Origin of the sequence: Streptomyces typhae (genome assembly GCF_009755605.1) — a bacterium.
GTDB classification, from domain to species: domain Bacteria; phylum Actinomycetota; class Actinomycetes; order Streptomycetales; family Streptomycetaceae; genus Streptomyces; species Streptomyces typhae.
The window spans coordinates 381,533-439,203 of sequence record NZ_WPNZ01000002.1; the positions used below are offsets into that span (position 1 = coordinate 381,533).

The 57,671-nt window shown below is 71.8% G+C and carries 50 protein-coding genes (2 of these 50 running past the window's edge); 31 read left to right on the forward strand and 19 right to left on the reverse strand.

What is annotated here, in order from left to right; translation table 11 throughout:
* From GPA10_RS05915 to GPA10_RS05940, 6 genes are all read left to right on the forward strand, one after another.
* A protein-coding gene (locus GPA10_RS05915; protein WP_157164522.1) for an APC family permease crosses the window boundary here: on the forward strand, positions 1-145 show its 3' end. Its footprint begins 1,727 nt before the window's first position; only the last 145 of its 1,872 coding nucleotides appear in the window; its start codon lies off the left edge, out of view; the stop codon is at positions 143-145.
* A 199-nt stretch (positions 146-344) separates the two neighbouring features.
* Positions 345-1,604: an ABC transporter substrate-binding protein gene (locus GPA10_RS05920; protein ID WP_198351513.1), complete on the forward strand. Its 1,260-nt coding sequence runs from the start codon at positions 345-347 to the stop codon at positions 1,602-1,604.
* Positions 1,605-1,675: 71 nt separating this feature from the next.
* Entirely contained in the window at positions 1,676-2,554 is an 879-nt protein-coding gene (locus tag GPA10_RS05925; RefSeq protein ID WP_058845713.1) for a carbohydrate ABC transporter permease, read from the forward strand.
* A 4-nt stretch (positions 2,555-2,558) separates the two neighbouring features.
* Positions 2,559-3,392, forward strand: coding sequence for a carbohydrate ABC transporter permease (locus tag GPA10_RS05930; RefSeq protein WP_058845616.1), 834 nt, complete (start codon positions 2,559-2,561; stop codon positions 3,390-3,392).
* A 755-nt stretch (positions 3,393-4,147) separates the two neighbouring features.
* Complete coding sequence (locus GPA10_RS05935) at positions 4,148-4,828, forward strand: response regulator transcription factor (RefSeq protein WP_157164523.1); 681 nt, start codon at positions 4,148-4,150, stop codon at positions 4,826-4,828.
* On the forward strand, positions 4,825-6,315 hold the full coding sequence (locus GPA10_RS05940) for a sensor histidine kinase (RefSeq protein WP_246258796.1): 1,491 nt from the start codon (positions 4,825-4,827) through the stop codon (positions 6,313-6,315). Before GPA10_RS05935 ends, GPA10_RS05940 begins: the two co-directional genes overlap by 4 nt.
* 61 nt (positions 6,316-6,376) lie before the next feature.
* On the opposite strand, the gene GPA10_RS05945 is transcribed toward GPA10_RS05940, so the two are convergent.
* From GPA10_RS05945 to GPA10_RS05970, 6 genes are all read right to left on the reverse strand, one after another.
* Positions 6,377-7,912: an alpha/beta hydrolase gene (locus GPA10_RS05945; RefSeq protein WP_425505677.1), complete on the reverse strand. Its 1,536-nt coding sequence runs from the start codon at positions 7,910-7,912 to the stop codon at positions 6,377-6,379.
* 156 nt (positions 7,913-8,068) lie between these two features.
* Positions 8,069-8,506, reverse strand: coding sequence for a DUF488 domain-containing protein (locus GPA10_RS05950; RefSeq protein WP_157164524.1), 438 nt, complete (start codon positions 8,504-8,506; stop codon positions 8,069-8,071).
* Positions 8,503-9,105 carry a DUF488 domain-containing protein gene (locus GPA10_RS05955; protein ID WP_157164525.1) on the reverse strand — a complete coding sequence of 201 codons (603 nt, stop codon included), beginning with the start codon at positions 9,103-9,105 and terminating at the stop codon, positions 8,503-8,505. Before GPA10_RS05955 ends, GPA10_RS05950 begins: the two co-directional genes overlap by 4 nt.
* Before the next feature lie 8 nt (positions 9,106-9,113).
* The gene (locus GPA10_RS05960) at positions 9,114-9,803 is read right to left on the reverse strand and encodes a dual OB domain-containing protein (protein ID WP_198351514.1); all 690 of its coding nucleotides are present in this window, start codon (positions 9,801-9,803) and stop codon (positions 9,114-9,116) included.
* A 248-nt stretch (positions 9,804-10,051) separates the two neighbouring features.
* Positions 10,052-12,778 (reverse strand): pyruvate, phosphate dikinase, encoded by a 2,727-nt coding sequence (gene ppdK / locus GPA10_RS05965; protein WP_058845622.1) that lies wholly within the window; start codon positions 12,776-12,778, stop codon positions 10,052-10,054.
* A 461-nt stretch (positions 12,779-13,239) separates the two neighbouring features.
* Positions 13,240-14,478 (reverse strand): ROK family protein, encoded by a 1,239-nt coding sequence (locus tag GPA10_RS05970; RefSeq protein WP_157164526.1) that lies wholly within the window; start codon positions 14,476-14,478, stop codon positions 13,240-13,242.
* 318 nt (positions 14,479-14,796) lie between these two features.
* Here GPA10_RS05970 and GPA10_RS05975 point away from each other — a divergent pair, with 318 nt between their 5' ends.
* Positions 14,797-16,230, forward strand: a complete 1,434-nt coding sequence (locus tag GPA10_RS05975) for an MGH1-like glycoside hydrolase domain-containing protein (protein WP_343040390.1) — start codon at positions 14,797-14,799, stop codon at positions 16,228-16,230.
* Complete coding sequence (locus GPA10_RS05980) at positions 16,223-18,373, forward strand: amylo-alpha-1,6-glucosidase (RefSeq protein WP_157164527.1); 2,151 nt, start codon at positions 16,223-16,225, stop codon at positions 18,371-18,373. The genes GPA10_RS05975 and GPA10_RS05980 overlap by 8 nt, the downstream gene beginning before the upstream one ends.
* Before the next feature lie 28 nt (positions 18,374-18,401).
* On the opposite strand, the gene GPA10_RS05985 is transcribed toward GPA10_RS05980, so the two are convergent.
* Positions 18,402-19,847, reverse strand: coding sequence for an MFS transporter (locus GPA10_RS05985; RefSeq protein WP_343040393.1), 1,446 nt, complete (start codon positions 19,845-19,847; stop codon positions 18,402-18,404).
* A gap of 101 nt (positions 19,848-19,948) precedes the next feature.
* Between GPA10_RS05985 and GPA10_RS43325 the strand changes: the two genes are divergently transcribed.
* The 8 genes from GPA10_RS43325 to GPA10_RS06025 all read left to right on the forward strand — a co-directional run bounded on the left by GPA10_RS43325 (position 19,949) and on the right by GPA10_RS06025 (position 29,259).
* On the forward strand, positions 19,949-21,085 hold the full coding sequence (locus GPA10_RS43325) for a helix-turn-helix transcriptional regulator (RefSeq protein ID WP_343040394.1): 1,137 nt from the start codon (positions 19,949-19,951) through the stop codon (positions 21,083-21,085).
* 151 nt (positions 21,086-21,236) lie between these two features.
* Entirely contained in the window at positions 21,237-22,481 is a 1,245-nt protein-coding gene (dusB, locus tag GPA10_RS05995) for a tRNA dihydrouridine synthase DusB (RefSeq protein ID WP_425505678.1), read from the forward strand.
* A 111-nt stretch (positions 22,482-22,592) separates the two neighbouring features.
* A complete protein-coding gene (locus tag GPA10_RS06000) occupies positions 22,593-24,056 on the forward strand; it encodes an MFS transporter (RefSeq protein WP_157164529.1) in 1,464 nt (487 codons plus the stop codon).
* Between the two features lie 70 nt (positions 24,057-24,126).
* A complete protein-coding gene (locus GPA10_RS06005) occupies positions 24,127-25,143 on the forward strand; it encodes an aldo/keto reductase (RefSeq protein ID WP_157164530.1) in 1,017 nt (338 codons plus the stop codon).
* Between the two features lie 69 nt (positions 25,144-25,212).
* Positions 25,213-25,797 carry a TetR/AcrR family transcriptional regulator gene (locus tag GPA10_RS06010; RefSeq protein WP_157164531.1) on the forward strand — a complete coding sequence of 195 codons (585 nt, stop codon included), beginning with the start codon at positions 25,213-25,215 and terminating at the stop codon, positions 25,795-25,797.
* A gap of 95 nt (positions 25,798-25,892) precedes the next feature.
* Positions 25,893-27,464, forward strand: a complete 1,572-nt coding sequence (locus GPA10_RS06015) for a GMC family oxidoreductase (protein WP_343040395.1) — start codon at positions 25,893-25,895, stop codon at positions 27,462-27,464.
* 190 nt (positions 27,465-27,654) lie between these two features.
* Positions 27,655-28,404: a DNA repair protein RecO gene (recO, locus tag GPA10_RS06020; protein WP_058845630.1), complete on the forward strand. Its 750-nt coding sequence runs from the start codon at positions 27,655-27,657 to the stop codon at positions 28,402-28,404.
* A 33-nt stretch (positions 28,405-28,437) separates the two neighbouring features.
* Positions 28,438-29,259: an isoprenyl transferase gene (locus GPA10_RS06025; RefSeq protein WP_058845631.1), complete on the forward strand. Its 822-nt coding sequence runs from the start codon at positions 28,438-28,440 to the stop codon at positions 29,257-29,259.
* 25 nt (positions 29,260-29,284) lie between these two features.
* Here the strand turns inward: GPA10_RS06025 and GPA10_RS06030 are convergent, their stop codons facing one another.
* The 4 genes from GPA10_RS06030 to GPA10_RS06045 form a co-directional block, all read right to left on the reverse strand.
* Positions 29,285-29,704 (reverse strand): Fur family transcriptional regulator, encoded by a 420-nt coding sequence (locus GPA10_RS06030; RefSeq protein WP_058845632.1) that lies wholly within the window; start codon positions 29,702-29,704, stop codon positions 29,285-29,287.
* Positions 29,705-29,806: 102 nt separating this feature from the next.
* Positions 29,807-30,700, reverse strand: a complete 894-nt coding sequence (locus GPA10_RS06035) for a metal ABC transporter permease (RefSeq protein ID WP_157164532.1) — start codon at positions 30,698-30,700, stop codon at positions 29,807-29,809.
* Between the two features lie 10 nt (positions 30,701-30,710).
* Positions 30,711-31,505 (reverse strand): metal ABC transporter ATP-binding protein, encoded by a 795-nt coding sequence (locus GPA10_RS06040; protein ID WP_157164533.1) that lies wholly within the window; start codon positions 31,503-31,505, stop codon positions 30,711-30,713.
* A gap of 59 nt (positions 31,506-31,564) precedes the next feature.
* On the reverse strand, positions 31,565-32,587 hold the full coding sequence (locus tag GPA10_RS06045) for a metal ABC transporter substrate-binding protein (RefSeq protein WP_198351515.1): 1,023 nt from the start codon (positions 32,585-32,587) through the stop codon (positions 31,565-31,567).
* Between the two features lie 214 nt (positions 32,588-32,801).
* Here GPA10_RS06045 and GPA10_RS06050 point away from each other — a divergent pair, with 214 nt between their 5' ends.
* Entirely contained in the window at positions 32,802-34,181 is a 1,380-nt protein-coding gene (locus GPA10_RS06050; protein ID WP_058845636.1) for a glycine--tRNA ligase, read from the forward strand.
* A 75-nt stretch (positions 34,182-34,256) separates the two neighbouring features.
* Complete coding sequence (locus GPA10_RS06055) at positions 34,257-34,460, forward strand: hypothetical protein (RefSeq protein ID WP_157164536.1); 204 nt, start codon at positions 34,257-34,259, stop codon at positions 34,458-34,460.
* Positions 34,461-34,544: 84 nt separating this feature from the next.
* Here the strand turns inward: GPA10_RS06055 and GPA10_RS06060 are convergent, their stop codons facing one another.
* Positions 34,545-34,910 carry a hypothetical protein gene (locus GPA10_RS06060; RefSeq protein ID WP_157164537.1) on the reverse strand — a complete coding sequence of 122 codons (366 nt, stop codon included), beginning with the start codon at positions 34,908-34,910 and terminating at the stop codon, positions 34,545-34,547.
* A gap of 285 nt (positions 34,911-35,195) precedes the next feature.
* On the opposite strand from GPA10_RS06060, the gene GPA10_RS06065 reads away from it, so the two are divergent.
* From GPA10_RS06065 to GPA10_RS06080, 4 genes are all read left to right on the forward strand, one after another.
* A complete protein-coding gene (locus GPA10_RS06065; RefSeq protein ID WP_343040396.1) occupies positions 35,196-35,546 on the forward strand; it encodes a hypothetical protein in 351 nt (116 codons plus the stop codon).
* Positions 35,543-35,818, forward strand: a complete 276-nt coding sequence (locus tag GPA10_RS06070; RefSeq protein WP_343040397.1) for a hypothetical protein — start codon at positions 35,543-35,545, stop codon at positions 35,816-35,818. The genes GPA10_RS06065 and GPA10_RS06070 overlap by 4 nt, the downstream gene beginning before the upstream one ends.
* A 239-nt stretch (positions 35,819-36,057) precedes the next feature.
* Positions 36,058-36,738: a hydrolase gene (locus tag GPA10_RS06075; protein ID WP_157164538.1), complete on the forward strand. Its 681-nt coding sequence runs from the start codon at positions 36,058-36,060 to the stop codon at positions 36,736-36,738.
* A gap of 30 nt (positions 36,739-36,768) precedes the next feature.
* Positions 36,769-37,233, forward strand: coding sequence for a MarR family winged helix-turn-helix transcriptional regulator (locus GPA10_RS06080; RefSeq protein WP_058845642.1), 465 nt, complete (start codon positions 36,769-36,771; stop codon positions 37,231-37,233).
* A 30-nt stretch (positions 37,234-37,263) separates the two neighbouring features.
* Here the strand turns inward: GPA10_RS06080 and GPA10_RS06085 are convergent, their stop codons facing one another.
* Positions 37,264-37,479 carry a hypothetical protein gene (locus tag GPA10_RS06085; RefSeq protein ID WP_198351528.1) on the reverse strand — a complete coding sequence of 72 codons (216 nt, stop codon included), beginning with the start codon at positions 37,477-37,479 and terminating at the stop codon, positions 37,264-37,266.
* Positions 37,476-37,604, reverse strand: coding sequence for a hypothetical protein (locus tag GPA10_RS43955; RefSeq protein WP_425505672.1), 129 nt, complete (start codon positions 37,602-37,604; stop codon positions 37,476-37,478). Before GPA10_RS43955 ends, GPA10_RS06085 begins: the two co-directional genes overlap by 4 nt.
* Before the next feature lie 233 nt (positions 37,605-37,837).
* On the opposite strand from GPA10_RS43955, the gene GPA10_RS06095 reads away from it, so the two are divergent.
* From GPA10_RS06095 to GPA10_RS06105, 3 genes are all read left to right on the forward strand, one after another.
* Positions 37,838-38,680 (forward strand): helix-turn-helix domain-containing protein, encoded by an 843-nt coding sequence (locus GPA10_RS06095; protein ID WP_157164540.1) that lies wholly within the window; start codon positions 37,838-37,840, stop codon positions 38,678-38,680.
* Complete coding sequence (locus tag GPA10_RS06100; RefSeq protein WP_157164541.1) at positions 38,662-38,964, forward strand: DUF397 domain-containing protein; 303 nt, start codon at positions 38,662-38,664, stop codon at positions 38,962-38,964. Before GPA10_RS06095 ends, GPA10_RS06100 begins: the two co-directional genes overlap by 19 nt.
* Positions 38,965-39,120: 156 nt before the next feature.
* Positions 39,121-39,423 carry a DUF397 domain-containing protein gene (locus GPA10_RS06105; RefSeq protein WP_157164542.1) on the forward strand — a complete coding sequence of 101 codons (303 nt, stop codon included), beginning with the start codon at positions 39,121-39,123 and terminating at the stop codon, positions 39,421-39,423.
* Here GPA10_RS06105 and GPA10_RS06110 read toward each other — a convergent pair.
* The 3 genes from GPA10_RS06110 to GPA10_RS06120 all read right to left on the reverse strand — a co-directional run bounded on the left by GPA10_RS06110 (position 39,353) and on the right by GPA10_RS06120 (position 48,193).
* On the reverse strand, positions 39,353-39,991 hold the full coding sequence (locus tag GPA10_RS06110) for a hypothetical protein (RefSeq protein WP_157164543.1): 639 nt from the start codon (positions 39,989-39,991) through the stop codon (positions 39,353-39,355). The genes GPA10_RS06105 and GPA10_RS06110 overlap by 71 nt on opposite strands.
* 254 nt (positions 39,992-40,245) lie before the next feature.
* The gene (locus GPA10_RS06115) at positions 40,246-46,902 is read right to left on the reverse strand and encodes a non-ribosomal peptide synthetase (protein ID WP_157164544.1); all 6,657 of its coding nucleotides are present in this window, start codon (positions 46,900-46,902) and stop codon (positions 40,246-40,248) included.
* Positions 46,903-47,620: 718 nt separating this feature from the next.
* Positions 47,621-48,193, reverse strand: a complete 573-nt coding sequence (locus GPA10_RS06120) for a TetR/AcrR family transcriptional regulator (protein WP_157164545.1) — start codon at positions 48,191-48,193, stop codon at positions 47,621-47,623.
* Between the two features lie 131 nt (positions 48,194-48,324).
* On the opposite strand from GPA10_RS06120, the gene GPA10_RS06125 reads away from it, so the two are divergent.
* Positions 48,325-48,753, forward strand: a complete 429-nt coding sequence (locus GPA10_RS06125) for a nuclear transport factor 2 family protein (protein WP_157164546.1) — start codon at positions 48,325-48,327, stop codon at positions 48,751-48,753.
* Positions 48,746-49,654: an NAD(P)H-binding protein gene (locus GPA10_RS06130; RefSeq protein WP_343040399.1), complete on the forward strand. Its 909-nt coding sequence runs from the start codon at positions 48,746-48,748 to the stop codon at positions 49,652-49,654. Before GPA10_RS06125 ends, GPA10_RS06130 begins: the two co-directional genes overlap by 8 nt.
* On the opposite strand, the gene GPA10_RS06135 is transcribed toward GPA10_RS06130, so the two are convergent.
* Both GPA10_RS06135 and GPA10_RS06140 read right to left on the reverse strand, forming a co-directional pair.
* Complete coding sequence (locus GPA10_RS06135; RefSeq protein WP_157164547.1) at positions 49,606-51,591, reverse strand: beta-galactosidase; 1,986 nt, start codon at positions 51,589-51,591, stop codon at positions 49,606-49,608. The genes GPA10_RS06130 and GPA10_RS06135 overlap by 49 nt on opposite strands.
* Complete coding sequence (locus GPA10_RS06140; protein ID WP_058845651.1) at positions 51,588-52,316, reverse strand: FadR/GntR family transcriptional regulator; 729 nt, start codon at positions 52,314-52,316, stop codon at positions 51,588-51,590. The genes GPA10_RS06135 and GPA10_RS06140 overlap by 4 nt, the downstream gene beginning before the upstream one ends.
* Before the next feature lie 235 nt (positions 52,317-52,551).
* On the opposite strand from GPA10_RS06140, the gene GPA10_RS06145 reads away from it, so the two are divergent.
* The 4 genes from GPA10_RS06145 to GPA10_RS06160 all read left to right on the forward strand — a co-directional run.
* Positions 52,552-54,180 (forward strand): ABC transporter substrate-binding protein, encoded by a 1,629-nt coding sequence (locus tag GPA10_RS06145; protein ID WP_157164669.1) that lies wholly within the window; start codon positions 52,552-52,554, stop codon positions 54,178-54,180.
* 88 nt (positions 54,181-54,268) lie between these two features.
* The gene (locus GPA10_RS06150; RefSeq protein WP_058845652.1) at positions 54,269-55,228 is read left to right on the forward strand and encodes an ABC transporter permease; all 960 of its coding nucleotides are present in this window, start codon (positions 54,269-54,271) and stop codon (positions 55,226-55,228) included.
* Positions 55,228-57,249 (forward strand): dipeptide/oligopeptide/nickel ABC transporter permease/ATP-binding protein, encoded by a 2,022-nt coding sequence (locus tag GPA10_RS06155; RefSeq protein WP_157164548.1) that lies wholly within the window; start codon positions 55,228-55,230, stop codon positions 57,247-57,249. Before GPA10_RS06150 ends, GPA10_RS06155 begins: the two co-directional genes overlap by 1 nt.
* Before the next feature lie 55 nt (positions 57,250-57,304).
* Positions 57,305-57,671, forward strand: the start of a protein-coding gene (locus tag GPA10_RS06160; RefSeq protein WP_157164671.1) for an oligopeptide/dipeptide ABC transporter ATP-binding protein. 698 nt of this gene lie beyond the right edge of the window; the window shows 367 of its 1,065 coding nt (coding positions 1-367); it begins with the start codon at positions 57,305-57,307; the stop codon falls past the right edge of the window.

Below are 57,671 nucleotides of genomic sequence, written 5' to 3' on the forward strand. Positions count from 1 at the left end.
CGTGCTGATCCCCGAGGTGGAGCCCGCGCACGTGTGGGAGCGGCTGCTGCAGAACCAGCGCGGGGCGGTGCTTGCGCGCGCGGTGCGGCGGGAGACGGATGCGGTCATCTGTCGGCTGCGGTTCCGGGTGGGCGCCCGGCGGTGACGGCTGCCCGCCGTGGGGGTCCGGCGTTCTCGCCGTCTGCGGGTCAGTGAGGGCTGGTCGCGCAGTTCCCCGCGCCCCTTGCGGGGCGCCGTCCCGGCACCCCGACACGCGGCCGCAATCCGTCTGTCGTAATCCTCCCCCATGGTTGATCGTTGGGCCCGGCACGTACCCGACGATCCAGCGCACAGGGGGACACGGCATGACCATCAGCCGCAGGACACTGCTCGCATCCGGGGCCGCGCTCGGCCTGCTCACGGCGTGCGGGTCCAACACCGGCCGCGACGGCGGCGGTTCGGGAGGCAAGGGCCCGAAGCTGTCCCAGTGGTACCACCAGTACGGCGAGCCGGGCACCGAGGAGGCGGTGAAGCGGTACGCCGCCGCGTACGACAAGGCGGACGTGTCCGTGCAGTGGCGGCCCGGCAACTACGACGAACAGACCGCCGCGGCGCTCCTCACCGAGTCGGGCCCGGACGTCTTCGAGGTCAACGGGCCGACCCTGGACCAGATCCAGGGCGGCCAGGTGGTCGACCTCACCGATCTGTTCGACGGCGTGAAGGACGACTTCAACCCCGTCGCCCTCGCCCCGAAGACGCACGACGGCCGGATCTGGTCGATCCCGCAGGTCGTCGACATGCAGGTGCTCTACTACCGCAAGAGCCTCCTCTCCGACGCCGGCCGCAGACCGCCGACCACGCTCGACGAACTCGTCGACACCGCGAAGGAGTTGACGCGCGACAAGGCCAAGGGGCTGTTCCTCGGGAACGACGGCGGCGCGGGCGCCCTCGGCGGCACCCCGCTGTACGCGGCGGGCCTGACGCTGGTCACCGACGACGGCAGGGTGGGCTTCGACGACCCGGCCGCCGCGCGTGCCCTCGCCGCGCTGCGCACCCTGTACGAGGACAAGTCGCTGCTGCTCGGCGCGCCCTCCGACTGGTCGGACCCGTCGGCGTTCGTGCAGGAGCTGACGGCCATGCAGTGGTCGGGCCTGTGGGCGCTGCCCGCCGTCCGGAAGGCGTTCGGCGACGACTTCGGGGTGCTGCCCTTCCCCGCCGCGGGTTCCGGCGGGAAGCCCTCGGTGCCGGTGGGCGCGTACGGGGCGGCGGTCAGCGCCCGTACCCGCCACAAGAAGGAGGCCAAGGACTTCGTGAAGTGGCTGTGGATCGACAGGACCGACCACCAGCGGGACTTCGCGCTCTCGTACGGCTTCCACATCCCCGCGCGCCTCTCCCTCGCGAAGAAGGCCGACGCGCTCACCGAGGGCGCGGCGGCGGACGCCGTGCGCTACTCCACCGAGCACGGGTACGCCGAACCGCTCCTGTGGACCCCGGCGAGCCGGGTCGCCTACCAGGACGCCCTCAGCCGGATCATCAAGTCCGGCGCGAACCCGGAGAGCGAGCTGAAGTCCGTCGTACGCAAGGTGTCGGCGGAGCTTGAGCGCGTCAAGAAGAAGTCGTCGTGACCACGCCCGGCGCTGCCGGCGCGCCCCCCGGGGGGCGCTGGCGCCGCCTCGCCGGGCCGCAGAACCGCACCCTGTGGTTCTGGGCGTTCGTCGGCCCGTTCGCGCTCGGCCTGATCGTCTTCACCTACGTACCGCTGGGCTGGAGCGTCTACCTCAGCTTCTTCGACGCCCACAACACGGTCTCGCCCACGGACTTCGTGGGCTTCGACAACTACACGTCGATGCTGCGCAACGACGCCTTCACGGACAGCCTGTGGACCTTCGTGGTCTTCACGGCCTTCATCGTGCCGACGACCTTCGTGCTGTCCCTGTCCCTCGCGCTCATGGTCAACCGCATGCGCCGGGCACAGGCGTTCCTGCGTTCGGTGTTCTTCCTGCCCGCCGCGTGCAGTTATGTCGTGGCGGCCCTGATCTGGAAGATGTCGCTGTTCAACGGGGTGCGGTTCGGGCTTGCCAACACCGTGCTCGGCTGGTTCGGCGCGGAGCAGACGGCGTGGCTGTCGACGACGGACCCGCCCTGGTACTGGCTGGTGATCGTCACCGTCCGCCTCTGGCTCCAGGCGGGCTTCTACATGATCCTGTTCCTGGCGGGCCTGCAACGCATCTCGCCCACGCTCTACGAGGCGGCGGCCGTCGACGGCGCCCGCCCCGGCTGGCAGGTGCTGCGCCACATCACGCTGCCCCAGTTGCGCGCGACGTCCGTCGCGGTGGCGCTGCTCCTCGTCATCAACGCCTTCCAGGCCTTCGACGAGTTCTACAACCTGCTCTCGGACTCCCGCGGCTACCCGCCGTACGCCCGTCCGCCGCTGGTCTACCTCTACTACACGGCGCTCGGCCAGGGCCAGAACCTCGGGCTCGGCAGCGCGGGCGCGGTGCTCCTCGCCCTCATCATCGCCGTGGTGACGGTCGGGCAGGCGCGCTGGTTCGGGCTCGGCCGGAAGGAGGACTGACACCGTGTACGACGCCTGGGTCAAGGTGGGCCGCGCCCTGCGGGTCACCCTCCTCATCGCCCTCGCCCTGCTCTTCCTGATCCCCTTCTATCTGCTGCTGCGCAACGGCCTCGCCGCCGAACAGGACATCACCGCGCCCGACTGGACGTTCTTCCCCTCGACGCTGCACTGGTCGAACATCACGGAACTCTTCGAGGACTCGACGGTCCCGATGGCCCGCGCGCTGTACAACTCCGCCGTGATCGCGGTCCTCACCACCCTCGGGACCCTCCTCCTCGCCTCCCTCGCGGGCTACGGCCTCGCCCGCATCCCCTACCGCCACGCCGACCGCGTCTTCTACGCGATCCTCGCCACGATGATGGTCCCGGCCGCCGTCACCTTCGTCCCCAGCTTCGTCCTGGTCTCGTCCCTCGGCTGGGTCTCCACCCTGCGCGGCCTGATCGTCCCGACCCTCTTCTCCGCCTTCGCCTGCTTCGTCTTCCGGCAGTACTTCCTCGGCTTCCCCCGCGAACTGGAGGACGCCGCCCGCGTCGACGGCCTCGGGTACTGGCGCACGTACTGGCTGGTCGTCGTCCCCAACTCCCGCCCCGCCTTCGCCGCCGTCGGCACCATCGTCTTCATCGGCGCCTGGAACTCCTTCCTGTGGCCCTTGGTCATCGGCCAGGACCGCGACGCCTGGACCGTCCAGGTGGCCCTGGCCTCCTTCTCCACCTCCCAGGTCATCCGCCTCCACCAACTCTTCGTCGCCGCGGCCGTGTCGATCGTGCCGCTGCTCGTGGTGTTCCTGTTCTTCCAGCGGTGGATCGTGGCGGGGGTGGAGCGGTCGGGGATCGACTAGGGCCCGTCGTCGAACCCCCTCCGGGCGGGGGGGCCGGCCGCAGACCCGCCCCCGCCGTCGGAGGGGTTCTCCTCCTCCACCGGGAAGTCGGATGGAGGAGGAGAACCCGAGACGCGTTTCAGGTTCCTGCCGCTACCGCCGGCAGGTCAGAGCCTCGGACGCTCAGGCGACTCACCAGCGTTCGATGGACACACGCTCCACGTTGCCCCAGTTGCAGTACGCGTTGGTCCGGCCCGGGCCTGTGAGGACGCTACTCGATCCCCAGCCGCCCAAGGTGCAGTCGACGTTGACTTGCCACTTGTAGCTTCCCGCGCCCCTGCACTGCCCCCACCCGTTGGTGAGGTTCTTGCCCGTGGTGCACGTGGGCGCGAGAACCTCAGCGCTCCCGGAGGGAGCGGCGGCCTGTACGGGGGCTGACGCGCCGCCCAGTATCAAGGCCGTTCCGAGTCCAAGTCCTGCGGCAGCCGTTCGAAAACGCATGATTGCTCCTTCGATTCGGTGAGGGACACGGGGTCCCCAGAGAACGTGCGGGAGTTTCCGGCAGAGACAGCCAGTTCGGTTGCCCGAGTGACCTTGCTGCCGGATTCGTGTGGAGACAGTGGCAGCACTGACCTGTGGAGAAGCTGAGGAAGCCTGAGAGCCCTTCAGGAGAACACCCCGCGCTCTCGGGTTCACACGCGTGCGACCGACCTGTGCGGGCGCAGGGGACGCCGATTCTCAGCGTGGCTTCAGGTGCCTCCCGCGATACTGAGCGCATGCGGATACTCGTGGCGGAGGACGATCCCAGGTTGGTGGAGTTGCTGCGGCGCGGTCTGCGCGGGGAGGGCTTCGTCGTCGACAGCACGGGAAACGGGGCACGGGTCCTGGAGCTGGTCCAGGAGAACGACTACGACGTGGTTGTCCTGGACATCATGCTGCCGGGGATGAACGGACTACGGGTCTGCGCGCGCATGCGGGAGGCCGCGCTCTGGGTCCCGGTGCTGATGCTCACGGCCAAGGACGGAGAGTTCGACGAGGCGGAGGGGCTCGACACCGGGGCGGACGACTATGTCACCAAGCCGTTCTCCTATGTGGCGCTGGTGGCGCGTCTGAGGGCTCTGGTGCGCCGAGGACAGCGGGAGCGGCCGGCCGCCATCGAGACGGGGGACCTGCGCGTGGACCCGGCCACGCGCCGTTGCCATCGCGGAGAGATCCCTGTCCCGCTCACGATGCGTGAGTTCGCGGTGCTGTGGTACTTGGCGAGCCGCCGTGGGGAGGTCGTGTCCAAGACGGAGATCCTGGAGCACGTGTGGGGCAGCTTCGACGGCGATGTCAACGTCGTGGAGGTGTACGTCAGCGCCCTGCGCCGAAAGATCGACAGCCCCTTCCGCCGGCGTACGATCCACACGGTCCGCGGCGCCGGTTACCGTCTCGAAGAGGAACCCGCCCTGCCATGAGGCGACTTGGACGGATCCGGTTGCTGCCGACGCTCAGTATGCGGGCCAAGGCAGCGATGCTGTCCGCCCTGCTGGTGACTCTCCCGCTGGCTGCGGGCGCCTTCCTCGCCACGGACTTCTGGCGCCGCTCGCTCCTGGAGAACGCCATGGAGACGACGGTCCTCAGGGCGAACGTCACGACCACCTTCGCCCGCGGCGTCAAGTCGAACGCAGCCGAGCTTCCCCCAGGGGCACGGCAGTACTGCGTTTCCGGCGAGCCGAAGGCATCTCGAGAGGGCGGGCTCACCGCCACGGTCATGCCCGAGGGCCCGGACTCGGGCGCGTTGTCTCTCTGGCTGTGGCCCGACCTCATCGACGGGAACGGCGGGCGCACAGCACTGCGCATCGTCTACCCGGAGTATCCGACACCCTCGTCCCACCGGCTCATCACCGAGTACGACCTCAAGAAGGAACAAGCCGCGCTGGATGCCATGGCACAGCGGATCGTCGGCACCGCAGCGGGCCTGGTCCTGCTCACCGCGGCGGTTGCCTGGTTCATCACCGGACGCACCCTGCGGCCCATGGAGGCCATCCGGCGGCAGTTCACGGACCTGAGCACGCACCACCTCGATCAGCGCGTCCCCGTGCCGCCGCGGAACAACGAGATCAGCCGACTGGCGGTGACCATGAACGACACACTCGACCGGTTGCAGAGTTCGGTGGAACAGCAGAGGCGCTTCACGGCGAACGCCTCCCACGAACTGCGCACCCCCCTGGCGGCGCTGCGTGCCGAGTTGGAGATCGCTCTCGCTCAGCCGCAGAACGCCGACTGGTCCCAGGTGGCCGAACGAGCACTGGGGGACGCGGTACGTCTGCAGCAGCTCATGGACGACCTGCTCATGCTCGCGCGTCTCGACGCGCGAGCGACGCTGTTCGACTCCGGCAAGCAACTGGATCTGGCCGATCTGGTGCGTGAGGAATGCGCGCGGCGAACCCTGCCGGCGCATCTCGCCATGACGGTCTCCGCAGGCCAGGAACCTGTGACGGTCCGGGGTCACTGTTCACTGCTGGCGCGGGTACTGGGCAACCTCCTCGACAACGCGGAGCGTTACGCGGCCCAGCGCATCACGGTGTGCCTCACGCGCGACGGCGGCGCGGGAACGGTCACGCTCGACGTCGCAGACGACGGTCCCGGCATCCCGGCCGAAGACCGCACCCGCGTCTTCGGCTACTTCACACGGCTCGACGAAGCGCGCAGCCACCACACGGGCGGAGCCGGCCTGGGCCTGTCCATAGCCCAGCACATCGCCACCCTCCACCACGGCAGTCTCACCATAGCCGCCGCGGATCACGGCACCCACTTCCGCCTCGTCCTCCCGCCGGACGACTGGCGCACCGGAGTACGTGAGCCGACGCAGCAAACACCTCCGCCGCGCACTCCTCCAGCCGGTCACGGCACCCGGCGAGCTCCCCTGGAGTCATACCCCCGGAGAGCTACCAACCCCTGACCGTGACCGGCCACCTGACGAAGTCCAACCAGTGGCCCCCGAAACCGGGGCTCCGCCCCGGCTACCGCCCGCTGAAGGCCCCCGGAGCGGGGGACGCGGACGACCGCTGTCCGGGCGTCGCACGGCACGTGACGTCCCGGTCGGGCAGCTCACCGGTGGCGAGGTACCCCATGGCGGCGTTCTGCGCGCAGGCGTTGGGGGCCTCACCGAACAGCACCCCGTGCCCCTCCCCCTCGTCGACGGTCACCATCCGCGACCCCTTGAGGGCCCGATGCATCCCCCGAGCGGCGTCGAGCGGAGTCTGCGAGTCCCACTCGTTCTGCACGATCAGGGACTTGACGCGGTTGTCGACCACGGTGGCGGGCTCGGCGCCCCGGGGCATGAAGGCGCAAGGGGTGATGCTGGACGCGAAGTCGCCGTACAGCGGATAGCGGGCGCCGTCGCGGAAGGCGTCACGCCGGTAGGTGCCGGGGTCGCGGGGCCAGGTGGAGTCGGAGCAGACGACGGCGATCTGGGCGGCGGTCTCGTTGTCGTCGGGAAGCGCGGCAGCGGGCAGCTCCCGCACCTTGTGCCCCTCGGCGGCCTTCTTCACGCGCACGACGGCTTCGGCGCCCGCGCGGACGGTGAAGAACTCGCGCCGCAGCGCGTTCCGTACGTCGGCTCCGTCGAGCTCGGCGTCACCGATGACGATCGGGTCGGCGTCGGCGCGGGCGACGAGCTTCCAGAAGGTCCGCGCGACGGCGGCAGGGGTCCTGCCGAGGTGGTACGTGGCGTCCTGCCCGGCGGTCCACTTCGCCCAGCGCGCGAAGGCGGGCTCGGACTCCGAAGCCCAGGTCTGGAACATGCCGCGCCACATCCGCTTCGGGTCGACGGCGCTGTCGAGCAGGAACCGGTCGGCGCGGTGCGGGAAGAGCTGCATGTAGACGGCGCCGAGGGCGGTGCCGTACGAGACGCCGAAGTAGTTGAGCTTCTTCTCGCCGAGGGCGGCACGCATGACGTCCATGTCGCGGGCGGTGTTGCGGGTGGTGGTGTGCGGCAGGCGCTCACCGGCCGCCGCCCCGCACTTGTCCGCGAACGTCCGCGCCCAGGCCTCGTTGGCGGCGGCGTCGGCGGCGGAGCGGGTGACGCGGGGGTAGGGCAGCTCGTCCGCGGTGAGCCCGCACGTGACGGGGGTGCTCCTGCCGACCCCGCGCGGGTCGAAGCCGATCAGGTCGTACTGGTCGCGCACGGCCTTGGGCAGCCCCCCGGCGGCCTCCAGGGGAAGGTCGAGCCCCGGCCCGCCGGGCCCGCCCGGGTTGAACGTGAGGACGCCGCGCCGCTTGCCGGGCACGCTCGTCGCGATGCGGGATATCGCCACGTCGATCCGCTTGCCCTCGGGCGCCTGGTAGTCGAGGGGCACCTTCAGGTTCGCGCACTGGAAGGCGGCGGGCTTGTCGGCGGCGCACCGCTTCCAGGTGAGCTTCTGCTGGGTGAAGGGCGCGAGCCCCTCGGCTCTCGCCGAGACCGCGCCCCCGGAGGACCCCGTCCCGACGGCGGCGGAGGCCGCCCCGGAACCGAGCCCCGGCGCGAGCCCGACGAGCACCCCCAGCGCGAGCACCGGCACGAGACGCCGCCGATATGCGGAAAGCTGCACGTGACACTCCTTCTGATCGGTTCTGGTCACGATCAGTTGGACGCATCCGTGGACGCATTGCCTCCCTCCCCCCGCGTACTCCCCGGAACAGGCGTCCCCGCCGGTCGAGTCGCGGCAGCGTCAGCCCCAGTGCTCGATGCCGACTCCGCTCCAGTGCTCCGCGAGGTACTCCGCGACCAGCCGACGATGGCAGTGGTGCGGCTTCTCCTCGCTGCACAGCAGGACCGCGTCGGCAAGGAGTTCCTGCGGGACGGTGGCTTCGATTCTCCGTTGCCTCATGAGTTCCAGGAATTCTTCCTCGTACGTCGCCCACCCGACGCCGTGCTTCTTGAAGTCGTCCAGCATGGGCTGCGTCGGCGCCAGATCGGGGCGATGGGCGTAGGCCATGCCGCACAGTTCACCGAGGAAGTATTCGAGGTCGTTCCGTTTCGCGAAACCCGAGAGCTGGGAGACGTTGTTGAGGCGGACATCGACGAGGGTCTTGGCCCCCGATTCTCGCAGGAGGCCGAAGAAGGTTTCCGCGGATTTCTTGGTGAAGCCGATGGTGTGGATCCTCATGTGTCTGCCGCCCGGTCGTCACGGGTTTCCTGTTTCACGTACGCGATCCGCTCTTCCTGACGGCTCAGCGCATCCTCGATCCGCTCGGCCGGCGTGCGGAACAGTTCGGGTTCCGCCAGCCCGAACTTGGCCATGAGGCGCTCCATCGCCGCGGCGTGGCTTTCGACCCAGCCGTCACCGTGAACGTGCGCGACCGCGATACCGCGCTCCGTGAGCACCTGCGCGATGAGCACCGTACGATGGCAGTTCAACGGCTCGCCCTCGCTGCACATGATGGCGATCCGCTCGGTCCGTGCACCGTTTGTCAGGCGTTCGACGCCGTGCAGGAATCCATCCGTCCGGGCAAGGCGACTGTATTGCACGCGCCCGTCGACATAGCAAGTGGCGTCCGCCGTCCGCGCTCCGAGGTACTCACCGAGAAAAACGTACTTGATGCCCGACTCGTCGAGTCCGCGCTCTAACGCACCCCGGTTGAACTGCGGCGCGAACTGGCTGACGGGAGTCGACCGGACATCGGCGACCGCCGTGACCTCGTTCTGTCGCAGCAGCTCCACGAACTTCGGGAAGTCGTGCGTGGAATGACCAATCGTCACCATCATCCGTGAGTTCACCCGCCACCTGATCGCACTTCACGACGTTCGATGATGGCCGCCACCATTTTGTAGTAGTAGCCACACCATTCCTCGCCCAAGCTTACCGTCAGGAACGATTCACCCAGCCTGTAACGCCCCACACCTTTGCCTTTGAATTTCTCTTCGTATACACAGTCGGTCATTTTCAGGATGTACGCGAACCCTGAGTACCGAAACTCGGCTCGCACCTCAAACCTCTTGCTCGGATCGTATGCCGGAGCCACCGCAATCGTCACGGAATCGACCCGTATGAGCTTGAGGGAGTCCGTCAGTCCGTCCGCTTGCGCCACCGAAACTCGATCGTTCAAGCCTCTTTTCGTGCTGTCGCCGTTGTTGATCCATAATCGCTGGGGGCGCTGCTCCAGATGACGCAGATCATCCCATGCGACACGCCCCGCCCTTTTCCAGCGAGCCGTAGAATCAATGAGCCAGTTCTCACGCTGGAAACCGGAACGCCGACGCTCGACGAGCCGCATCTCTATGACATCGAGAACGCGAGGCTCTGCGCCGTTCCCATACCTTCGCTCGTGTTCCGCGACCTCATGACCTGTCCGGTCGCTTATGGGACGGACCCAGGTGTTCGACGCCATGTCGATACCCGCGACACAGCGCCCGTGGTGTTTGCGGGAATTGGCCAGACAGACTAATCGCTTGGTCGTTTCCACATGCCCCCCAAAAGACGCGGCACCCCTGCGCGCGCACCTCCGAGCGCGCCACGCTAGCCCAAGACAGGAGCACGCGCCACGGCATGCACGAAGGGGCGGCACCTCCGCACAGGTGCCGCCCCTCTTCGAGGACCGGGACCGTCGCCGCATCGGTTGAGGGTCGGGGACACGGCGACGGGCCCGGGGTTTTCGGTGGTGGGCAGCGGTGCTGCCCGGTGGGGGCCGGCGGTGGTCGCCGGCCGGTGGGGCTAGCGGTGGTCGCTGCCCGTCGACGTCGACGCCGCGCGGCCTGCTTCGAGGCGGGCGACCGGGATGCGGAACGGGGAGCAGGAGACGTAGTCCAGGCCCACCTCGTGGAAGAAGTGCACCGACTCCGGGTCGCCGCCGTGCTCGCCGCAGATGCCGAGCTTGAGGTCGGGGCGGGTGGCCCGGCCCGCCTCCACGGCGTCGCGGACGAGCTTGCCGACGCCGTCCTTGTCGATGGTCTCGAAGGGGGAGACTCCGAAGATGCCCTTCTCCAGGTAGGCGGTGAAGAAGGAGGCCTCCACGTCGTCGCGGGAGAAGCCCCACACCGTCTGGGTGAGGTCGTTGGTGCCGAAGGAGAAGAACTCGGCGGCCTCCGCGATCTGCCCGGCGGTGAGGGCGGCGCGCGGCAGTTCGATCATGGTGCCGAGGGCCAGCTTCAGGGCGACGCCGGTGCTGCGCTCGACCTCGGCGATGACCTGCTCGGCCTCGTCGCGGACGATCTCCAGCTCCTGGACGGTGCCGACGAGCGGGATCATGATCTCCGCGCGCGGGTCGCCCTTGGCCTCCTTGCGCTCGGCCGCGGCCTCCGCGATGGCCCGGACCTGCATGGTGAACAGGCCGGGGATGACCAGGCCGAGGCGGACGCCGCGCAGGCCCAGCATGGGGTTCTGCTCGTGCAGCCGGTGCACGGCCTGGAGCAGCCGCAGGTCGTTCTCGTTGTGGTCCTTGCGGGACTCGGCGAGGGCGACGCGCACGGACAGCTCGGTGATGTCCGGCAGGAACTCGTGCAGCGGCGGGTCCAGGAGGCGGACGGTGACGGGGAGGCCGTCCATGGCCTCGAAGAGTTCGACGAAGTCCCGCTTCTGGAGGGGCAGGAGCTCCTTCAGGGCCTTCTCGCGCTCCTCCTCGGTGTCCGCGAGGATCAGGCGCTCCACCATCTCGCGACGCTCCCCGAGGAACATGTGCTCGGTGCGGCACAGGCCGATGCCCTGCGCGCCGAACCGCCGTGCGCGCAGCGCGTCCTCGGCGTTGTCGGCGTTGGCGCGCACCCGCAGCCGGCGCTTGCCGTCGGCGAACGCCATGATGCGGTGCACGGCCTGGACCAGCTCGTCGGCGTCGTCGGCGCCCGCGTGCATGCGGCCCTCGAAGTACTCCACGACCGGGGAGGGCACCACGGGCACCTCGCCCAGGTACACCTTGCCGGTGGAGCCGTCGATGGAGACGACGTCGCCCTCCTCGACGACGTGGCCGTTCACCGTGAGGCGGCGCCGCTTGGTGTCGACCTCCAGGTCCTCCGCGCCGCAGACGCAGGTCTTGCCCATGCCGCGGGCGACGACGGCGGCGTGGGACGTCTTGCCGCCGCGGGAGGTCAGGATGCCCTCCGCCGCGATCATGCCGTCCAGGTCGTCGGGGTTGGTCTCGCGGCGGATCAGGATGACCTTCTCGCCGGAGCGCGACCACTTGATCGCGGTGTACGAGTCGAAGACGGCCTTGCCGACGGCGGCGCCCGGCGAGGCGGCGATGCCCCGGCCGAGCTGCGAAACCTTCGCGTCCTCGTCGAAGCGCGGGAACATCAGCTGCGCGAGCTGGGCGCCGCTCACCCGCTGGAGGGCCTCGGCCTCGTCGATCAGGCCCTGGTCCACCAGCTGCGTGGCGATGCGGAAGGCCGCGCCCGCGGTGCGCTTGCCGACGCGGGTCTGGAGCATCCAGAGTTGGCCGCGCTCGATGGTGAACTCGATGTCGCACAGGTCCTTGTAGTGCGTTTCGAGGGTCTCCATGATCTGCATGAGCTGGTCGTACGACTTCTTGTCGATCCGCTCCAGATCGGCGAGGGGCACGGTGTTGCGGATGCCCGCGACGACGTCCTCGCCCTGCGCGTTCTGCAGGTAGTCGCCGTACACGCCCTGCTGCCCGGAGGCGGGGTCGCGGGTGAAGGCGACACCGGTGCCGGAGTCGGCGCCCAGGTTGCCGAAGACCATGGAGCAGACGTTGACGGCGGTGCCGAGGTCGTGCGGGATGCGCTCCTGGCGGCGGTAGAGCTTGGCGCGCTCGGTGTTCCAGGAGTCGAAGACCGCGTGGATGGCGAGGTCCATCTGCTCGCGCGGGTCCTGCGGGAAGTCGCGGCCCGCCTCGGTCTTGACGATCTTCTTGAACTTGGTGACGAGCTTCTTCAGCCCGTCCGCGTCCAGGTCGGTGTCGACCGTGACCTTCTTGGCGTCCTTGGCCTTCTCCAGGGCGTCCTCGAACAGTTCGCCGTCGACGCCGAGGACGGTCTTGCCGAACATCTGGATGAGGCGGCGGTAGGAGTCCCACGCGAAGCGGTCGTCGCCGGCCTGCTTGGCCAGGCCCTGCACGGACTTGTCGGAGAGCCCGATGTTCAGGACCGTGTCCATCATGCCGGGCATGGAGAACTTGGCGCCCGAGCGCACCGAGACGAGCAGCGGGTCGTCGGCCTGGCCGAGCTTCTTGCCCATCTTCTTCTCGAGGGCCGTGAGGTGCGCGCTCACCTCGTCACGCAGTGCCGCGGGCTCGTCCCCGCTGTCGAGGTAGACCTTGCAGGCCTCGGTGGTGATGGTGAACCCCGGAGGGACAGGAAGGCCCAGGTTGGTCATCTCGGCGAGGTTCGCACCCTTCCCGCCGAGGAGGTCCTTGAGGTCCTTGTTGCCCTCGGTGAAGTCGTAAACGAACTTCACGCCCTGAGCTACGTGGGGATCTTTGTTTTCCGACACGGGTCTCGACTCCTCGAGGACGCGGTGGCTGCCCTGACGGCGAGGAACATACCCAGATCAAAGGCGTCTGGGTACGTCCACTTGTGGGTCACACGGGCGTAACCACCCGTCCGCCACTAGATCGAAAGTGATGCGATGGTAAGGCGCATGGCAAAGATGACTTCAACTCTTGAACGAACACCCCGCGGGAACCCTGGGTTTCGCTCATGCGAGCGAGGTAAACTCAGATGTGAGTTCACGTCGTAAATGATCGAACGGTGGCACTCAGTGCCACTACTTGGAGAAGTGCAGCCAGCCGAAGAGGGCCTCTCGGGCGCTCATCTGAGCGCAAGACCTATCAGGGGTGGCGAGAATCACGCCGTTTGAACGGGCTGGATCTCGGCATCCGGGCACCTCTCGCGCACCCCCGCGCACCTCGCACGCACCTCGGCGCGTCCACGCGGTCCCGGCCGCCCGCCCCCTCAGACGCCGAGCGCGGCGAGCCGCGCCTCCGCCCTTTCCGGGGCGTACAGGTGCTCCACGACCAGCGCTCCCGCCCCGACAAGACCCGCACGCTCACCGAGCCGGGAGGTGACGACCTCCAGATGAGCCGTGGAGCGCGGCAGCGCCCGCTGGTAGAGGAGCTCGCGCACACCGGTGAGGAAGGGAGTTCCGGCCAGATCTCCGGCGATCATCAGGACGCCGGGGTTCAGGAGCGTCACGACGGTGGCGAGCACCTCGCCCACCTGCCGCCCCGCCTCCCGCGCGAGCCCCACCGCCTCGGGGTGCCCGGCGGCCAGAAGATCCCGCACGTCCCGCCCGGACGCGGCCGCCACCCCGGCCGTCCGCAGCCGCGCGGCCACCGCGCGCCCGCTGGCCACGGCCGCCAGGCAGCCGTACGAGCCGCACTTGCACAGCTCCAGCGCGCCGCCCGGCACCCTGATGTGCCCGATGTCGCCCGCGCCGCCGTCGATGCCCCGGTAGACGCCGCCGTCGACGACCACGCCCGCGCCGATGCCGGTGGAGACCTTGACGAGGACGAACGCCGAGCAGTCCGGGTGGTGGGCGCGCTGCTCCGCGTACGCCATGAGGTTCGCGTCGTTGTCCACGAGCACCGGCACCGGGGCCCTGGCGCCGGTGCGGTCGGTGAAGGCGCGACCCAGCCTGCCCGTTATGTCGTAGCCGTCCCAGCCGGGCATGATCGGCGGCTGCACCACCCGGCCGGTTCCGCTGTCGACCGGGCCCGGCACCGCGAGCCCGATCCCGCACACCGCCTCCGGGCCCCTGCCGTCCGCGCGCAGCAGTTCCCCGAACGCGACGCCGAGGCGGTCGAGGACCTTCTCCGGGCCCTCGTCGACGCGCAGCGGCAGCCCGCGCTCGGCGAGCACCGCGCCGGTGAGCGTGAGCAGCGCCGCGCGGGCGTGCCGGGTCTCCAGGTCGGCGGCGAGGACGACGGCGTGCGCGGCGTCGAATTCGAGGCGGTTCGGGGGACGGCCGCCGAGCGGGGACGCCGCCGGGCCGCCCGCGCCCTCGCGCAGCCAGCCCGCGCGGAACAGGCGGTCGAGGCGCTGCCCCACGGTCGCCCTGGACAGGCCCGTGACCTGCTGAAGGGCGCCGCGCGTGGTGGCACGGCCGCTGCGCACGAGGTGGAGCAGGTCGCCCGCGCTCGCCTGCGGGACGGCCGCCGGACGCGCCGGGGCCCCGCCGGTCCCGTTCCCCATGTCCCCTGGTCCCCTCGTCCCCTCGTCCCCTCGTCCCGTTGTCCCCTCGTCCCCTCGTCGCCTAGTCCCGTCGTCCCCTCGCTTCTCCGCCCTCTTCTTCGGCCCGCCCGCGCTTCTTCGGCCCGCCCGCGCTTCTTCGGCCCGCCCGCGCCCCGCCGCACGGCCCTGGTGCGCGTGCGGGCCTCTTGTGCGCGTCAACTCCGCGTTTCATGCTGGGTTTTGCGTGTCGAGCAGACGTAACTCTATGGTTGATGGGCCCAAACTGACAGGCCCTCGACCAGGCCCACGACGCCCGGCCGGCGGCTGCGGGAGTGACGCGTGGACGGTACGACCACGACGAGGGCCGCGACCCGGCCCCCCGGCACCGGCACGGCGCGGCCCGCCGCGCCCCGTGCGCTGCGCGAAGGCGCCGCCCGGGTCCTGGCGGCCAACTGGACCGGCACCTCCACCGTCCCCTCCCGCGCCCTGTATCCGCACCAGTGGTCCTGGGACTCGGCGTTCATCGCGATCGGTCTGCGCCATCTGTCGCCCTTACGGGCGCAGGTGGAACTGGAGACGCTGCTGTCCGCGCAGTGGGCCGACGGCCGGGTGCCGCACATCGTGTTCAACCCCGCCGTCCCCTTCGACGCCTACTTCCCGAGCCCCGACTTCTGGCGCTCCACCGCCGCGGGGCGCGCCGCGGGCGCCCCCGCCGCCGTGCAGACCTCCGGCATCGTGCAGCCACCGGTGCACGCCCTCGCCGCCTGGCTGGTGCACCTGGCCGACCCCGGTCTCTCCCGGGCCCGCTCGTTCCTGGCCCGGCTGCACCCGCGGCTCGCCGCCTGGCACCGCCATCTGCTGCACCACCGCGACCTCGGGGGCGCGGGGCTCGCCGCGGTCGTCCACCCCTGGGAGCAGGGCATGGACAACAGCCCCTGCTGGGACGGCCCGCTGAGCCGGGTGCCACCCGCCCGCCCCGGTTCGTTCCGCCGCGCCGACCTCGACCACGGCTCGCCCCGGCACCGGCCGACGGACCTCGACTACGGGCGGTACGTACGGCTCGCGGCGGACTACCGCGACAGCGGGTACGGGACGTCCCCCGGGCGGCGGCCCGGGTTCGCCGTCGAGGACCCCTCCTTCAACGCCCTCCTGATCGCCTCCGAGCACGCCCTCGCCCGGATCACCGCCGAGCTGGGCGTGCCCGGGACGGCCAGGCACGCACGCGCGGAGCGGCTGACGCGGATCCTGGTGGAGCGGCTCTGGGACCCGGTGGGCGGGATCTTCCGGTGCCGCGACCTGCTGGCCGCGCCCCCGGCCGGGGCCCTCGTCGGCGAGCGCGGGGCGACCGGCCTGATCCCGCTCGTCCTGCCGGGTCTTCCGCGCGCCGTGGCCGCGGCCCTGGTGCGCACGGCGCGCGGACCGCACTTCGAGCTGGGCGGCCGGTGCCGCCTGGCGCCGAGCCACGACCTGCTCAGCCCGTCGTTCGACGCGCGGCGCTACTGGCGCGGCCCGGCCTGGTTCAACACCAACTGGCTCCTGGAACGCGGCCTGCGGCTGCACGGCGGGACGGCGCACGCGGACGGGCTGCGCGCCGCGCTGCTCGACACCGCCATGGCGTCGGACTTCGCCGAGTACGTGGACCCGTACGAGGGAGTCGGCTGCGGCGCCCGCGGCTTCGGCTGGAGCGCGGCGCTCGCCCTCGACCTGGGCGTGGCCGCGGAGGCGGTACCCGATGCGTACGACTCGCAGGACGAGGGGGCACGGAATGACTGACGACGGCCGGCATCAACTGCTCGTGCACGGCACGACGTTCGCCGCGCTGGGCGCGGGCGGCGACATCAGGGGCGTGCCGGGCGGCAGCGAGCCGGACGGTCTGTTCGTGCGCGACGCGCGGCACCTGAGCCGCTGGCAGCTCACGGTGGAGGGCGCCGTCCCCGAGGTGCTCACGCCGGTGTCCGTGAACGACGGGGGCCGCGCGGGCGCGGAGACCGAGGTGGCGCGCTGCGTGCTGGTGCCGCGCGGCGGGCGCCAGGAACCGCCCGCGTACACGCTCTTCCGTGAACAGGCCGTCGTGGACGGCGCGTTGGTGGAGTCCCTGCACATCATCAGCAACCGCCCGGTCCCGACGACGCTGCGGCTCGGGCTCACCGCCGACGCCGACTTCGCCGACCAGTTCGAGCTGCGCGCGGACCACCGTACGTACACGAAGACGGGGGCGGTCAGGTCGCGCCGGGTCCTTGAGGCACGGGAAGCACCCGAGGGGGCGTCCGACGGGGAAACCGGCGGCGGGGAGCGCCGTCCGGGCGGGCCGCGGGGCGGTGTGCGGGAGCTCGTCGGTGTCCGAGGCGGGGCGCGACGGCCCAGGGAGGCGTACGGGCGGGGGTACGGCCGGGAGTACGGGCCGACGGGTCCCGGGCGCGTCGCCGGTGTCGAGTTCGGCTACCGGCGCGGGGACTGGCTGGCCCGCACCGCCGTCACCGCGGAGCCCGCGCCGGACGCCGTCGAGGAGACGGGGACCGGTGCCCGGCGCCTGGTGTGGACCCTGGACCTGGCCGCGCACGGGGCGGCCGACGTGGCCCTGACGGTCACGGCCCGGCCGCACGGCGCGCCCGCGCGGCCCGCGCCGCCGCGCTCCCCCGCCGCCGCCCTGCGCCATCTGGTGGGCGAGAGGGCCGAGTTCGTCGCCTGTGTGCCGCTCCCCGCGGACTGGCCCGAACTGTCCGCTGCCTGTACGCGCGGCCTCGCCGACCTGGCGTCGCTCCGGGTGCCCGCGCGCGGCCTCGACGGCGAGGAGCTGAGCGTGCCCGCGGCGGGCGTGCCCTGGTTCCTCACGCTGCTCGGCCGCGACGCGCTCCTGACGTCCCTGTTCGCGCTGCCGTATCTGCCGTGCCTGGCCTCCGCGACGCTGTCGGCGCTCGCCGCGACCCAGGCGACCGAGCACGCCGAGGGGTCCGCAGCCAAGCCCGGCAAGATCGTGCACGAGGTGCGGCACGGGGAGCTGGCCCACTTCGGGCAGGTGCCCTTCCGGCGGTACTACGGCTCGGTGGACGCCACGCCGCTGTTCCTCGTGCTGCTCGGCGCGTACACCGAGCAGACCGGCGACACGGCCGCGGCCCGGCGCCTTCAGCCGCACGCGCGTGCCGCCGTCGGCTGGATGCTGGACCACGGCGGGCTCTCCTCGCACGGCTATCTCGTGCACCGCGCGGACGAGGGCGGCCCCGCCAACCAGAACTGGAAGGACTCCCCCGGCGCGATCTGCGCCGCCGACGGCACCCGCGTCCCCGGGCCCGTCCTCGCGGCGGGGGTGCAGGGGTACGCGTACGACGCGCTGCGGCGCACGGCGTGGCTGGCACGGACCGTGTGGGACGACACGGCGTACGCCGACTGCCTCGCGCGGGACGCCGCCGCGCTGCGCGACCGGTTCCAGCGGGACTTCTGGATGGCCGCGCGGGGCTTTCCCGCGCTCGCTCTCGACGGCGACGGCGGGCAGGTCGACGCGCTCGCCTCCGACGCGGGGCACCTGCTGTGGTCCGGGCTCCTCGACAAGGAGTACGGGGAGGCGGTGGGGCGGCGGCTCCTGGAGGAGGACTTCTTCTCCGGCTGGGGCGTGCGGACGCTGGCCGCGGGGCAGGGCGCCTACCACCCGCTCTCCTGTCACCGGGGGTCGGTGTGGCCCCACGACAACGCGCTCATCGCCCTCGGGCTCGCCCGGTACGGGCTGCACGACGAGGTACGGGTCGTCGCCCGCGCCCTGGTCGACGCCGCCGGGACGTCGGCGGGGCGCCTGCCCGAAGTCCTCGCCGGCTACGCCCGCACCGCGCACGCCACCCCCGTCCCCTACCCGCACGCCTGCACCCGTGAGTCCCGCACATCGGCTACCCCGCTGGCCCTGCTGACGGCCGTGGGCGCCGCCTGAGGGGCCGGTACGAGGCGGCACGGGGGGCTCAGGCCAGTTCCCGGGGCAGCCGCAGGCTCAGCGCGGCCAGGGCGAGGAGCCCGGCGAGCTGGACGGCGAGGACCGTCGCGAAGGCCTCGCGCATGCCGACGCCGGACTCCATCGCCAGGAACAGCGAACCGAGCGTCGCCACGCCCACGGCGAGGCAGGACTGCTGGGCCGTCGCCGCGAGCCCGCTCCCGGCCCCCGCACGCGCCGCGGGCACGGCGGACAGCAGGATGCGGAAGTACAGGGGAAGCTGGATGCCCTGGCCGAAGCCGCACAGGGCGAGGCCCGGCGCCAGGGCGAGCGGCGTGAGCGCGGACCACGGGGCCCACAGGACGGTCAGGGCGAGCACGGCGACACCGGTGCCGTGCACCAGGGCGCACAGGGTCAGGGCCCGGCTGCCGAGGCGGCGCACCAGGCGGGGCGCGAGGAGCGACGCGGCGAACTGGGCGGCCCCCATCGGGACCAGGGTGAGACCCGCCTTGAGGGCGCCGTACTCAAGGCCCTTCTGGAGCGTCACCGCGCTCACGAACATCCAGCCGCTGAACCCGATGAAGACGGGCAGGCCCACGGCGAGACCCCGGCGGACACCGGGTTCGCGCAGCAGGGACGGCGGCAGGAGCGGGCTGCCGCCGCTCGCCTCCGCCCGCCGCTCCACGGCCGCGAACGCCAGGATCAGGAAGGGTGCCGCGACGAGCGTGAGGACCGACCAGAGCGGCCAGCCCGCGGCGCGGCCCTCGGTGAGAGGCAGCAGGAACGCGGTCAGGGACACAGCGAACAGGACCGTGCCCGCCAGGTCGCCGCGCGCCGGTCGCTCCGCCCTGCTGTCCGGCACCGAGCGCACCGCGAAGAGCAGCGCGAGGGCGGCCACCGGCACGTTCACGAGGAAGACCATGCGCCAGCCGGTGCCCGCGAGGTCGGCGGCGACCAGGACGCCGCCGAGTATCTGCCCGAGCACCATGGAGACACCGCCGACCGAGCCGTACAGCGAGACGGCCCGCGCCCGCCGCTCCCCGCTGGTCGTCGCGTGGATGGTGGCGAGCACCTGCGGCAGCATGATCGCGGACGCCGCGCCCTGGGCGGCGCGCGCCGCCACCAGCCACCAGGCGGTCGGGGCGAGGCCGCAGGCCAGCGAGGTCAGCCCGAAGGCGGCGGCGCCCCACAGGAACAGCGCGCGGCGCCCGTAGCTGTCGCCGAGCCTGCCGCCGAGGACGAGCAGCACGGCGTAGGCGACGGCATAGCCCGCGACCACCATCTCCAGGGTGGCGGCGGGGGCGTGCAGGTCGGCCTCGATGTCGGGCAGCGCCACGTTGACGATGAAGAAGTCGATCATCGGCAGGGCGGCGCCGAGCAGGATGGTGACCAGGCCGAGCGGGGTGAGGGCGGCGGTCTTCGGGTGCGGGGGCGCGGTGCGCGGACGCGGCTGGGCGCCGTCTGTCGTGAGAGTCACGGATACGACGATGAGGGGCCGCCCAGAGGGGTACCAGAGTGTCTTTATCCTGGTAGTGGACGCACCTGGCAACGGTCTGCGAGGTGCGGCAGCCTGGTGGGGTGACCACTACCGCAGAGCCTGTGTCCACCGTCGCCGAGCCGAGGGCCGCCACCGCCGGGCCAGGGGCCACCACCGCCAGGCCGAGGACCGCTGTCGCCGGGCCGGAGGCCACCGCAGCCGGGCCGGGGGCCGCCGCCGGGCCGAGGGCGGCTGTCGCCGGGCCGGAGGCCGCCGCAGCCGGGCCGGGGGCCGCCACCGCCAGGCCGAGGACCGCTGTCGCCGGGCCGGAGGCCACCGCAGCCGGGCCGGGGGCCGCCACCGCCGGGCCGAGGGCTTTCGCGTACGCGCCCGCGCAGCCGCCCGCCACCGACGCCGTCACCCGGCGGCAAGAGCTCGCCGCGTTCCTGCGCAGCCGCCGCGAGCGGATCACGCCCGAGCAGGTCGGCCTGGTCCGCGGTGCCCGCCGCCGCACGCCGGGGCTGCGCCGCGAGGAGGTCGCGCAGCTCTCCGCGGTCGGGGTCACCTGGTACACGTGGCTGGAGCAGGGCCGGGCCATCCGGGTCTCCGCGCAGGTCCTGGACGCCGTCGCCCGCGCGCTCCTTATGGACGCGACCGAGCGCGGCCACCTCTTCGTGCTGGCCGGGGTCGTGGATCCGCGCCCGGAGTACGACTGCCCGGTGCTCTCGCCGACCGCGCTGCGCCTGATGCACACCATCGCGCCCTACCCGGCCACCCTCCAGAACGCCCGCTACGACGTCCTCGCGCACAACCGCCCCTTCGCGCAGGTCTTCGGCGAGCTGACCGAGCTGCCGCCGCGCGAACGCAACTGCCTGTGGCTGCTCACCACCAGCGAGCGCTGGCGCGAGACGTTCCTCGACCGGGACGAGATGCTGCGCGACCTGATCGCCAAGTACCGCACGGGCATGGCCGAGCATGTCGCCGAGCCCGCCTGGAAGGAGCGGCTCGACGGGCTGCTCCAGGTGTCCGCGGAGTTCCGCCAGCTGTGGCGGCGGCACGAGCTGGCGACGATGTCACCGCACGTCAAGCGGTACCGGCACCCCCAGGTGGGGCTGCTCAGGCTGGAGCACCGCAACCTGTGGCTGGCCCCGCAGCCGCAGACGCACCGCCTCGTCGCCTATGTGCCCGCCGACGAGACGACAGAGCGGCGGCTCGGGCTGCTCGCGGAGCTGGCATAGCGGAGCGGGCGCGGGCGGGTGCGCCCGGTGGGGACGGCGGGCGTGCCCGGTGGGTGTGCCCGGTGGCGCGCCCGGTGGGGGACGGCGACTGTGCCCGGTGGGGGACAATGGGAGCTTGCCCCTGTCCCGTACGTTCCCGGAGAGCCGCCCGATGTCCCAGCCGCTGACGCCGTCGCCCGCGCAGCCGTCGTCGCCCGCGCAGCCGCCGGAGCCCACGGGGCAGCCGGAGCCCGCGCAGCCGCCGGAGCCCACGGGGCTGCCCGTGGCGCCGCCCACGCTCGCCGTCGGCCCGCACGTCGTCCAGCCGCCCGTGGTGCTCGCGCCGATGGCCGGGATCACGAACGCGCCGTTCCGGACGCTGTGCCGGGAGTTCAGCGGCGGCAAGGGCCTGTTCGTCAGCGAGATGATCACCACCCGCGCGCTGGTCGAGCGCAACGAGAAGACCATGCAGCTGATCCACTTCGACGCGACCGAGAAGCCGCGCTCGATCCAGCTGTACGGGGTGGACCCGGCGACCGTCGGCAAGGCCGTCCGCATGATCGCGGAGGAGGGTCTTGCCGACCACATCGACCTGAACTTCGGCTGCCCCGTCCCGAAGGTGACCCGCAAGGGCGGCGGCTCCGCCCTGCCCTACAAGCGGCCGCTGCTGCGCGCGATCCTGCGGGAGGCCGTGAGCGGCGCCGGTGACCTGCCGGTCACGATGAAGATGCGCAAGGGCATCGACGACGACCACATCACGTTCCTGGACGCGGGCCGGATCGCCGTCGAGGAGGGCGTGACCGCCATCGCCCTGCACGGGCGGACGGCCGCGCAGCACTACGGCGGCACGGCCGACTGGGACGCGATCGCCCGGCTGAAGGAGCACGTCCCGGAGATCCCGGTGCTCGGCAACGGCGACATCTGGTCGGCGGCGGACGCGGTGCGCATGATGCGCGAGACCGGGTGCGACGGGGTCGTGGTCGGCCGTGGCTGCCTCGGCAGGCCGTGGCTGTTCGGGGACCTGGTGGCCGCGTTCGAGGGCACGGGCGCGCCCGCGGCGCCCTCGCTGCGGGAGGTCGCCGCGGTGATGCTGCGGCACGCCGCGCTGCTCGGGGAGTGGATCGGGGACGAGGCCCGCGGGGTCATCGACTTCCGCAAGCACGTCGCCTGGTACCTGAAGGGGTTCGCGGTCGGTTCGGAGATGCGCAAGCGCCTCGCGGTCACGTCCTCGCTCGCGGAGTTGGAGGACGGTCTCGGTGAGCTGGACCTCTCCCAGGGCTGGCCGCTCGGCGCCGACGGGCCCCGGGGCCGTACGTCCGGCAACAACCGCGTGGTCCTGCCGGACGGCTGGCTGAAGGACCCCTACGACTGCGCGGGCGTCTCCGCCGACGCGGAACTGGACACCTCCGGGGGCTGACGGCCCTCCGAGGGTTGGCCCTCCGGGGGTTGGCCCTCCGGGGCCGACGGCCTGCCGGGAGCACCGGGCCGCCGGGGGCGCCGACCCGCACCCGGGGATACGGTCGGCTGTATGGCCGAGCTCAGCCACCGCCGCCGGATGCTGGTGCTCGCGATCTGCTGCATGAGCCTGCTGATCGTGAGCCTCGACAACACCGTCCTGAACGTGGCGCTGCCCACGATGCGGCGCGAGTTCGACGCGAGCGTGTCCGGCATGCAGTGGACGATCGACGCGTACACCCTCGTCCTCGCCTCGCTGCTGATGCTGGCGGGCTCCACGGCGGACCGGATCGGGCGGCGCCGGGTGTTCCAGGCCGGCTTGCTCGTCTTCACGCTCGGCTCGGTGCTGTGCTCGCTCGCGCCCAACCTGGAGTGCCTGGTGGCGTTCCGGATGGTGCAGGCCGTGGGCGGTTCGATGCTCAACCCGGTGGCGATGTCGATCATCACGAACACCTTCACCGAGCCCCGTGAGCGGGCCCGTGCCATCGGGGTGTGGGGCGGCGTCGTGGGCATCTCCATGGCGGCGGGGCCGCTGGTGGGCGGTCTCCTCGTGGACTCCGTGGGCTGGCGGTCGATCTTCTGGGTCAATCTGCCGGTGGGGCTGGCGGCCCTGTTCCTGACCATGCGGTACGTCCCCGAGTCCCGCGCGCCGAAGCCGCGCCGCCCGGACCCGGTGGGCCAGCTCCTGGTGATCGGCCTGCTCGGCGCCCTCACGTACGCGATCATCGAGGCGCCGGCTGCGGGCTGGACGTCGCCGCTGATCATGACGTTCGCGGCGGGTGCGGCGGCGGCCCTCGTGGGCCTGGTCCTGTACGAGCCCCGCCGCGCGGAGCCCCTGATCGACCTGCGCTTCTTCCGTTCGGCGCCGTTCAGCGGGGCCACCGTGATCGCGATCGCCGCGTTCGCCGCGCTCGGCGGCTTCCTGTTCCTGTCGACCCTCTACCTCCAGGACGTACGGGGGCTCGACGCCCTGCACGCCGGTCTGTGGATGCTGCCGATGGCGGTGCTCACGCTGGTGTGCGCGCCGCTGTCGGGGCGGCTCGTGGGCAGCCGGGGGCCGCGCCTGTCCCTGCTGGTCGCGGGCGTGGCGATGACGGCGGCCGGGGTGCTCTTCGCGGTCTTCGAGGCGGAGGTGGCGGCGCCGAGCCGGATCCTCGCCTATGTCCTGTTCGGCCTGGGCTTCGGCTTCGTGAACGCGCCCATCACCAATACGGCGGTGTCGGGCATGCCCCGCGCGCAGGCGGGCGTCGCCGCCGCCGTCGCGTCCACCAGCCGCCAGATCGGCCAGACCCTCGGGGTCGCGGTCATCGGCGCGGTCCTGGCCTCCGGGGTGGCCGCCGCGCACACCGCTTCGTACGCGGACGACTTCACCGGGGCGAGCCGCCCCGCCTGGTGGGTGATCACCGGCTGCGGCCTCGTGGTCCTCGTCGTCGGGGCGCTGAGCAGCGGGGCCTGGGCGCGCGGCACCGCGCGGCGGACGGCCGAGCGGCTCGGCGACGAACCGGCCGACGCGCCGCGGCGAGCGGAGAACAGATGACTCCGTACAACTAGCAGAAAACAGATAACAAAACTTGAAATCTGTCAGCAGCGGGTGCATGGTGGTGGGCATGCGCACTCTCACTCTCGGCACCACAGGACCCACCACCTCCGCCCTCGGCCTCGGCTGCATGGGCATGTCCGCGCTGTACGGCGAGGCCGACCGCGCGGAGTCGGTCGCGACGATCCACGCGGCCCTCGAAGCGGGCGTCACCCTTCTGGACACCGGCGACTTCTACGCCATGGGCCACAACGAGCTGCTCATCGGCGAAGCCCTCCGCTCGGCGCCCGCTGCCCGTCGCGAACAGGCCCTGACCAGCGTGAAGTTCGGCGCCCTGCGCGACCCGGACGGCGGCTGGGCCGGCTACGACGGCCGCCCGGCCGCGGTGCGGAACTTCGCCGCGTACTCCCTGAAGCGCCTCGGCGTCGACCACATCGACGTCTACCGCATCGCCCGGCTCGACCCGGACGTCCCCGTGGAGGAGACCGTCGGCGCCATCGCCGAGCTGGTCGAGAAGGGGCACGTGCGCCACATCGGCCTCTCCGAGGTCGGCGCGGACACGCTGCGCCGCGCGGCGGCCGTCGCGCCCGTCTCCGATCTCCAGATCGAGTACTCGCTGGTCTCCCGGGGCATCGAGGACGAGATCCTGCCCACCGCCGCCGAACTCGGCATCGGCGTCACGGCGTACGGGGTCCTGTCCCGCGGCCTGATCTCCGGCCACTTCACACGGGACCGGCAGCTCGCCGCGGGCGACTTCCGCTCCATGAGCCCCCGCTTCCGGGGCGACAACCTCCAGCGCAACCTGGACCTCGTCGACGCCCTGCGCAAGATCGCCGACGACAAGGGCGTGAGCGTCGCGCAGACCGCGATCGCCTGGGTGCTCGCGCAGGGCCCGAAGTCCGGCGCCGCGATCGTGCCGCTGGTCGGCGCCCGCCGCCGCGACCGCCTCAGCGAGGCCCTCGGCGCCCTCGACGTCACGCTCGACGGTGCCGACCTCGCCGCGATCGAGCGGGCCGTCCCCGCCGACGCCGTCGCGGGCGCCCGCTACCCCGAGGCGCAGATGGCGCACCTCGACAGCGAGCACTGACATGGCCGGGGCGTGCACGGCCACGACCGGACGGCGGGCCGGCGACCGCCTGCGGGTACCTTCTTGAGCATGGCCACTACCGGGACCCTGACCGCCGAGCGCATCCTCGCCGCGACCGAGGAGGTGCTGCGCCGCCACGGCGCCGCCAAGGCGACCGTGGTGGACGTGGCCCGTGCGCTCGGCGTCAGCCACGCCAGCGTGTACCGCCACTTCCGCACCAAGGCGGCGCTGCGCGAGGCGGTCACCAAGCGGTGGCTGGACCGGACGTCGGACGCCCTGTCCGGCATCGTCGGCGCGCGGGGCCCCGCCGAGGACCGGCTGCGGCGCTGGCTGGCGGGCCTGTTCGAGGCCAAGCAGCACAAGGCGGGCGACGACCCCGAGCTGTTCGCCACGTACACGGTCCTGGTCGGCGAGGCCAGCGAGGTCGTCGACGAGCACATCGCGGACCTCACCGGGCAGCTCGCCGCGATCGTCCGGCAGGGCGTCGAGGGCGGCGAGTTCGCGGCGCCCGACCCCATCGTCACCGCCCGCGCCCTGTTCGAGGCCACGGCCCACTACCACGACCCGGCCTACGCCCCCGACTGGTCCCGCGCGGGCGCCGAGGAGGCCTTCGAGGCACTCCTTGACCTGCTCGTCCGCGGTCTGCGGCCCTAGGGGGCGGCTGATTCTTTCGTCGTTCCGCTGACTCCCGCCCGTCCCGCCTGATTCCCTGAACCCCGAAGGACCCACGGGACATCAGGAGGGGCCAAGTGGCTTCAGCGGTGCAGGAGTTGGCGGAGTTCGACTACGTCGTCGTCGGCGCCGGGTCGGCCGGGTGCGTGCTCGCCGCGCGGCTCAGCGAGGACCCGGACACCAGTGTGCTGCTCCTGGAGGCGGGCCCCCGCGAGACGAAGGCGGACCTGGCGTCGCCGTTCGCGTGGCCGTCGCTGTGGGGCACCGACGTGGACCACGGCTATACGACGGTGCCGCAGCCGGGCCTCGACGGGCTCACGCCGCCGTGCCCCCGGGGCCGTACCCTCGGCGGTTCCAGCGCGATCAACGCCATGGTGTTCCTGCGCGGCCACCGCGCGGACTACGACGCGTGGGCGGCGGCGGGCTGCGACGGCTGGGGCTTCGACGACCTGCTGCCGTACTTCATGCGGATGGAGTCGGTGCCCTCCGGCAGGAACGGCGGCCTGCGCGGCGACAGCGGCCCGCTGCGCCCCTCCCCCGCCGCCGCGGCCGACGTCAACCCGCTCTCCCTGGCCTTCGTCGCCGCGGCGGCCGCCGCCGGGCATCCGCTCACCGACGACTTCAACGGCCACCGCCAGGAGGGCGCGGGCCTGCACGACGTGACGGTGGCCGACGGTGTCCGGCAGAGCGCCGCCGACGCCTATCTGCACCCGGTCGCCGGTCGCCGCCCCCGGCTGACCGTCTCCACGGACTCCCGCGCACACCGGCTCCTCTTCGACGGGTCCGACGGGTCCGCCGCGGGCGGCGAGGACCGGTGCACGGGCGTGGAGTACGTACGCCACGGCGTGCGGCGGACGGTGCGGGCCCGAGCCGAGGTGATCGTCAGCGCGGGCGCGGTCGACTCGCCCCGGCTCCTGATGCTGTCCGGCATCGGCCCCGCCGACGAGCTGCGCCGGATCGGGATCGAGGTGCGCCACGACCTGCCGGGCGTGGGCCGGGGCCTTCAGGACCATCCGCTGTGCGGCCTGGTGTACGCGGCGGAGCGGCCCGTTCCGGCGGGCCGCGTCAACCTCTCCGAGGCGTCCCTCGCCTGGCGCAGCGACCCGTCGCTGCCCGGTCCTGACATGCAGCTGATGTTCATCCACGTGCCGTACCACCCGCCGACGATGGCGGGCCCGGAGAACGGCTTCACGCTGGGCGTCACCACGGTGCCCCGGGCCCGCGGCTCGGTACGCCTGGCGGACGCGGACCCGGACACCCCGCCGCTGATCGACCCCGGGTACCTCGGGGACGCCTCCGACGTGCGGCGCCTGCTGCACGGCATCGAGGTGGCCCGGGAGGTGGCGGCCACCGGCCCCCTCACGGAGTGGGGCGCCCGGGAGGTTCTCCCCGGTCCCGGGGTGACGGACGCGGCGGGCCTGCGCGCGTTCCTGGCGGCGGCCACGGGACCGTACTTCCATCTGACGGGAAGCTGCTCCATGGGGACAGGCGCCACGGCGGTGGTGGGTCCGGACCTCCGCGTCCGGGGGGTACGGGGGCTGCGCGTCGCGGACGCGTCGGTGATGCCGCGCATCGTCTCGGTGAACACGAACGCGGCGGCGCTGGCCATCGGCGAGAAGGCGGCGGACCTGGTCCGCACCGCCGACTAGGGCTCGGGGGCGCCCCGCAAGGGGCGCGGGGAACTGCGCGACCAGCCACGAAGCACTCGCACCGGAGAACACACCGCTACACGGTCCCCGACGGCTGCGGGTGCGCTCCCCGAAGCACCCCGGCGGCCGGTAAGCACCCCGCACCGGAACCCGTGGCCGGCGGCCCGGCACCGTACGGGACAATGGCCCCATGAGCCTGTTCCGTGACGACGGTGTCGTGCTGCGCACCCAGAAGCTGGGTGAGGCGGACCGCATCATCACGCTGCTCACGCGCGGGCACGGGCGCGTGCGGGCCGTCGCGCGCGGAGTGCGGCGGACCAAGTCCAAGTTCGGGGCGCGGCTCGAACCGTTCTCGCACGTCGACGTGCAGTTCTTCGCGCGGGGCAGCGAACTGGTCGGGCGCGGGCTGCCGCTGTGCACGCAGAGCGAGACGATCGCTCCGTACGGTGGCGGTATCGTCACGGACTACGCCCGCTACACCGCGGGAACGGCCATGCTGGAGACGGCGGAGCGGTTCACCGACCACGAGGGGGAGCCCGCCGTGCAGCAGTACCTGCTGCTCGTGGGCGGCCTGCGCACCCTCGCCAGGGGTGAGCACGCGCCGCATCTGGTGCTCGACGCCTTCCTGCTGCGCTCCCTCGCCGTGAACGGCTACGCGCCGAGCTTCGACGCCTGCGCGAAGTGCGGCATGCCGGGCCCCAACCGCTTCTTCTCGGTCGCCGCGGGCGGCTCGATTTGCGTCGACTGCCGCGTTCCGGGCAGCGTCGTGCCGTCGGCGGAGACACTGGCGCACCTCGGCGCGCTGCTCACCGGTGACTGGCAGACCGCCGACGCGTGCGAGGCGCGCCACGCCCGCGAGGGCAGCGGGCTCGTATCGGCCTATCTGCACTGGCACTTGGAGCGCGGCCTGCGCTCACTTCGGTACGTAGAGAAGACGTAGAGAACCACATAAAGAAAACGGAGTAGGCATCTCATGGCACGACGCGGAATCCTCGGACGGTCCCGCCGCGAGTACAAGCTGCCCGAGCCCCACCCCTCGGGAGCGCGACCGCCGAAGATCCCCGGCGAGCTGGTCCCCAAGCACGTCGCCGTCGTCATGGACGGCAACGGCCGCTGGGCGAAGGAGCGCAACCTGCCGCGGACCGAGGGGCACAAGGTCGGTGAGGGGGTCGTGCTCGACGTCCTCAAGGGGTGTCTGGAGATGGGCGTCAAGAACCTCTCCCTGTACGCCTTCTCCACCGAGAACTGGAAGCGGTCCCCCGAAGAGGTCCGCTTCCTGATGAACTTCAACCGCGACGTCATCCGACGGCGCCGCGACGAGATGGACGAGCTGGGCATCCGCATCCGCTGGGTGGGCCGTATGCCCAAGATGTGGAAGTCCGTCGTCCAGGAGCTCCAGGTCGCCCAGGAGCAGACCGTCAAGAACGACGCGATGACCCTGTACTTCTGCGTCAACTACGGCGGGCGCGCCGAGATCGCCGATGCCGCGCAGGCCATCGCCCGCGATGTCGCCGCGGGCAAGCTGGACCCTTCGAAGGTCAACGAGAAGACCTTCGCCAAGTACATGTACTACCCGGACATGCCGGACGTCGACCTGTTCCTGCGCCCCAGCGGTGAACAGCGCACCTCCAACTACCTGATCTGGCAGTCCAGCTACGCCGAAATGATCTTCCAGGACGTCCTGTGGCCGGACTTCGACCGCCGCGACCTGTGGCGCGCCTGCCTGGAGTACGCCTCCCGGGACCGCCGCTTCGGCGGGGCCGTCCCCAACGAGGAGCAGATCGCCAACAGCTGACCGGCGAAGAGCGGGTGCGGGCTGCTCAGGCCTTGGCGGAGGAGCAGTCCACGCACGTACCGAAGATCTCCACCGTGTGCGCCACGTTCACATAGCCGTGCTCCGCGGCGATCGCCTCCGCCCACTTCTCCACCGCGGGCCCCTCCACCTCCACGGCCTTGCCGCACACGCGGCAGACCAGGTGGTGGTGGTGCTCGCCGGTCGAGCAGCGGCGGTAGACGGACTCGCCCTCGTTGGTGCGCAGGACGTCGACCTCGCCCGCGTCGGCCAGGGACTGGAGGGTGCGGTAGACCGTGGTGAGGCCCACGGAGTCACCGCGGTGCTTGAGCATGTCGTGGAGCTCCTGCGCACTGCGGAACTCGTCCACCTCGTCGAGCGCGGCCGCCACAGCGGCGCGCTGCCGGGTGGACCGGCCTCGTACGGGGGGTCCCGCGGCGGTCGTCACAGGTGCCTCCTAGCACTCGTCAGCACTCGTCCGCACTTTCGTGGTGCGTCGTCTCGCCCGGCCATTGTGCCAGGTCGCTGCCGGACGGTGACCAGAGTGATCTCAGACAGTGACCTCGTCCGACGGGGTGCGCGTGCCCGGAACACCGGCGGTGCATGCCATGTCGCGGGCCGCGGAGATCCGTGCCCTGCGGCGCGCCAGAGGCGTCGCGAGCAGCGTGAGCACGATGAACACACCGATCGTGAGCAGCACGATCGTGGCTCCGGGCGGCACGTCCTGGTAGTACGAGGTGACCGTGCCGCCGAGTGTCACACAGACCCCGATGGCCACCGCGATCGCGAACGTCGCCGCGAAGCTCCGGGTGAGCTGCTGTGCCGCGGCCACCGGCACCACCATGAGCGCCGACACGAGCAGCAGGCCCACGACCCGCATGGCGACGGTGACCGTCACCGCCGCGGTGACCGCCGTGAGGAGGTTCAGGGCCCGCACCGGCAGACCCGTCACACGAGCGAACTCCTCGTCCTGGCTCACCGCGAACAACTGGCGTCGCAGGCCGACCGTGACGAGGACCACGAACGCCGCGAGCAGACAGATCGCCGTCACGTCGTCGTCCGAGACCGTGGACAGGGAGCCGAAGAGGTAGGAGCTCAGGTTGGCGTTGGAGCCGCCCGGCGCGAGGTTGATCAGCATGACGCCGCCCGCCATACCGCCGTAGAACAGCATCGCGAGCGCGATGTCGCCCCGCGTCTTGCCGTACCAGCGGATCAGCTCCATGGCCACCGCTCCGACCACTGCCACCGCCGTCGCCATCCACACGGGCGAGGTGGAGAGGAGGAAGCCCAGGCCCACACCGGTCATTGCAACGTGGCCGATTCCGTCGCCCATGAGGGCCTGGCGGCGCTGCACGAGGTAGATCCCGACCGCGGGGGCGGTGATCCCGACGAGGGCGGCGGCGAGCAGGGCCCGCTGCATGAACGCGTAGTTCAGGAATTCCATCGCCGGGTCCTCAGGTGAGCAGGCCGGTGCGGACCGGGGCCGCGTCGGCGTCGTGGGGGTGGACGTGGTCGTGGCCGGGCAGCGCGTGCTGGCCGACGGCCTCGGGCGGTGGGCCGTCGTGCAGCACGCAGCCGTCGCGCAGCACCACCGCGCGGTCGATGAGGGGCTCCAGGGGGCCCAGTTCGTGCAGGACGAGCAGGACGGACGCGCCCTGCTCGACCTGCCGGCGCAGGGTGGCCGCGAGGACCTCCTGGCTCGCCAGGTCGACGCCCGCCATCGGCTCGTCCATGATCAGCAGTTCCGGGTCGGAGACCAGGGCGCGGGCGATCAGGACCCGCTGGTGCTGGCCGCCGGACAGGGCGCTCACGGAGTCCTTGGCGCGGTCCGCCATGCCGACCTGCTCCAGGGCGTGCGTGACGGCCTCGCGGTCGGCCTTGCGCAGCATCCCGAAGCGGGCGCGCGCGAGCCGGCCCGACGTGACGACCTCGGCGACGGTGGCCGGTACCCCGCCCGCGGCCGTGGTGCGCTGCGGGACGTACCCCACCCGCGCCCAGTCGCGGAAGCGCCGGCGCGGCGTGCCGAAGATCTCGACGGTACCGCCGGTCACCGGCACCTGGCCGATCACCGTGCGCACCGCCGTGGACTTGCCGGAGCCGTTCGCGCCGAGCAGCGCGACGACCTCGCCGCGCCCGACGGCGACGTCGATGCCGCGAAGCACCGGGCGGCCGCCCAGCTCCGCCGTCACCTGGCGCAGGGCTATGACGGGCTCACCCTTGGATCCTTTGGATCCCTCGGCTTCGGCCATGGCGGTCACCTTCCGTGACGGGGCGGGAGCGTGGGCTGGGAGGTCGGCCTGTGGTGGGGTCACTTGGCGCCGAGCGCCTTCTGGAGGGCGGTGAGGTTGGACCGCATCACCTGGATGTAGTCGTCACCCTTCGACTTCTTGGTGATGCCCTCGATCGGGTCGAGCACATCCGTCTTCAGGCCCGCGTCGTCCGCGAGGGTCCTCGCCGTCTTGTCGCTGACGAGCGTTTCGTAGAAGACCGTGGTCACGCCGTCGGCCTTCGCCATCCTCTGGAGGTCCCTGACGCGGTTCGCGCTGGGCTCGCCCTCCGGGTCGAGGCCGGTGATGGCCTCCTCGGTCAGGCCGTAGCGCTCGGCGAGGTAGCCGAAGGCGGCGTGCGTGGTGATGAAGACCTTGTCGGCGGACTCCGTGTCCTTCAGGCCGTTCCTGAAGTCGGTGTCCAGGCCCTTCAGCTTCTTCACCAGGGCCGCGGTGTTCTTCTCGTACGTGCCCTTGTGCTCCGGGTCGGCCTTCGCGAAGGCCTTGCCGACACCCTCGGCGACCTCGGCGTACTTCACCGGGTCCAGCCAGATGTGCGGGTCCTTGCCGCCGTGGTCGTGATCGTGACCGTGGCCTTCGTGGCCCTCTTCCTCGGCGTGGCCCTCTTCCTTGCCGTGCTCGTCCCCGTGCTCGTCGTGCTCCTCGGCGTGCCCGCCGACCTCGTTGCCGTGCTTCTCCATGCTCGTCAGGGAGGCGGCGTCGATCTTGGTCTTGATGCCGGACTGGCCGATGGCCTCGTCGACGGAGGGTTGCAGACCCTTCAGGTAGAGCGCGGCGTCCGCGTTCTCCAGCTGCGCCGTCTGCTTGGCGCTGATCTCCAGGTCGTGCGGCTCCTGGCCGGGCTCGGTGAGGCCGGTGACCTCGACGTCGTCGCCGCCGATCTCCTTGGCCAGGTACTCCATGGGGTAGAACGACGCCACGACGTCCAGCTTGTCCTCGTTGTTCTTGTCCGCCGCGTCGGAGGAGCAGGCGGTGAGGGCGGTCAGGCCCAGCACCGTGGCGGTGGCGAGGGCTGCGCTGGATATGAGGCGTCGTACGTTCATGACAGTCATTTTCAACAAACTTGGAAACGGTTGTCAACAAAGTGCCGATCTGTGTACGTCTGCCGACGCTCGGCAACCGCCGGAACCGACCCGTACCGGAACCGATTTGATCCGAGGGGTACGCCCGCCGGTAATCTGAAGCATTCGCTCCTGAGGCATGCGCTTCGTCAGCCCCGAAGCGTGGCTTCGCCGTCGTCGTAATGAAGAGAGCACCGTGGCCGCCGACAAGATCGACACCATCGTCAGCCTGAGCAAGCGCCGAGGCTTCGTCTTTCCGTGCAGTGAGATCTACGGCGGCCAGCGCGCCGCCTGGGACTACGGGCCCCTGGGCGTGGAGCTGAAGGAGAACCTCAAGCGCCAGTGGTGGCGCTACATGGTCACCTCCCGCGAAGACGTCGTCGGCATCGACTCCTCCGTGATCCTCGCCACCGAGGTCTGGCAGGCCTCCGGCCACATCGCCACCTTCACGGACCCGCTCACCGAGTGCACCTCCTGCCACAAGCGCTTCCGCGCGGACCACCTGGAGGAGTCGTACGAGGAGAAGAAGGGCCGCGCCCCGGAGAGCCTCGCCGACATCAACTGCCCCAACTGCGGCAACAAGGGCCAGTTCACCGAGCCCAAGCAGTTCTCCGGCCTGCTCTCCACCCACCTCGGCCCCACCCAGGACAGCGGCTCCGTCGCCTATCTGCGGCCCGAGACCGCCCAGGGCATCTTCACCAACTTCGCCCAGGTGCAGACCACTTCGCGCCGCAAGCCGCCGTTCGGCATCGCCCAGATGGGCAAGTCCTTCCGCAACGAGATCACTCCCGGCAACTTCATCTTCCGCACCCGCGAGTTCGAGCAGATGGAGATGGAGTTCTTCGTCAAGCCGGGCGAGGACGAGAAGTGGCAGGAGTACTGGATGGAGCAGCGCTGGAACTGGTACACCGGTCTCGGCCTGCGCGAGGAGAACATGCGGTGGTTCGAGCACCCGCAGGAGAAGCTCTCCCACTACTCCAAGCGCACCGCCGACATCGAGTACCGCTTCCAGTTCGGCGGCAGCGAGTGGGGTGAGCTGGAGGGCGTCGCCAACCGCACGGACTACGACCTGTCCGCGCACTCCAAGGCTTCGGGTCAGGACCTCTCCTACTTCGACCAGGAAGCCGGCGAGCGCTGGACGCCGTACGTCATCGAGCCCGCCGCCGGTGTCGGCCGCACCATGCTGGCCTTCCTGCTCGACTCCTACGTCGAGGACGAGGCGCCCAACGCCAAGGGCAAGCTGGAGAAGCGCACCGTCATGCGCTTCGACCACCGCCTCGCCCCGGTCAAGGTCGCGGTCCTGCCGCTGTCCCGCAACCCGGAGCTGTCCCCGAAGGCCAAGGGCCTCGCGGCGGCGCTGCGGCAGAACTGGAACATCGAGTTCGACGACGCGGGCGCGATCGGGCGGCGCTACCGCCGCCAGGACGAGATCGGCACGCCGTACTGCGTCACCGTCGACTTCGACACCCTTGAGGACAACGCGGTGACCGTGCGCGAGCGCGACACCATGAAGCAGGAGCGGGTGTCCCTCGACCAGATCGAGGGCTATCTCGCGACGCGCCTCGTGGGCTGCTGACGTTCACTGCCTCTTGGCACACAGGGCCCCCGGTTCCGCTCACGGAGCCGGGGGCCTTGCTGCACACTGGGCGCCATGCCTTCGACGACCACTAGCAAGGTCAGCAGATGGGACCAGCACGGGCGGCAGCACGTCGTGCACGTGCACAGGGCGGGCGTCCAGCGGCAGTTGACCTGCGAGACCTGCGGGTGGACCCGCAAGGCGCAGTTCCTGCCCTGGCTCAAGGCGGAGGAGCATCTGGCGCAGGAGCACCAGGCGACCGTGAATCCGTCGGCGTAGCCGTCCCTCGGGCCCGGGACCCGGGGCCCGGCCGTAAGTCCCGCTGCACTGCGACCAGGAGGCGGCGGTGCAGGGCGGTGAGGTTCATGCAGCGGGTCTCCGCGCGAGGGTCAGCTCGGGGAAGGCCTCGTCCCACACGTCACGGATCTGGCTGCTGATCAGGGTCCGCAGCACCGGCCACTGGCCGATCAGCAGGTCCCGGTCGAGGAAGCGGGCCAGGTCCTCGCGCTGTCCCTCGGCCAGCACCGTGCGGTACAGGCCCATCCGGGCACGGGGGCGGTCCACCTCGAAGGAGCGCCGACCCGACCAGACCACGTGCAGCGGCAGGTCGACAAGGCCGCGCGCGGGACCGGCCAGGTCCTCCAGGCGGGCGGGCAGCCGTCTGGCGTAGCGCGCGCGCAGGATCTCGGCGGCGTCGGGGACCGGGTGGGGCGGGGACGTGACGGCCATGGCACCGATTATCGCCTGCCGGGGCCCGAGCGGTCATCCCGTCGCGGGCCACCGCCACAAGCCTGCCCCCTGCGCCTGTCCGCAACGGCGCCGTCCGGCGTCGGCCTCCGCGCAGGTACTCGGCGTACTCGGCGTACAGATGCTGGATAGAGGGCCTTCCACAGCGCCCGCGAGCGAAGCCCCCCCGGGGCAAGCTCGCCCGGAACCACGATTCGTCGCGTCCGACCCCACCCCTCCCTGGCGGCCCGGTAGCGTACGAGGACCAAGACCGCACCGGAGGCCCTTGTGAGCGCGCAACCCGATGGCCCGTACGGCCCGCTGATCCCGATGCCCGAGCTGACACCCGACGCACTGCGCGCCGCCGTCGCCAAGATCGCGCCCAGCCGGATCCCCGCGCTCACCCAGCACCTCTTCGAGGCGACCACGAACGCCCAGCAGGCCCAGAGCCTCGCCCCCCTGCGGGCGTTCATTCACTCCTGGGCCGTCTTCGTGGCGATCGAGCGGCACCCGCAGCGGGCGGCACGCCTGCGGGAACTGGAGCGCCTGCTCACCGACGGTGAGCAGGAGACGGCGGAGGCCGTCACGGAGATCCGCCGGATCCACGAGACCGCGGAGACCGAGGCCGGTCTTCGGTGAGCAACTGGAGCTGGGACTACAACCCCAGCGAGGAGTACATCACCGACGGTCTGCCCGTTGGCGTGGTGGCCGAGGTCGAGCGGATCGTCACCGAACTCGCCGCACTCGGACCCGACTCCGTCCGGGTCGGCAGGCCTCTCGACCGCGAAGGCGGTCTGCGCGAGTTCGACATCCTCGGCGGCCGCGGCTTCGTCAGCTTCCTTCCCGTTCCCCGCAACAAGTGCGTCTACGTCTGCAACATCACCTGGTATGGCCTAGGGGAAGATCAGTAGTTTCTGGATACCGCCACCCCGCGCACCCCTTTGCGACCTGAGCCGACCGGCCAGTCGGCCCTGATGCCGGTCGCGGTTCGCGGGCCGGATCAGCATACGGCCGTGCCTCCGCGCCGCCAGGCCGGCAGCCCACCACCCTGAACGGGCAACCCTGGACAAGTAGTTGACGTGTCATATAGAAAGATGACGCGTCAACCAAACTGGTGCGTGCGCGCCCCTTACTCCTTGAGGAGATCCCCATGAGCACGTCGCCCAAGGCCGGCCCCGAAGCCCTGCTGACCCCCGAGGAGAGCGTCCTGGTACTCATCGATCACCAGCCGTACCAGTTCGCCAACCTGCACAGCCACGAGCCGATGATGGTCACCAACAACGTCGTGGGTCTGGCCAAGGCGGCCAAGGGGTACGGGGTCCCGACGATCCTCACCACGGTCGTGGAGGAGCGCGGGGGCCTGCTGATACAGCAGCTCCAGGATGTCTTTCCGGACCAGAAGCCGATCAACAGGACCTTCATCAACACCTGGCAGGACCAGGTCGTCGTGGACGCCGTGAAGGCCACCGGTCGCAAGAAGCTGATCATCGCCGGGCTGTGGACGGAGATCTGCGTGGCCATGCCCGCCATCCAGGCGGCGGGCGAGGGCTTCGACGTGTACGCCGTCACCGACGCCTCCGGGGGCGTGACCGCCGAGGCCCACGACATGGCCGTGCAGCGCATGATCCAGGCCGGGGTCGTACCGATCACCTGGCTCGCCGTGATGGGCGAGTGGCAGCGCGACTGGGCCCGGACGGACCGCATCACGCCCGAGGACCAGCTGGCCGCCCTGGAGCACGCGGGCGCCACCGGGATCGCGACGGCCTGGGAGCAGCAGCTCCTGAACACCCCGGTCGCCCACGACGCCCCGGACGCCCAGCCGGTCCGGTGACGCGTCAACCAGTTCACTACACTCGGCCCCGTGACCGACGGGGTGAACTGGCTGACAGCCGAGGAACAGCACGCGTGGCGGAGCTTCGTCCGCCTCCATGAGCGGCTCATCGGCCGCCTCTCGCATCTGCTCCAGACCGAGTCCCAGCTGGCCTCCGCGGACTACGCGGTCCTGGTCAACCTCACCGACGTGCCCGACGGCCGTCAGCGGTACCAGGATCTCGCGCGAGCCCTCGAGTGGGAGAAGAGCCGGATGTCCCACCACCTCGCACGCATGATCCGGCGAGGTCTCGTGGTCCGGGAGGAGTGCGCGGACGACGGGCGGGGCGCCTTCGCCGTGATCACCGAAGCGGGGCGCGAGGCCATCGCGGCGGCGGCTCCCCTGCATGTGCAGGCCGTCCGGTCCCTCTTCCTCGACCACCTCACCGCGGCGGAGCTCCGCACTCTCGCGGAGGTCTCCGTCCGCGTGGTGGGGAAGCTGGACGAGGGCGCCTGACCCGCCGCGCAGCCGGGCGGGCGGCACCCGTCAAGGCACCTCGCCGCGGCTGCGGGCGTTCGCGTACGCCGTCGCCGCGCGCAGGCGTTCCGTGGTCGTCGCCATCCTGAGGGCGTCCGGCGCGCAGTCCCACTCCCTGCCCCCGCCGTACGGCCGCAGCTGTACGTACGGGCCCTCCTGGCCCATCACGCGGCCCACCTCGCCGGTACGGGTATCCACCGCGTACACCCCGATCGGGAGGTTCACCGCTTCCCCTCCCCACGCCCGGGGAGCAGCACCGCCAGGCGGGCCGCCGTCTCGACCGAGCAGCGGCCCAGTTCCACCAGCGGGCACGGTGCCTCCCTGCCGATCATCAGGGGATCGACCCGCAAGGACGGCAACGTGATTCCTGCTCCCCGCAGCGCGGCCCGCAATTGCTCCACCGTTTCCTCCGCCTCTCCCACGCACTCCGCAGAGTGCCGCTTGCCTGCGGCTCCGTTCGCCGTCACTGGGCTCCCCTTCACCATCGGGTTTCACGCTTCGCGTCTCCACGGTGACGCAGTGCGTCTAGAGTTGGCAGGAGTCTGTGCGCTACAAGTGCGCCGCTGAGGAGGGGAGTTCTCCCATGGCCAAAGGTGCGCATGGTTCCCGGCAGGCTGCCTGGGAGTTCTTCGGCGCGGAGCTGAAGCGGCGCCGTGAGGAGGCCACGTTGACGCAGGTCGAGCTGGGGGCGCGGGTCTTTGTGTCCGGCGGCTATATCGGCCAGTTCGAACAGGCTATTCGTAAGCCGCAGTTGGATGTGGCGCAGCGGATCGACGCGGTTCTGCAAACCGCGGGCTTCTTCGAGCGCATGTGGCGGAAGCTGATCGACGATAAACGGTACGCGGACTACTTCGCCGAGGTCGTCGAGCTGGAGCGGATGGCCACGAAGATCTGCGAGTTCGCGCCGACGGTGGTGCCGGGGCTGTTGCAGACCGCCCCGTACGCGCGGGCGGTCACCATTGCCGCGAACCCCTTCGTGACCGACGAGTACGTCGACGAGAAGGTGACCGCTCGGCTGGAGCGGGCTCGCATCCTCAAGGACGTTACGAGGCCCGAGTTCTGGGCGATCCTGCACGAGAACGTGCTGCGCGTGCCCGTGGGCGGCCCCGCCGCGATGGCGGAGCAACTGGAGCACATCGCCGCCCTCGCGCACGAGCGAAAGGTACTGGTTCTGGTGCTGCCACGTGCCGAGGGGGCCTGCGCCGCCATGGGCGGAATGGTGTCGCTCATGGAGTTCGACGACGCGCCGCCAACTGCCTATACAGAGACGTCGTTTTCCGGGGAACTGCTGGACAGTCCGGCGGTGGTGAAGCGTGTACAGCGCGCATACGATCTGCTCAGGGGCGCCGCGATGTCGCCGGAGGCGTCCCTCGCCCTGATCTCATCGGCGGCTGAGGACTTCAGACGATGCACGAGTTCGACCTGAGCAACGCCCGCTGGCGCAAGAGCACTCACAGCAACGGCGAAGGCGGCAGCTGCGTCGAGGTCGCCTACGACTTTCCGGGCGCCGCCCACTGGCGCAAGAGCACCCACAGCAACGGCGAAGGCGGCAACTGCGTCGAGGTCGCCGACGGCATACCCGGCATCGTCCCCGTACGGGACAGCAAAGCCGGACCCCACGGCCCCGTGGTCACCGTAACCCCCGCCGCCTGGACGGCTTTCCTGCCCCTCGCGGCCGAGGTACGTCCGGGCACGGACAAGGCGTTGTAGGCCACGAAGTGTGAGAGCGCGCCGCCCACTGGCTGTACAGCAGGCGTCCCATCGGGAAGCCTGTTGGATGAGCCGACGACGCCGGCCGGGATGCAGACGCGACGCCGACGAGGCGTCCCTGCCTCTGATCGAGTCGGCTGCGGAGGATGACAGGCCATGCAGAAGCACGCGCTGAACACCGCCCGCTGGCGCAAGAGCACCTACAGCAGCGGCGACGGTGGTGAGAACTGCGTCGAGGTCGCCTACGACTTCCCGGGCGCCGCACGCTGGCGCAAAAGCAGCCACAGCGATGGCAGTGGCGGCAACTGCCTTGAAGTCGCCGACGGCATACCCGGCATCGTCCCCGTACGGGACAGCAAAGCCGGACCCCACGGCCCCGTGGTCACCCTCACCCCCGCCGCCTGGACGGCCTTCCTCGGTGGAGTGGCGTGCGGCGGCGGTGCCAGTACGCCCATGTGACCGCCCCGAGCAGCGTGCCCCACAGGAGCAGTGGCGCGTAGGACACGTTCAACAGTGCTGCCTGCCAGGGGCCTTGGCGGCTCGGGAAGTCGGCGGGAAGGGGCTCCCCGGTCAGGGTTCTCCCGGCCGCCTGCGTGACGAACGCGCCCGTCCACAGCAGGGTGAGCAGCGCGGCCCCGGAGGCACCCGCGACGGTCACCGCCCCGGGCGGCACCCGGCGCCCCGCCAGAAACGGCACCCAGCGCGGGAACGCCTCGCCCCAGCGGGCGACCAGGCCGATCGCCGTGAGGGCGAGCAGCTCGGACAAGACCGACAGGGAGACCAGGTAGGCCCATCCGGGCAGCCAGGCCGGGAGATCACCGCGCATGTCGTGCGTGCCGTCCTCGAAGAACCACGAGGCGAGGCGCCACACGCTGGAGGGCAGCACCGTCAGCGGGACGGCGAGCGCGGCGAGCCAGGCCCACTGCGGGACGTCGTCGGCGCGGGCGTGGGCGGCGCCCCAGCAGGCGCGCAAGCGGCCCCGCGCGGGCGGAGGCTCGGTGCGAAGGGCGGGGGCGGTGTCGGTCATGGGACCATCGTGGCGATCACGAGCTGGCCCCGGATCACCTACCGGGACGAACCGCCTCCGCCGCGCGGCGGACCGGCCGTCCACCCGGCACCGCCCCCGCCAGCTCCCTACAGACGCCTTGCAGGCCGCCGCGCCCAGGCAGGGGCGGCGGCCAGAGGTGTTCGGGCCTGGGGCGGGCGGGCCTGGGGCGGGCGGGCGGGCCTGCGGGCGGCGTACCGGTTCCGGACGCCGCCCCAGGCCCAGGGCCAGTCAAGTCACCGCGTGGGTGCGCTCCTGCTGAACCGCCGCAGCTTCGGCTTGCGTGCCGACGACGCGTTGCTCACCGTGCGGGCGAGCGCAGCGATGTCGTCCGCCTCGAACACCGCCCGGATGGGCACCCCGGCGCCTAGCGTCTTGCCGATGCGGCTGGCGAGACGCGTCGCGAGCAGGGAGTCGCCGCCCAGCTCGAAGAAGTCGTCGCTCATACCGACCCGCTCGACCTTGAGCACCTGCGCGACCAGGTCGCAGAGCTGCTCCTCCTGCGGGGTGCTCGGCGCGACATAGGCGCGGGCCGCGCCCTTGGGCTCGGGCAGTTTCGCCCGGTCCACCTTGCCGTTGACGGTCAGCGGCAGCTCGTCGAGGAGCACGAAGACCGCCGGGACCATGTACTCGGGGAGAGTCCGGGACACGAAGGTGCGCAGCTCCTCGGTGGACACCGTCTTGGCCGCCGAGGACGCCGCGGCCGTTCCCGCGCTCTCCGCCCGGGTCGGGACCACGTACGCCACCAGTTGCTTGCCCTGCTGGCCCGCCGGGTCCTCGTGGGGCACGACCACGGCGTGGGAGACGTCCTCGTGCTGCTCCAGGGCCGTCTGGATCTCGCCGGGTTCGATGCGGAAGCCGCGGATCTTGACCTGGGTGTCGGCGCGGCCCCGGAAGACCAGGCGGCCCTCGGGCGTCCAGGCCACGACGTCGCCGGTGCGGTACATGCGCTCGCCGGGGCCCGCGAACGGGGAGGCGACGAAGCGCTCGGCGGTCAGGGCGTGGCGGCCCTGGTAGCCGCGGGCCAGGCGCTCGCCCGCTATGTACAGCTCGCCGGGGGCGCCGGGCGGCACCGGGCGCAGGGCCGGGTCCAGGACGTACAGGCGGGTGTTGTCCAGGGGGCGGCCGATCGGGACCACCGCGCCGATGTCCCCGGGCTCCGCCATGGGGTGGACGGACGCGGCCATGGTGGCCTCGGTGGGGCCGTAGGCGTCGACGACCTTGATGCCGGGGCAGGCGGCGATGACCCGCTCCACGGCGGCGGGCGGCACCACGTCGCCGCCCGCCCACACCTCGCGGACCCCGGTGAACGCCTCCGGCGCCTCCTCCGCCACGATCTTGAACAGGCCCGCCGCGACCAGGAGCCCGGTGATGCGGTGGTCGGTGATCAGCCGGGACAGGGTGCTGACGTCGAGGCGTCCGGGCGGGGCGACGACCACGGCGCCGCCGTTCAGGAGCGGCACCCACAGTTCGTAGGTGGAGGCGTCGAAGGCCTGCGTGGAGTGCATCAGGACCCGCTCGTGCGCGTTCCCCTCGTAAACGCGGTCGGAGGCGAGACCTGCCACGCCGTGCTGGGTGACGCCGACGCCCTTGGGGGTGCCGGTCGAGCCGGACGTGTACATCACGTACGCGAGCTGCCCGGGGTGGCCGCGCCAGGACGGCGGCAGGCCGGCCGTCGGGGCCGCCGCCAGGTCCGCCACCGTCGCGGGGTCGTCGAGGGTCAGCTGCGGCCTGTCGTGGTCGGGGAGTTCGGCGGCGGTGGCCGTGTCCGTGACGAGGACGACGGGTGCCGTGTCGCGGAGCATGAACTCCAGGCGCTCGGCGGGGTAGTCGGGGTCGATGGGCAGATAGGCACCGCCCGCCTTCAGGGCCGCGAGGACCGTGACGACGTACGCGGTGGAGCGGCGCAGGGCGACGGCGACGACGGAGTCCTGGTGCACGCCGCTGGTGCGCAGGATGCGGGCCAGGCTGTTGGTGCGCTCGTCCAGCTCGCGGTACGTGAGGGACGTGCCGTCGGTGTCGACGACGGCCGGGGCGTCCGGGTCCGCCGTGACGCGCCGCGCGAAGAGGTCGGCGACGGTGGTGTCGGGGCGCGCGTGGTCGGTGGCGTTGAAGCCGGTGAGGACCTGGCGGCGCTCGGCGGCCCCGAGGGCGTCGATGTCGCCGACCCGGGCGTGCGGGTCCTCGGCGAACCGGCTGAGGACCCGTCCGAACCGGTCCGCGAGGGCGTCCGCCGCGTCCTGGTCGAGGACGTGCCGCTGGTAGTGCACGACCAGGCGGAGCTGCGGGCCGTCCGGGTACACGTACACCGTCACCGGGTAGTGCGTGGCGGTGAACGTGCGCATGCCGGTGACGGTGAACCCGGCGGCGGCGCTCGCCTCGGCGATGGCCGCGCGGTCCAGGGGGAACGACTCGAAGCCGATCGCCGAGTCGAACAGGGTCGGCAGGCCCGCGCCGCGCTGGATGTCGGCGAGGCTGTAGTGGTGGTGTTCGAGGAGCCCGGCCTGCCGTCCCTGGAGGGTCGACAGGACCTGCCCCAGGGAGTCGCCCGCCGCGTACTGGACGCGCACCGGCGGGGAGTTGAGGAACATCCCGACGATCGAGTCCACTCCCGCGAGCGTCGGCGGGCGCCCCGACGCGGGCGCGGCGAGCAGCACGTCCTGACGTCCGGTGAGGTAGCCGACGAGGACGCCCCAGGCGCCCTGGACGAGGGTGTTGAGGGTGACGCCGTGCTCGGCGGCACGGCGGGACAGGTCGCGGGCGTGCGCCGCCGACAGCGGGACGTCGGACAGGCCGATGCCGGTGCTCTCCGCGTCGGAGTCGGCGTCGGGGAAGAGCAGGGTGGGCTCCTCCACGCCGTCCAGCTCGTGCTGCCAGGCCTGCGCGGGTTCGCTGGGGTCCTGGCGGGACAGCCACGTCAGGTACTCGCGGTAGCTGCGGGCCCGGGGCAGCGCCGACGCGTCGCCGTCGTTGGCGTACAGGCGCAGCAGGTCCTGGGTGAGCAGGGGCAGGGACCAGCCGTCGAACAGGGCGTGGTGGACGGTCAGGACGAGTTCGTGGCGGTCGGGGGCCAGGGTGAGCAGAGCCATCCGCAGCATCGGGGGGCGGGCCGGGTCGAACAGGTCCTTGAGGTCCTCGGCGAGGTACTCCTCCAGGCGGGCCTCGCGTGCCGCGTCGTTGAGGTCCCGGTAGTCGCGCTGTTGCCAGGGCAGGTCGACGGTGTCCATGACGAGCTGGACGAGTTCGTCGTCGGGGCCCGGCACGAAGGCCGCCCGGAGTGCGGGGTGGCGCTGCACCAGGGCCTGGCAGGCGGCGCGGAGGCGGGCGGGGTCGATGTCGCCGGTGAGGTGGAGGGTGTACTGGCAGAGGTAGGCGTCGAAGCTCGCGCCGGACTCCACGGCCATCATGGAGTGGAAGAGCAGGCCCTTCTGGAGCGGGGACACCGGCCAGATGTCGCCGAGGTCGGGGTAGCGCCGCTGCCATGTGTCGATGTCGGCCTGGGACACCTTGACCAGGGGGACGTCGGAGGGGGTGAGGCCGCCCGCGTCGGGCTGTTCGGCGTGGCGGGCCAGGCCGTGCAGGGCCTGCACCCACAGGTCGGCCAGCTCCCCGGCCTCGGCCTGGGTGAGGATGCCTTCGGGGGCGGTGAACAGGGCGCCGAGACGCGGGCCTTCGGGGGTGTCGGTGACGTGGGCGTTGATGTCCAGCTCGGCGGGGGCGCGCATCCGCGGGTCCTGGCCCGCGTCCAGCTCCGCCAGCTCGGCCACGCGCGTGTCCTGGGTGAAGCCGAGGCCGCGCAGCTCGGCGGGCATGTCCGCACCCGCGGAGAACCGGCCCAGGTAGTTGAAGCCGATCTGCCCCATCGGGTGCGGCGCGAGCACGGCGGCCGTCTCGGTATTGAGGTGGCGCAGGAGGCCGTAGCCGATGCCCTTGTCGGGGACGGTGAGGAGTTGCTCCTTGACGGCCTTGATGACGGCTCCCGCCGCCGCGCCGCCCGCGAAGGCCTCGTCGAGGTCGGCTCCCGCGACGTCGAGACGTACGGGGAAGGCGCTGGTGAACCAGCCCACGGTGCGCGCCAGATCCGCGCCCGGCGCGGCGGCCTCCTCCCGGCCGTGGCCCTCCAGACGGATCAGTGAGGAGGACTCCTCCACACCGCGGCCGGCACGCCACTTGGCGACCGCCATCGCGAGCCCGGCGAGGAGACCGTCGTTGACGCCGCCGCGGAACGCGGCGGGCAGCGTGGTCAGCAGGGTCTCGGTGACGTCGGCGGGCAGCCGCACCCGGGTGTGGGAGAGGGTGGCGACCACGTCCAGGGCCGGGTCGAGGCGGCGGCTGCCGAGGACCGGGTCGGGGCCCTCGACGATGGAGCGCCACAGCTTCAGTTCGGCGGTGCGCTCGGGGCGGGCCGCCTCCTCGACCAGGGCGTGCGCCCACCGGCGTACGGAAGTGCCGACCGGGGCGAGGTCGGGGGTCCGGCCGTCGCGGATCTCGCGCCAGGCGGTGGCCAGGTCCGGCATGAGGATGCGCCAGGACACACCGTCGACGACGACGTGGTGCAGGGTGACGAGGAGGCGCCCGGCCCGCTCGGGGCCTGCGTCGAACCACACGAACTGCGCCATCACGCCGCCCGCCGGGTCCAGGCGCCCGGCCGCGGCGTCGAGTTCGGCGAGGAGCAGGGTGCGCCAGACCTCGGCCCGCTCGCCCTCCGCGGCCCACGACCCCTCGCAGTCGACGTGACGTATCAGGGTGTCGGCGTCGAGGCCGCCGACGGGCTCGACCACGAGGCCCGGACCGCCGAGGGCGCCCGCGTCGTCGGTGTTCCCGGCCTCCACGAGCCGGGCCCGCAGCAGGTCGTGCCGGTCCAGCACCGCGCCGAGCGTGGCCGCGAGCCCCGCCCTGTCGATGCCCTGCGGCAGCTCCAGGACCATCGCCTGCGAGAACCGCTCGAAGCCGGGGCCCCAGTCCCGCACCCAGTGCGTGACGGGCAGATGCGGCAGGAAGCCGACGCCGCCGCCGTCCAGTTCCGTGAGGACGGGCGCGGAGCCGGGGCCCGCCGCCGTCACGACCTCGGCGAGCGCGGCGACCGTGCGGTGCTCGAACACCTCGCGGGCGCTGACCACGACGCCTCGCGCGCGGGCGCGGGTGGCGAGCTGGATGGACTGGATGCTGTCGCCGCCGACGGCGAAGAAGTCGTCGTCGATGCCGACGCGTTCGGCGCCGAGGACCTCGGCGAAGAGCGCGGCGAGGGTCTCCTCGCGCTCGTCGCGCGGCGCCCGGTAGGCCGCGCCGTGGAACTCGGGCTCGGGCAGGGCGGCCCGGTCGACCTTGCCGTTGACGGTCAGCGGCAGCTCGTCGAGCACCACGAACGCGGCGGGGATCATGTACGGGGGCAGCCGCTGCCCGAGGTACGCGCGCAGCTCGGCGGGGCCGACGCCGGTGTCGAGCAGGAAGTGGCCGGTGCCGCCGCCGCGTCCGGCGTCGAAGGTCTCGTCGAGCACGGGCACGGTGTACGCCACCAGCTGCTTGCCGCCGCCCCCGGGCGTCTCGCGCACGTCGACGACGGCGTGCGACACCTGCCGGTGGGTCTCCAGGGCGGCCTCGATCTCGCCGGGCTCGATGCGGAACCCGCGGATCTTCACCTGGGCGTCGGCGCGGCCCCGGAACTCGAGGACGCCGTCCTGCGTGCGCGCCACCACGTCGCCGGTGCGGTACATGCGCTCGCCGGAGCCGTCGAAGGGGCAGGCCACGAACCGCTCGGCGGTCAGGGCGAAGCGGCCCAGGTAGCCGCGGGCGAGACCGGCTCCCGCGAGGTACAGCTCACCGGACTCGCCGGGCGCGACGGGACGCAGCGCGTCATCGAGGACGTGGCCGCGCACCCCGTCCATCGGCGTACCGATCGGAACCGAGTCGGGCACGTCGCCGGCCGCCGTGAGCGGGTGGCAGGTGGCGTACGTGGTGGTCTCGGTGGGCCCGTACACATCGAACACGGTCAGGTCGGGGCAGGCGCGCAGGACGCGGCGGACCGCCTCCGCGGACACCGCGTCGCCGCCGGTCCACAGCTCCCGCAGCCCGCCGAAGGCGCCCGGCTGCTCCTCGGCGATCACCCTGAACAGGCCCGCGGAGGCGAACAGGGCGGTGATCCGGTGCCGGGAGACCAGAGTGGCGATGGAGTCGCCGTCCAGGACTCCGGGCGGGGCCACCACGAGGGTGCCGCCGGACAGCAGGGGCACCCACAGCTCGTACGTCGAGGCGTCGAAGGCCAGCGGCGCGTGCTGGAGGATCCGGCGGTGCGCGCCGCCGCCGAAGCGCCGGTCGGCGACCAGCTCGGTCACGTCCCGCTGGGTGACGGCCACGCCCTTGGGCCGGCCCGTGGAGCCGGAGGTGTAGATCACGTTGGCGAGGTGCTCCGGCAGGCTGCCCGGCCCCGGCACCGGTCCCGCCGGGGCGGCGGCGAGCGCGGCGGCCGTGGTGTCCGCGTCGACGAGGAGGTGGGGCAGGTCGCTGTCCGGCAGCTTCGCCCCGGTGGCGCGGTCGCTCACGACGACGGTGGGCGCGGCGTCCCGCAGCATGAACGCGAGGCGCTGCGCCGGGTACTCGGGGTCCAGGGGCAGATAGGCGCCGCCCGCCTTGAGGACGGCGAGCACCGTCTCCACGTACTCCACCGAGCGGTTCAGGGCCACCGCGACGACCGACTCCCGGACCACCCCCCGGGCCCGCAGCACGTGCGCGAGGCGGTCGGAGCGCTCGTCCAGCTGCCGGTAGGTCGACTCGCCGCCGGCACCGATCACGGCGACGGCGTCCGGTGACGCGGCCGCCTGCTCTGCGAACGAGGCCGCGACGGTCACACCGGGGGTCGGCGCGTGACCGGCGCAGGAGCCACGAAGGTCAGTCACGAAAACTCCAAGGGTAGTCAGGGCGTGCGGGAGCTCCGCACGCCCTGGGCGGGACGTGCGGGGGGTACGGCGATGGGCGCGGCCACTCCGCCGGGAGTTCGGCCGACAAGTCAGATCGGAAGACTCACAAGAAATTCCAAAGAACGCTCCGACGGAAATCCACCGTTGAGTTCACGCGTCGTCATTGAGGTGCGCTCCTGTCGATGTCCGCCGCCATCCGCCTTCGGAGCCGACCGTAACGCGCACGCTCGCCCCGGAAAAGGAAAAGCCTTCCGGCGCACTTCTTTGGCGATGCCATGTTGTTTTCTCCGGTGACCGGCCCTGCTCCGATGGGCGCGGCGTCCCTTCCAGGCCCTCGACCGGTCGGGCGGCCTGTCCCGTTAACAAGACGCTAAAACAAAAGCCCTTTATAACTACAAGTACGGACTTTTCGGAGACTAGGTGTAAGGATCACCCACCCCTTGAGGCCTGCCGAGGTGTATAGGCCGACGGCGCATTTTGGCGCGATCCATCGGGTGGTCTTCACGCCGAAGACGTGTGGTATCAGCCGCCATCGATCCCGTGCCGACCGCAATACAGGCTCTTTGCGTCGCACCTTTCAAGCCTTTGGGCGGCGCCGCACCGTCCGATAAGGACGGGGCTGGAACACGATGCTCCGGCCGAGCTATTCACACGTCCTCAGCACTGCGCCACCGCATTCGGAAGCGAAGATTCCGCGCTATCCGACGACTTTTTCCGCGTATGCCGCGAGGCGCTCCCGCATCTCATCGGGCGGCATTCCCTCCGTCGCCGCCAGCTGCTCCACGAGGTCCGCGCGGACCGCGGCGAGCAGCGCGTGCGCGGCGAATCCGGCGTCGGGCACCGCCGTGTCCCGCAGCGCGTCACACATGACGCCGTGCCACCACCCGTAGTGCTCCGCCGCGTACGGGCTGCCGGCGGAGGTCTCCTCCAGGGCGAGGGCCAGATGGCGGTTGTCGAGCTTGAAGGCGAGAAGGGCGTCCAGGAGCGCGGGCACCCGCTCGCGCCCCGGCACCCCGGGGCCCAGCGGCGGCGGCCCCGACTCCACGGCCGCGCGCACCGCCTCGCTGCGGGCGGCGAAGACCGCGCGGATCAGCCCGTCGCGGTCGCCGAAGCGGCGGAACAGGGTGCCCTTGCCGACACCCGCCGCCGCCGCGATCTGCTCCATGGACACCCCGCGCGGACTGTCGCTGCGCGCGAACAGCTCGTCGGCGGCGGCGAGTACGGCTTCGCGGTTGCGGGCGGCGTCGGCGCGGGCCTTGCGCTCGGGCATGGGTGCACCTTCTCGGGACACGGGGGCGGCGCCTTCCCGAAGGCGCCCTTTACAAAGCGGACCGGCGGTCCGTATCGTCCAACCGGACCGGCAGTCCGCATCGAATCGCATCGTAAAGGACGACACCCACCATGCCCACGCCCGGCACCCCGCCCACCTCCGCCGACCTGTTCCGCAAGGGCATCGACCTGCTGCTCGCCAACGACCTGGAGGGCTGGACCGACCTGTTCGCCGAGGACGGCGTCGCCGAGTTCCCGTTCGCCCCCGACGGCTATCCGCGCCGCATCGAGGGCCGGGACCGCATCGCCGCCTATCTGCGCGGCCTCGGCGACCACATCGAGTACCGCGCCTTCCCCCGCGTCGACATCCACGAGACCACGACCCCGGGGACGATCGTCGTCGAGATGCGCGCCACCGGCCGCGCCGTCGCGACGGACGGCCCCTTCGACATGACGTACGTGGCCGTGGTCACCGCCGCGGACGGCCTCTTCACGCACTACCGCGACTACTGGAACCCGCTCGCCATCCCCGACTCCCTCAAGGAGGCCGTCCGTGCCTGACTCCCCCGCCGTCCTCGTCACCGGCGCCGGCGGCAACACCGGCAGCCGCGTCACCGCCCGGCTCGCCGGCCGCGGTCACGCCGTGCGCGCCGCGAGCCGGGCGGCCACGGCGGCGCACCCGGGCGCCCGCCCGGTCCGCTTCGACTGGTACGACGAGGCGACGCACGCCCCGGCGCTCGACGGAGCGGACCGCGTGTACCTCGTGCCGCCGCCCGGCGACGCGGATCCCGCCGCCGTCATGGTGCCGTTCCTGCGCCGGGCCCGCGCGGCGGGCGTGACCAGGGTGGTGCTGCTCGGCTCGTCCGCCATCGAGCGGGGCGGTCCGGGTGCGGGTCGGGTACATCAGTTCCTCGCCGACGAGGCCCTGTTCGACGAGTGGGCGGTGCTCCGCCCGTCGTGGTTCATGCAGAACTTCACCGCGGACCACGCGCACGCCCGCGCCATCGGCACCTCCGGGATCCTCACGACCGCCACCGGCACGGGCCGCGTCGCCTTCGTCGACGCCGACGACATCGCGGCGGTCGCCGTGCACGCCCTCACGGCCGCCGCCGCGCCCGAGCGGGAACTGGTGATCACCGGTCCCGAGGCGCTGAGCTTCGACGAGGTCGCGGCGACGGTCGCCCGCCTCACCGGCCGCCCGGTCGAGCACCGCCCGGTGACCGCGGAGCGGCTCGCCGCGCACCTCGCGGAACTCGGCGTCCCCGCGGACTTCGCCCGGATCCTCGCGGCTCTCGACACCGCCATCGCCGGGGGCGCCGAGGACCGGGTCACGGACACCGTGGAACGCCTCACCGGCCGCCCGCCCCGCGCCTTCGCGGACTTCTACCGCGCCGCCCGGTCGGGCGCGGACTTCTACCGTGCCGCCCGGTCGGGCTCCACGGTCACCGTGCCGTCCCGGTGATCGAGGACGATCCGCAGCCTCTCCCCCGCCGCCGTCACCCGCACCCGCGCCTGCACGCCCTCCGGCAGCCCTTCGGCCACGGGCTCCACCCCGGCCTCCGCCCGCACCCGGTCGACGAGTTCGCGCAGGGCCCCGGGTTCCGGGCGCACGCCCAGATACCAGGCGGTGCCGCGGCCGTAGGAGTGCCGGGTCACCTCGGGGCCGCCGTCGTCGGACGCGACGACGCTCTCCGCGCCCTCCAGGCGGATCACCTCGGCCCAGGTGCCGTCGGGGCGCGGGTCGAACTCCTCGACGGTCAGACCGAGCACCTCGCGCAGGGGCCCCGGGTAGCCGCCGAGGTGGACCCGGTCGTGCTCGTCGGTGATGCCGGAGAAACAGGAGATCAGGAGGGTGCCACCGGTGTGTACGTAGTCCGTGAGCCGGGCCGCCGTCTGCACGCTCAGCGAGTAGAGGTTCGGCACGACGAGCAGCCGGTAGGGCGTGAGGTCGGCGTCCACGGGCAGCACGTCGCAGGCCACCGACGCGTCGTACAGCGGCTTGTGGTGGTCGAGGGCCGTCCGCAGGTAGTCGAAGGAGGCGCTCGGGTGGGCCTCCGTCTCCAGGGCCCACCAGTTCGGCCAGTCCAGGAGCAGGGCCACGTCCGCGCGGGCGGGCGTCGAGCGCAGCAGCGCGGGGTGCTTCGCCAGCTCGGCGCCCAGCTCCGTCACCTCGCGGAACGTCCGTGTGTCGCGGCCCGCGTGCGGCACCATCGCCGAGTGGAACTTCTCGGCGCCGCCGCGCGACTGGCGCCACTGGAAGAACAGCACCGCGTCCGCGCCGTGCGCCACCGCCTGCCAGCTGTCCAGGCGCATCCGCCCGGCCGGTTTGCGGCCGTTGTGGGCCCGCCAGTTGACGGCGGACGGCGCCTGTTCGAGGAGCAGCCAGGGCTTTCCGCCCTTCAGGCCGCGCATCACGTCGTACGAGAACGCGGTGCGCTGGGCCGCGTCCGGGTCGTGCGGGTCGGGATAGGAGTCGTAGGAGACGACATCCAGGTGCGGGGCCCAGCGGAACAGGTCGAGGGTCTTGGCCACGGGGACGAAGTTCGTGGTCACCGGCGTGTCGGGGGTGATGCGGGCCAGGACGTCCTTCTCCGCCAGATAGCAGGCGAGAAGTTCGTCGGAGGAGAACCGCCAGAAGTCGGCCTGCTGCGCCGGGTTGCCGAAGGAGGGCGCCGCCCGGGGGGTGTGGATCTCCTCCCAGTCGCTGTAGCGCTGCGACCAGAAGGCGGTCGACCAGGCGTCGTTGAGGGCGTCGAGGCTGTCGTACCGCTCGCGCAGCCAGGTGCGGAACGCGGCGGTGGACACCTCGCAGTGGCAGTGGCGCGAGATGTGGCAGCCGTACTCGTTGCCGATGTGCCACAGGGCGAGCGCCGGGTGGTCCGCGTAGCGCCGGGCGAGGCGCTCGGCCAGGCGCACCGCGTGATGGCGGAAGACGGGGCTCGACGGGCACCAGTGCTGGCGGGAGCCGGGGTGCAGCCGGGTGCCGTCGGCCATGACGGGCAGGGTCCCCGGGTGCAGCCGGGCCAGCCAGGGCGGCGGTGACGCGGTCATCGTGGCCAGGCAGACGGCCACGCCCGCGCCCGCGAGGCGGTCCATGTGGGCGTCGAGCCAGGTGAAGTCGTAGGTGCCGGGCGTGGGTTCGGTGGTGGCCCAGGCGAAGATCCCGAGCGTCACCAGGTTCACGCCCGCCGCGCGCATCAGCTCCACGTCCTCGGCGTGCACCTCGGGGCCCCACTGCTCGGGGTTGTAGTCACCGCCGTACCCGGGCGACGCGAGCCGGGCGTAGAACCGGTCCAGCGCGGCAGCCCCGTTCGCGGTCGTCCCGCTCGCGGTCGTCCCGTTCGCCGTCGTCCCGCTCGCGGTCGTCCCGTTCGCCGTCGTCGCGTTCGTCCCGGTCATCCCACACCCCTCGTCTCCTGACCCGCCCGCGCCTCTATGCCGCGGAAGTGGTCGGCCATCGCCCGCTGCGCCGCGCCCACGTCGCCCGCGCGGAGCGCCGTCACTATGTCCCGGTGTCTGCGCACGGTGATGTCGGGCGCCGGATCGCTCGACCAGCCGCGCACGCCCGCGACCCGGTGGAAGACGTTCCAGAACGCGCCGAGCAGCTGCGGCACGAGCGCGTTGCCGAGCGGCCGGTACAGCGCCTCGTGGAACTCCCGGTCCAGGTCGGGGAAGGCCTCGCCGGCCGCCGCGCTCCCCTCCATCCGCGCCACCAGGTCCTCGAGGTCGCTCAGCTCGGGGTCGGTGAGCCGTGCCGCCACCTCCCGGATGAGGCCCTGCTCCAGGACCGCGCGGACCTGGAGGATCTCGGCGAGCGCGTGCGTGTCGTCGGCGATCTTGACCAGGGTGCGGAAGGTGAGGCCGTCGGTGAGGGGGGTCAGCGACGCCTCGCCGACGTAGGTGCCGTAGCCGTGCCGGATCTCCACGATGTCCAGGGCCTGGAGGGCCTTCAGGGCCTCGCGGACGGAGTTGCGGCTGACGCCGAGCTGCTCCATCAGCTCGGCCTCGGTCGGCAGCAGGGCACCGGGGCGCAGCCGCCGGTCCAGGATGAGCTGGGTCACCTCGCGCTGGACCTGACTGCTCACACGCCGTGCACGGATGGGCTCCTGAGGCATGCGCCTCATCGTAGACACGGATGACATCCCACGTCCCACCTCTGGACGAGACTTCTGCGATCCGGCGCCCGGCCGCGGCTTGATTTCTGCGGACACTCCGTCAATTCCGATCCGGGATCAGCGGGTTCCGTTCCGTGCGCGTTCTCTTGACCGACCCCTCCGGCCCTCTTATGGTCGCCACGCCAGCATGACGTAGGACGTGGGATCTCCCACCGGAAGCCCTCATGGAGGCACTGTGAGCCACCTGATCCCCGTGACGCGCGACGGCGGGCCCGGCCCCGACCGGCGGTCCTTCCTGAAGTACACCGGCGCCCTCGGCGCGGCCGCGGGACTCACCGGCACGCTCGCGGCCTGCTCGGGACCGGAGTCCACGAACGAGACCGGTGGCGGCGGCAAGTCCGGCGGCACCCTGACGGCCGTCATCGGTTACGGCAACGACGGCAGTTGGGATCCGACCCAGACGGCGTCGGCGTTCGCGATGGCGGGCAACGAGCACATCTACGAGGCGCTGCTCGGCACGGACCCGATCTCCCGCGACCCCTATCCGCAGCTCGCCACCGCGCTGCCCGCCGACCTGAAGGCGACGACCTGGAAGTTCGAGCTGCGCGCGGGCGCGAAGTGGCACGACGGCAAGCCGGTCACGGCGGACGACGTCGTGTTCGTGTTCGAACGGATCCTCGACCCGGACACCCAGACCCTCGCCAAGGGCTTCTTCGCGAGCTGGCTGAAGGAGGTCAGGAAGGTCGACGCGCGGGGCGTCGAGCTGATCCTCAAGTTCCCCTTCCCCGACGGTGCCGCCCGGCTCACGCTCGCCAAGATCATGCCGAAGCACGTCTACTCCGAGCCGGGCGCGTGGGACGACGCCACCAAGGGCAAGGCGATCGGCTCGGGCCCCTACCGCCAGTCGGCGCACCAGCCGAAGTCGAACACCACCTTCGAGTCCTTCGCCGACTACAACGGTCCGCGTCCGGCCGCCTTCAAGAAGATGAACTGGCTGACGATCGTCGACGCCGCCCCGCGCGTCGCGAAGATCTCCGGCGCGAGCGCGGACGCGGAGATCTCCGACAACATCCCGTACGCCAACATCGACCGGCTGAAGCAGGGCGGCATGACGGTCGAGGGCGGGGCCGGGATGAACAACCTCTTCCTGATGTTCAACACCGCGCACAAGCCGTTCGACGACGTACGGGTGCGGCAGGCGCTGCACTACGCCATCGACCGGGAGAAGATGATCGAGGTCGCTCTGAAGGGGCACGGCAAGGGCGCCTCCTCGTTCCTGAACGAGGGGAACCCCACCTACCGCCCGGCGAAGACCGTCTACGACTACGACCCCAAGAAGGCCAAGGCGCTGCTCAAGGCGGCCGGGGTCGAGGACCTCAAGATCAACATCATGGCGGTCAACGTCAGCTGGATCGTCGACTGCCTGCCCACCATCAAGGCGTCCTGGGACGCGATCGGCGTGGCGACCACGCTCGACCCGCAGGAGACCACGGCCCTGTTCACCAAGATGGACCAGAAGAAGGACTACCAGGTGGTGGCCGCCGCGTCGAACCCCAACCAGTTCGGCGTCGAGGCCGACCTGATCATGCATTACAACTACGGGCCCGACAACCTGTGGATGGGTTACGCCCGCTGGGCGAAGAACGCCCGCGCCAAGGAGTTGTTCCGGCTCATGGACCGGGCGACACGCGAGCCGGACGCGGCGAAGAAGAAGACGATGGTGCAGGACTACATCGACATCGTCGCCGAGGAGGCCGTGCTGTATCCCGTGGTGCACAACGAGCTGATGACGGCGTGGGACGCCAAGCAGCTCACCGGCGTCCGCGCGCAGCCCTACCCCGGCATCAACCTGATCCAGGCGAAGTGGGCCTGAGAGTGGGCCCGACCGGCATGAGGACCCCGTACGCCGTGAGAGAGCCGAGGACCCCGTACGCCATGAGCGACCCTAGGAGCGCCGAGCAGTGACCGCGATCCTGCGCATCCTCGCCCGCCGTATCGCCCTGCTCGTGCCCCTGCTGCTCGGCATCGTGCTCTTCGTGTTCCTCGTGATGCGGTTCTCCGACATCGACCCGGCGTCGGCGTTCTACCAGGGCGCGAACCCCACCCAGGAGCAGCTGCACCAGTTCCGCGAGGACAACGGCCTGCTCGACCCGCTGCCGGTGCGCTACGTCCACTTCGTGGGCGATCTGGTCGGCGGGGACATGGGCATCAGCGTGCTCACCCGGTCCCCGGTGATCGACCAGATCACCACCGCGCTGCCCCTGACGATGCAGCTGACCTTCATGGGCCTCGGCATCGCGGTCCTCCTGTCGCTGCCGCTCGGCGTGCTCGCCGCGATCTACCGGGACCGGCTGCCCGACCAGATCATCCGGGTCGTCTCCCTGACCGGCGTCGCGGCGCCCGGCTTCTGGCTGGCCCTGCTGATGATCCAGTACCTGGCGGTGGACCTCGGCTGGTTCCCGACGGGCGGCTACGTCAACCCCAGCGACTCGTTCACGGGCTGGCTGAAGACGATGACGCTGCCCGCGCTCGCCCTGTCCCTGCCCGTCGCCGCCCAGATGACCCGCATCGTCCGCACGGCCGTGGTCGAGGAACTCGACAAGGACTACGTCCGCACGGCCATCGGCAGCGGCCTGCCCCCGGTGGTGGTCGTCGGCCGCAACGTGCTGCGCAACGCCCTCATCAACCCGCTGACCGTGCTCGGTCTGCGCGTCGGCTATCTGCTCGGCGGCGCCGTCGTCATCGAGACGATCTTCTCGCTGCCCGGCATGGGCAAGCTCATGATCGACGCCGTGAAGAACGGCGACCCGGCCGTCGTCCAGGGCGTCGTCATCACCACGGCCGTCGGCTTCGTCGTGGTGAACCTGGTGATCGACATCCTCTACCTGCTGGTGAACCCGCGATTGAGGGGAACCTCCTGATGCTCCAGTCGCGCAAGAAGCTCACCGAGCGGCTGTCCCTGCCCGGCATCCGGCTGCGCTCCCTGAAGAAGCTCCCGGTCCTGTCCCGTATCGCGCTCGGCGTCGTCGCCGTCGTCGTCCTCGTCGCCGTGTTCGCCCCGCTGCTCGCCCCGCACGACCCGCTCGACCAGCAGACCCTGGTCGACGGCACCGGCCACCCCTCCGCCGAGCACTGGATGGGCCAGGACAGCCTCGGCCGGGACATCCTCAGCCGGCTGATGTACGGGGCGCGCTGGTCCCTCGCCATCGGCCTCGGCGCGACGCTGCTCGCGCTGCTCGTCGGCGCGGTGATCGGCGCGGTCGCCGCGACCTCCCGCAAGGCCGTCGACGAGACCCTGATGCGGGTCCTCGACGTCGTCATGGCGTTTCCCGGCATCGCCCTCGCGGCCGTGCTCGTCGCCGTCTTCGGCGGTGGCATCACCGTCCTGATCTGCGCGATCGCCTTCCTGTTCACCCCGCCGATCGCCCGGGTCGTACGCGCCAACGTGCTCGACCAGTACGGCGAGGACTACGTCGTCGCCGAACGCGTCATCGGCGCCCGCACCCCGCACATCGTCATCAAGCACGTCGCCGTCAACTGCGCCGCCCCGATCCTCGTCTTCTGCACCGTCCAGGTGGCCGAGGCGATCGTCTTCGAGGCGTCCCTGTCGTTCATCGGCGCGGGCGTCCGGCCGCCGGACCCCTCCTGGGGCAGCGTCATCGCCGACGGCAAGAACCTGGTCCTGATCGGCGGCTGGTGGGCGACCGTCTTCCCCGGTCTGCTCATGCTCTTCACCGTCCTCGCCCTGAACGTCCTCTCCGAGGGCGTCTCGGACGCCTGGGCCGCACCGTCCGGGCGCGACGTCACCGGCGCCGCCCGCGGCGACGACCCGGTGGAGGCGCCGGAGCCGGGCAGCGGCCGGGTCCTCGCGCTGCCGGGCCTCACCGAGGCGGCGGCACGCCTGCGCACCCGCGCCCGGCCACTGCCCGCGGGACCGCCCGTGCTCGCCGTGCGCGACCTGGCGATCGGCTTCGACGAACGGCACGCGGGCGTGGACATCGTCGACGGCATCAGCTTCGAGATCCGGCCCGGCGAGGTGCTCGGCCTCGTCGGCGAGTCCGGCTGCGGCAAGTCCCTGACGGCGCTGACCGTGATGGGCCTCGCGCCCAAGGGCGCCCGCGTCCGCGGACAGGTCACCTTCGACGGGCGGGAACTGCTCGGCCTGCCCATGCGGGCCAGGCGCAAGCTGCTCGGCCACGACATGGCGATGATCTACCAGGACGCCCTGTCGTCCCTGAACCCGGCGATGACGGTCCGCGCCCAGCTCAAGCAGGTCGTGCGCCGCGGCGGCCGGCGCAGCCCCGCCGAGCTGCTCTCCCTCGTCGGCCTCGACCCCGACCGCACCCTGCGCAGCTATCCGCACGAGCTGTCCGGCGGCCAGCGCCAGCGCGTCCTGATCGCCATGGCCCTGTCCCGCGACCCCAAGCTGATCGTCGCCGACGAGCCGACCACCGCGCTCGACGTGACCGTGCAGGCCCAGGTCATCCAGCTCCTGCTGCGGCTCCGCGCCGAGCTGGGCTTCGCGCTCGTCCTGGTCTCGCACGACCTGGCCCTGGTCGCCGACGTCACCGACCGCGTCGCCGTGATGTACGGCGGGCAGATCGTGGAGACCGGCGTGACCGCCGACCTGGTCGAGGCCCCCACCCACCACTACACGCGCGGCCTGCTCGGCTCCGTCCTGTCCCTGGAGTCCGCCGCCGAACGCCTCACCCAGATCAAGGGCGTCGTCCCCTCACCGGCGGACTTCCCGGTCGGATGCCGGTTCGCCGACCGGTGCCCGCTGGCGGACGGCCTGTGCCGCACCACGGCACCCGAGCTGCTCGGGGAGCCCGCGCACCGGACGGCGTGTCACCATCCGGCACTCGCGGCGGGGACGGCGGAGGCGGCCGAGAGCGCGGAGCAGCCGCTCCGAGGAAGCGAGGCGGTCCGTGACCGTGGCTGAGACCGTGCCCCCCGGCGACCAGCCGGACCCGGCCCCGGACGACGACGCGACGGCCCTGGTCGCGGTGCGCGACGCGCACGTCGTCCACAAGACCCGCACCGGCGGCCTGTTCTCCCGCGACCGGGTGTACGCCCTCACCGGCGCCGACCTGACCATCGCCGCCGGGGAGACCGTCGGCGTCGTCGGCGAGTCCGGCTGCGGCAAGTCGACCCTCGCCAAGGTCCTCCTCGGCATCCAGCGGCCGACGGCGGGCACCGTCTCGCTGCGCGGCAGGAACCTGTGGGAGATGGGCGCCGCCGAGCGCCGCGCCGCGATCGGCACCGGCACGGCGATGATCTTCCAGGACCCCTCGACGGCCCTCAACCGCCGGCTGCCCGTGCGGCAGATCCTGCGCGACCCCCTCGACGTGCACCGCCGCGGCA

Excerpts from the sequence above, each read along its gene's own strand:
- GPA10_RS05920 (WP_198351513.1), top strand. The coding sequence starts at position 345 with ATGACCATCAGCCGCAGGACACTGCTCGCATCCGGGGCCGCGCTCGGC.
- GPA10_RS05935 (WP_157164523.1), top strand. The coding sequence starts at position 4,148 with ATGCGGATACTCGTGGCGGAGGACGATCCCAGGTTGGTGGAGTTGCTG.
- GPA10_RS05940 (WP_246258796.1), top strand. The coding sequence starts at position 4,825 with ATGAGGCGACTTGGACGGATCCGGTTGCTGCCGACGCTCAGTATGCGG.
- GPA10_RS05950 (WP_157164524.1), bottom strand. The coding sequence starts at position 8,506 with ATGAGGATCCACACCATCGGCTTCACCAAGAAATCCGCGGAAACCTTC.
- GPA10_RS05955 (WP_157164525.1), bottom strand. The coding sequence starts at position 9,105 with ATGATGGTGACGATTGGTCATTCCACGCACGACTTCCCGAAGTTCGTG.
- GPA10_RS05970 (WP_157164526.1), bottom strand. The coding sequence starts at position 14,478 with ATGGGGAACGGGACCGGCGGGGCCCCGGCGCGTCCGGCGGCCGTCCCG.
- GPA10_RS05980 (WP_157164527.1), top strand. The coding sequence starts at position 16,223 with ATGACTGACGACGGCCGGCATCAACTGCTCGTGCACGGCACGACGTTC.
- dusB (WP_425505678.1), top strand. The coding sequence starts at position 21,237 with ATGTCCCAGCCGCTGACGCCGTCGCCCGCGCAGCCGTCGTCGCCCGCG.
- GPA10_RS06000 (WP_157164529.1), top strand. The coding sequence starts at position 22,593 with ATGGCCGAGCTCAGCCACCGCCGCCGGATGCTGGTGCTCGCGATCTGC.
- GPA10_RS06005 (WP_157164530.1), top strand. The coding sequence starts at position 24,127 with ATGCGCACTCTCACTCTCGGCACCACAGGACCCACCACCTCCGCCCTC.
- GPA10_RS06010 (WP_157164531.1), top strand. The coding sequence starts at position 25,213 with ATGGCCACTACCGGGACCCTGACCGCCGAGCGCATCCTCGCCGCGACC.
- recO (WP_058845630.1), top strand. The coding sequence starts at position 27,655 with ATGAGCCTGTTCCGTGACGACGGTGTCGTGCTGCGCACCCAGAAGCTG.
- GPA10_RS06025 (WP_058845631.1), top strand. The coding sequence starts at position 28,438 with ATGGCACGACGCGGAATCCTCGGACGGTCCCGCCGCGAGTACAAGCTG.
- GPA10_RS06035 (WP_157164532.1), bottom strand. The coding sequence starts at position 30,700 with ATGGAATTCCTGAACTACGCGTTCATGCAGCGGGCCCTGCTCGCCGCC.
- GPA10_RS06040 (WP_157164533.1), bottom strand. The coding sequence starts at position 31,505 with ATGGCCGAAGCCGAGGGATCCAAAGGATCCAAGGGTGAGCCCGTCATA.
- GPA10_RS06045 (WP_198351515.1), bottom strand. The coding sequence starts at position 32,587 with ATGAACGTACGACGCCTCATATCCAGCGCAGCCCTCGCCACCGCCACG.
- GPA10_RS06055 (WP_157164536.1), top strand. The coding sequence starts at position 34,257 with ATGCCTTCGACGACCACTAGCAAGGTCAGCAGATGGGACCAGCACGGG.
- GPA10_RS06060 (WP_157164537.1), bottom strand. The coding sequence starts at position 34,910 with ATGGCCGTCACGTCCCCGCCCCACCCGGTCCCCGACGCCGCCGAGATC.
- GPA10_RS06075 (WP_157164538.1), top strand. The coding sequence starts at position 36,058 with ATGAGCACGTCGCCCAAGGCCGGCCCCGAAGCCCTGCTGACCCCCGAG.
- GPA10_RS06095 (WP_157164540.1), top strand. The coding sequence starts at position 37,838 with ATGGCCAAAGGTGCGCATGGTTCCCGGCAGGCTGCCTGGGAGTTCTTC.
- GPA10_RS06100 (WP_157164541.1), top strand. The coding sequence starts at position 38,662 with ATGCACGAGTTCGACCTGAGCAACGCCCGCTGGCGCAAGAGCACTCAC.
- GPA10_RS06105 (WP_157164542.1), top strand. The coding sequence starts at position 39,121 with ATGCAGAAGCACGCGCTGAACACCGCCCGCTGGCGCAAGAGCACCTAC.
- GPA10_RS06110 (WP_157164543.1), bottom strand. The coding sequence starts at position 39,991 with ATGACCGACACCGCCCCCGCCCTTCGCACCGAGCCTCCGCCCGCGCGG.
- GPA10_RS06120 (WP_157164545.1), bottom strand. The coding sequence starts at position 48,193 with ATGCCCGAGCGCAAGGCCCGCGCCGACGCCGCCCGCAACCGCGAAGCC.
- GPA10_RS06125 (WP_157164546.1), top strand. The coding sequence starts at position 48,325 with ATGCCCACGCCCGGCACCCCGCCCACCTCCGCCGACCTGTTCCGCAAG.
- GPA10_RS06135 (WP_157164547.1), bottom strand. The coding sequence starts at position 51,591 with ATGACCGGGACGAACGCGACGACGGCGAACGGGACGACCGCGAGCGGG.
- GPA10_RS06140 (WP_058845651.1), bottom strand. The coding sequence starts at position 52,316 with ATGAGGCGCATGCCTCAGGAGCCCATCCGTGCACGGCGTGTGAGCAGT.
- GPA10_RS06155 (WP_157164548.1), top strand. The coding sequence starts at position 55,228 with ATGCTCCAGTCGCGCAAGAAGCTCACCGAGCGGCTGTCCCTGCCCGGC.